Source organism: Pseudomonas sp. MOIL14HWK12:I1, from assembly GCF_000510705.1.
GTDB classification, from domain to species: Bacteria; Pseudomonadota; Gammaproteobacteria; order Pseudomonadales; family Pseudomonadaceae; genus Chryseomonas; species Chryseomonas oryzihabitans.
The window spans coordinates 55,566-110,648 of sequence record NZ_AZNY01000009.1; the positions used below are offsets into that span (position 1 = coordinate 55,566).

Here is a 55,083-nt window from a genome sequence, read left to right on the forward strand (position 1 = left end):
GCGCCAGGCGCGGCACGCCGGGAAAGTGTTCGGCCAGCTGACCGAGCTGCATGTATTCCGGGCGGAAGTCATGGCCCCACTGGGACACGCAGTGGGCTTCGTCGATGGCGAACAGGGCGATCGGCAGGCGCTTGAGGAAATCCAGCATGCGCGGCTGGACCAGGCGCTCGGGTGCGAGATAAAGCAGCTTGATCTCGCCGCGCTCCAGCTGCGCAGCGACGGCTCTTTGCTGTTCGCCGGTCATGGTGGAGTTGAGCGCGGTCGCCGACACGCCCAGTTCCAGCAGGGTGGCGACCTGGTCGTCCATCAGCGCGATCAGCGGCGAGACCACCACGGCCACGCCGGGCCGCAGCAGGGCCGGCACCTGGTAGCACAGGGACTTGCCGCCGCCCGTGGGCATCAGCACCAGCGCATCGCCACCGCTGGCCACGCGCTCGATGATCCGGGCCTGGTTGCCACGGAACGCGTCGTAGCCAAAGACGTCTTTAAGGATGCGCAGCGCAGGTTCTGACATGAAGCCTCCTCGAATGGAACGGCCATTATACGGATGCCGAGGTCGCTGCGGCGGTGCTTTTCCGTCGGCCGGCGCCGGGCCGTCAGGTTCGACGTGACCGGGGCGCTCGTCTACAATTCCGGCCGTTCTGCCCTTTCGAATCCTTTCCGAGGTAAGTAGCCGATGTCCTTCGCCGAACAATTGACCCGTCTGCGCGATTTTCTCGATGCAGACGATCTGCACGAAGAAGCGCTCGACTACGTAGCCGCCCATGGCTACCTGACCGCCCTGTCCATCTGCCCGGAAGAGGTTCCCGAACGCGAGTGGATCGACGCCCTCTTCGCCGAGCCGCCGCAGTATCGCGACGCCGCCCAGCAGGAGGAGATCGAGCGCTCCCTGGTGCAGCTCAAGGCGCATATCCTGCGCGTGCTGGGCAGTGACGAAGAGCTGGACCTGCCCTGCGACCTGGATCTCGGCCCCGAGCCGGACGACTCCGAACTGCGCGGCTGGTGCATCGGCTTCATGGAAGGCGTGTTCCTGCGCGAAGCCGTGTGGTTCGAAGACGCCGAAGACGAGGTCAGCGAGCTGCTGCTGCCGATCATGGTGGGTTCGGGTCTGTTCGACGAACAGCCGGAGTTCTCCGAGATCGCCCAGGACCGTCGCCTGGTCGCCGACATGATGGTGCAGATCCCGGAATTGCTGACCCAGCTGTTCCTGCTCTGCCATTCCCCCGAAGAAAAGCCGGCGCTGCTCAAGCCGCGTCACTGAGCGATGGACGAGGCCACCCCCAGACCCCGCCAGCGCAAGGGCTGGGTCCGCTACCTGCTGCTGGGCCTCGGCTGGCTCAGCGTGGCCCTGGGCATCATCGGCGCCTTTCTGCCCTTGCTGCCCACCACGCCCTTCCTGCTCCTGGCCGCGGCCTGCTTCATGCGCAGTTCGGAGCGCTTCTATCTGTGGCTGATCAACCACAAATGGCTGGGGCCCTGGGTCAAGCCCTATCTGGAAGGCGAAGGCATCCCGCTCAAGGGCAAGGTCTACGCCATCGTCGCCATGTGGATCAGCGTGGGCTTTTCCTGCTGGCTGGTGCCCTACGTCTGGGCACGGGTAGCGGCCTTCACCAGCTGCGCGGCGGTGACGGTCTACCTGCTCCGGCAGAAGACCCGGCGCTAGCCGCGCGACCGGCATGAAAAAAGGGCGATCAGTGATGATCGCCCTTTTTTCATGGGAAACGCAGCGGCGCTCAGGCGGCTCTGGCCATGGGGGTCGGCGGTGCCTGATCGGGGACGGTGGGCTCGCCCGGCTCGCTGGGCTGGATGGGCGCCGGATCGGGCTGATCGGGTTCACCGCCAGCACGGGGCATGGCAAGGCTGGCGAATTCGTCGTGCTGGCGGATCGGGAAGCGGGACATGGGGTGACTCCTCTGCTGACTCTCTCTAGGTAGAGTGGTCCGGCACCCGGGTAATTCCCTCAGTCGCGCGGCTCTGCGCCGCCATGATTGCGTGCAAAGGTTTCCGGCCCCATGGCGGCGATCTGGCCGTCGATCAGCGCCTCGAAGGGTGCCAGCAAGGCATCGAAGCGGCGCGGCGCCTCCAGCGCATTCAACGCCGCGACCACGGCCTCCATGGTCGACAGCGCATCCGGCGCCGGGGCCTTGCGCACCCGGTAGCGCGAGGGTGCGCCAGGCGGCAGGGTAAGCCTGGGCAGGGCCGCCAGCAGCGGATTGGCGTGCAGCAGCAAGCGCGCCTTGCGCCAGGTGCCGTCGGGAATCACCAGCAGCCGTGGCGCTTTGGTCACGGCAGCAGGCGGCAACAGATCGACCGTGACCGCCTCGGGTCCGGGAAACAGCAGCCAGGCGTCATGATCGGCGAGCCAGAGCGGCAGGTCGGGAAAGGTCTCGCCAATCTCCAGCTGCGCATTGTCGAGCCCCAGGGCGGCCAGGCGCGCCGTGTTGAGCGGATGGCGCCGCTCGCTGGGATGCTGCAGCAGCAGCACCCGGGTGCGATTGGCCAGGGCAGGAATCAGCGCGCACAGGCAGAGCGACAGGGGACGCTGGCAGCGGGCGCAGGCGGGACGGGACATCAGGGCTTCCGGAGCGAATCGGGGCGGCGATCATACCGGATCGCCGCCGCCCTGCTCCGCCCTAGCGATTGAAGCGCGCGGTGAGATCGTGCAGGTAGTCGGCCATGCCTTCCAGTTCGCGACTCAGTTCCGAGCCGCGACGGGCCTGGGCCGAGCTGTGATCGGAGAGATCGGCGATGCGGCTGATCTGGCGGTTGATGTCCTCGGACACGTGACTCTGCTCTTCCACCGCGGTCGCCATTTGCTGGCTCATGGCGGTGATGAGGCTGACCGAGGCACTGATGCCTTCCAGGGATTCGCGCACCGCTGCCGAGTGGCGTTCGCTCTGGCGCGAGGTCTCTTCGCCACGACTGGCGGTGGCCACGGCGCGGTCGGCATTGGCCTGCAGATTGGAGATGATCTGGTGGATCTGTTCGGTGGATTCGCGGGTGCGCGAAGCCAGCGAGCGGACCTCGTCGGCCACCACAGCGAAACCACGGCCAGCCTCGCCGGCGCGGGCGGCCTCGATGGCGGCGTTGAGCGCCAGCAGGTTGGTCTGTTCGGCGATAGCGGTGATAACGTCGGCGACGCTGCCGATGCTCTGGGTCGAGTTGGCCAGCTCGCCAACGGCCTGACCGATGTCGCTGACCGCCGCGCCGAGTTCGCGCATGGAGGTCAGGCTCTCTTCGGCCTTGTCCCGCCCGGAATGCACCAGACTCTCGGCATTGGCGGCGGCCTGGGCGGTCTCCTGGACGTTCTGCGAGACCTCGTGGATGGTGGAAGTCATCTGGGTGATGGCAGCGGCGGACTGGTCGGTCTCATGGCGCTGCTGATCCAGCAATTCGGCCTCGGACTGGGCCAGTTGGGAGGATTCGCGGGCCTTCAGGCGCACGCTGTCGCCGACATCGGCCAGGCGGGTCAGGGCCGTCTGCAGTCGCGCGGCTTCGCTGTGCAGCGCCAGGTCCAGGCGCGCCGGGGCGCCGCACTGGTCGCTGTAGGTCGGGGCGACCACAGCACTGGAAAACATCTTCGGATGATCGGCGAGGATGCGCTCGATGCTGGCGCGTTGGCGATACAGCTGATGGCCACTGATACCCAGCAGCGCCGCGACGATGAGGACCGCCTGAGCCGTGTCATCAAGCAGGAAGTGGCCGCCGAGGATGACGCCAGTGGCTGCCACCGTCGACCAGCAGGCGGCGATGGCGCTGCCCAGGCGGCGAGTCATGGGTACGGGCGCCTTGCCGGCATTGATGCGGGCATAGAGTTCGCCGGCGCGACGGACTTCGCTGGCGCTGGGCAGCGAACGCACGGATTCGTAACCGATCACCCGACCCTGCTCGAGGATCGGGGTGACATAGGCGCTCACCCAGTAGAAATCACCGTTCTTGCAGCGATTCTTGACGATGCCCATCCACGGCTTGCCTTCCTTGAGGGTCGCCCACATGTGGCCGAACACCGGCGGCGGCATGTCGGGATGACGCACCAGATTGTGCGGACTGCCGATCAGCTCCTCCCGGGTATAGCCACTGATGGCGATGAAGGCCTCGTTGCAGTAGGTGATGTTCCCCTGCAGGTCAGTGGTGGAGATGAGTCGTTCTTCTTCCTTGAAGGTACGGCCTTGCTGGGTGACCGGCAAATTCGTGCGCATGCGGGTGCCTTATCTAGCGGGTTATCTACTCCGTGCGACATCAACCAGTTCAATGGTGGCCAACTGCCGTCACAGGCGCCGACGGTAACCATTTGGTTATCGTCATACTAGCTATCGGCATGTTGCATCTGGGCTTTAAGGATGCGCTGAAAACTCTGGATAAGCGGCTCCTTTCCGCGCCCTCGACGGCTGATGAGGGAGAACGGCGCCTGATAGCCGAAGGTGGCCGGTTGCAGGGCCTTGAGCCGCCCCTGGTCGACCCAGGCGTGGACATAGTGCTCTGGGAGATAGCCGATATAGGCACCCGAGAGGATGAGGATCAACTGCGCTTCCATGCTTTCCACGGTGGCGGCGCTTTCCTTGAAGCCATGGCGAGCCAGCTCCGCCTGACTCCAGTAGCCGCGTCGTACCATCCGCTGGCGGGTGATCATCTCGGCCGGGATGCGCCGCTCCTGGAACAGTGGATGCCGATCGCTGCAATACAGCCAGTGCTGCTCGCGATACAGCGGCTGGTAGACCACCCCGTTCATCCGCGCGGAAAAGGCGCCCACGGCGAGATCCAGCCGTCCTTCCAGGACGCCGAGCTGCAATTCATAGGGGCTGGTCACGGCCAGGTGCAGATGCACGCCGGGATAGTCATGGGTATAGCGGCCGATCACCTGAGCCAGCGGCAATGCCGGTTCGCTGGACAGCGAATCCAGCACGCCGAGGTTGAGGGTGCCGCTCAGTTCGCCCCTGAGGGTGGTGGCATAGCGTTCGAAGCCATCGATCTCGCCCAGGATGCGCAGGGTTTCCTGATGGAAGAGTTCACCCTTGCTGGTCAGGGCGAAACCGCCCCGGCCTCGATGACAGAGGGTGACGCCGAGCTGACCCTCCAGCTGGCTCATGTAGGTGCTGATGGCCGAGGTGGACAGGTTCAATTCCTGCTGCGCCGCGGCGAATCCCTGGTGGCGAACCACGCAGGCGAACAGCTTGAGCAGGCGGATGTCGTGGAGGGCATTGGCCATGGCGGACTCCGGTGGACGCAGCCCGGCAGTCTAGCCATTAGTTCAGAAATCTCTGAAGTGATTTTTTGTCCGGGCCGATTCTTCAGCCGCCATCGGCTTTGCACAATCGGGACATCACTACGACGAGGATGACCCGTGGAAAAGATCCTGCACCAGCCGCTGGGCGGCAACGAGATGCCCCGTTTCGGCGGCATCGCCAGCATGCTGCGACTGCCCCACCTCGCCTCCCCTCAAGGCCTCGATGCCGCCTTCATCGGCATCCCGCTGGACATCGGCACCTCGCTGCGCTCCGGCACCCGCTTCGGTCCGCGCCAGCTGCGCAGCGAATCGGTGATGATCCGGCCCTACAACATGGCCACCGGCGCGGCGCCCTTCGATTCCCTGAGTGTCGCCGACCTGGGCGATGTGGCCATCAATACCTTCAATCTGCTCGATACGGTGCGCCTGATCGAGGCGCATTACGACCAGGTGCTAGAGCACGATGTCATCCCCCTCACCCTGGGCGGCGATCACACCCTGACCCTGCCGATCCTGCGCGCCATGAAGAAGAAGTACGGCAAGATCGGCCTGGTGCACGTGGATGCCCACGCCGACGTCAACGAGCACATGTTCGGCGAGAAGATCGCCCATGGCACCACCTTCCGCCGCGCGGTGGAGGAAGGCCTGCTCGACTGCGACCGGGTCGTGCAGATCGGCCTGCGCGCCCAGGGCTACGCCGCCGACGATTTCGACTGGTGCCGCGAGCAGGGCTTTCGGGTGGTGCAGGCCGAGGAATGCTGGCACAGATCGCTGACGCCGCTGATGGCCGAGGTGCGCGAGCGGGTCGGGGGCGGACCGGTGTATCTGTCCTATGACATCGACAGCATCGACCCGGCCTGGGCGCCAGGGACCGGCACGCCGGAGATCGGCGGCCTGACCACCATCCAGGCGCTGGAGATCATCCGCGGCTGCCGTGGCCTCGAGCTGGTGGGCTGCGACCTGGTCGAGGTCTCGCCGCCCTATGACACCACCGGCAATACCGCGCTGCTCGGTGCCAACCTGCTCTACGAGATGCTCTGCGTGCTGCCGGGGGTCGCCTACCGCTGACGCTCCAAGGTGCGGCGACCCGCCATGACGGTCGCCCACCCGCTGTCTTTTCGCTGCCGAACACCGGCGGATCGCCTGGTCCGCCGACAACAAGAACGCGGGTCCGGCCTGCGTATAACCGTGTCGAGGCGTCATCCATGGACCATCATGACGGCATCACCCGTATCGAAACCTTTGGCGTCGAGCAGATTCCCGACCACGAACGCCATGCCACCCCCTTCGACCTGTTCCGCCTGATCTTCGGCGGGGCCAACACCTTCGCCACCGCCGTGCTCGGCAGCTTTCCGATCCTGTTCGGCCTATCCTTCCAGGCCGGGGTGCTGGCCATTGCGAGCGGGGTCCTGTGTGGCGCCCTGATCCTCGCGCCCATGGGGCTGTTCGGCGCGCTCAACGGCACCAACAACGCCGTCTCCTCCGGTGCCCATTTCGGCGTCCACGGCCGTATCGTCGGCTCCTTTCTCTCGCTGCTGACCGCCATCGCCTTCTTTTCGCTGTCGGTCTGGAGTTCCGGCGATGCCCTGGTGGGCGGTGCCCAGCGCCTGGTCGGACTGCCGGAAAACGCGCTCAGCCTGGGGCTGGCCTACGGGCTGTTCGCCGTGCTGGTGCTGACGGTGTGCCTCTATGGCTTTCGCTTCATGCTGTGGGTCAACAAGATCGCCGTGGTCAGTGCCAGCCTGCTATTCCTGCTCGGCATCCCGGCCTTCGCCGGCAGCTTCGACGCCGGTTACGCCGGCACCCTGCAAGCGGGTCAGCCGGGCTTCTGGGCAGCGTTCATAGGCGCGGCCCTGGTGGCCATGAGTAATCCGGTGTCCTTTGGCGCCTTTCTCGGCGACTGGTCGCGCTACATTCCGCGGCAGACGCCCCGCCTGCGCATCCTGCTGGCGGTGATCGCGGCCCAGGCCGCCACCCTGATCCCCTTCCTGTTCGGCCTGGCCACCGCCTCGCTGGTGGCGACCAGGGCACCCGACTACATCGCGCAAAACAACTATGTGGGCGGCCTGCTGGCCATCGCGCCTACCTGGTACTTCCTGCCGGTATGCCTGCTGGCGATCATCGGCGGCCTGTCCACCGGCACCACCGCGCTCTATGGCACCGGCCTGGATCTCTCCAGCGTGCTACCCCGGCTGCTGACCCGGGTACGGGCGACCCTGCTGATCGGGCTGGCGGCCATCGCCTTCATCTTCATCGGGCGCTTCAGCTTCAACCTGGTGCAGAGCGTCTCCACCTTTGCCGTGCTGATCGTGACCTGCACCAGCCCCTGGATGGTGATCATGATCCTTGGGCTGGTGGTCCGCCGCGGCTTCTATTGCCCGGACGATCTGCAGGTGTTCACCCGGGGCGAGCAGGGTGGCCGCTACTGGTTCCACCATGGCTGGAACTGGCGCGGCATGGGCGCCTGGATTCCCAGCGCCCTGCTCGGCCTCGCCTTCGTCAATCTGCCCGGTCAGTTCGTCGGGCCCCTCGGTGAGCTGGCGGGCGGCATCGACCTGAGCCTGCCGCTGGCCCTGGGCAGCGCCGCCCTGCTCTATCTGCTGCTGCTCCTGCTGTTCCCGGAACCGGCGGCCGTCTATGGCCCGACCGGCCCGCGACGCCCCAGACGCAGTCGTGCCCGCACCTCGCTCCCGGGCATTCGCGCCGCCTGATACCTGAATCCTGTCACGGGGTCGGTGCGCCCGGCCCTATCTAGTCCTGCAAGAGACTCCGTCATGCTCCTGGATATTTCCGTCGTTCTGGCCTACGCCCTGGCCATGCTCCTGCTCGGCTGGTACGGCATGCGCCGCGCCCGTAATCAGGAAGAATTCCTCGTCGCCGGTCGCAACCTCGGCCCGGCCTGCTACCTGGGCACCATGGCCGCCACGGTGCTGGGTGGCGCCGCCACCGTGGGCACGGTGCGCCTGGGCTACGTCCACGGGCTGTCCGGCTTCTGGCTGTGCGCCATGCTGGGTGGTGGCATCCTGGTGCTCAATCTGTTTCTCGCCAAACCCCTGCTGAAGTTGCGCATCTACACCGTGACCCAAGTGCTGGAACGGCGCTATACGCCCCTGGCCCGGCAGGCCAGCGCCGCCATCATGTTCGTCTATGCGCTGATGCTGAGCGTGGTCTCGGTGCTGGCCATGGGCACGGTGATCCAGGTGCTGTTCGAGCTGCCCTTCTGGAGCGCCATCCTGCTCGGTGGCAGCGTGGTGGTGATCTATTCCAGCATCGGCGGCATGTGGTCCTTGACGCTGACCGACATCGTCCAGTTCGTCATCAAGACCGCGGGCCTGATGTTCGTGCTGCTGCCGATCTGCCTGACCCGGGTCGGTGGCTGGGATGCCCTGGTGGCCAAGCTGCCGGCCAGCGCCTTCGCCCTGACCACCCTCGGCTACGACACCATCTTCACCTACTTCCTGATCTACTTCTTCGGCATCCTCATCGGCCAGGACATCTGGCAGCGGGTCTTCACCGCGCGCAGCGAAGGCGTGGCGCGCGTGGCGGGCAGCCTGGCCGGCGTCTATTGCGTGATCTACGGCCTGGTGGGCGCGCTGATCGGCATGTGCGCCCGGGTGCTGCTGCCGGATCTCGCCGACGCCAACAACGCCTTCGCCGCCATCGTCCGCAGCGCCCTGCCGGACGGCATCCGCGGCCTGGTGATCGCCGCTGCCCTGGCCGCCATGATGTCCACCGCCAGTGCCGGTCTGCTGGCCGCGTCCACCACCCTGACCGAAGACCTGCTGCCGCGACTGCGCGGCGGCCGGGCCTCGACCCTGGGCATGGCGCGGTTTTTCACCCTGCTCACCGGACTCGTCGTGCTCGCCATCGCGCTGCTGGTCAATGACGTCATCGGCGCCCTGACCTTGGCGTACAACCTGCTGGTAGGTGGCATCCTGGTGCCGCTGCTGGGGGCCATCCTCTGGCCGCGCGCCACCACGGCGGGTGCCCTGGCCAGCATGCTGCTGGGTTCCGGCGCGGCCATCGTCTTCATGCTCAAGGACGGCCTGGAGGCGAATACGCCGATCTATTTCAGCCTCGGCCTGAGCCTGGTCAGCTTCGTGGTGGTGAGTCTGCTCACGGCGCGCTCCCAGGTGGCGGCGCGGGCCGCCTAGCTGACCGAACTGCGCGTCCGCTGCACCGCCTGAACCTCGCTCAGGATCAGGCCGCTGGCCGGGCGCATCGGCATCCGGGCCAGGTCGATGCGCAGGTCCTGGGTCGGTACCTGATAGGTCATGTCCTGCAGCAGCAGGCGCAGGGCGGAGGTCATGAGTTCCAGGGCGATGCCCTCGCCCGGACAGCGGTGCTGGTGGGCCACCTCACCGCCGCCCTGGGGTACGAAGGCGGCCTCCGGAGGCTGTTCTGCGAGAAAACGCGTGGGATCGAACACCTCGGGACGTGACCAGCTGCGCGGATCGCGGTTGGTGCCATAGAGATCGAGCAAGACCCGCGTGCCGCGGGGGAAGGCGACGCCGTGCCACTCGAAGCTCTCCCGTACCCGCGCTACGGTGAAGGGAAAGAAGGCGTAGAAGCGTCGTACCTCCTGGGCAAAGGGTACCCGGGCGGCGGGATCGGCCCGCAGCCGTTCGCGCCAGGCCGGCTGCTTGTACAGCGCCAGGGCGGCGAAGGTGGAAAAGCGTGCCACGGCCACCGTCGGCCGCAAGACATTGAGCAGTTCCACCGCGGCCACCCGCGGCGACAACGGCTGGCCATCCGCTTCCCGGTGCTGGGCGATAAGCGCCAGGGCGCTGCCGGCAGGCGCCGGCCGCTGGCGGGCCTGCTCGACCTGGCGACCGAGCCAGAGCTCCAGCCGCTGTCGAGCGCGACGGGCGCCCAGGTTGCCCAGACCCACGCGGCCACCGCCCTCGATCAGGGCGACCAGCTCGGCACAGCGCTGCCCTTCCTCCTCCCTGTCCAGGGCGACACCCGCCCAGTCGCAGACCGCGCGGGTATAGAGGCGATGCAATTCGTCCAGCAGGACGATCTCGCCGCGGCTCTGCCAGCTGGCCAGGCTGGCGCGCCACTCCTGTTCCACCCGGGTCATCAAGACCTCCACCCGCGTCGATCGGGTGATGTCGACGAAGAGTGCCTTGCGCTGGCGATGGGCCGCCCCGTCCAGGCCCTGGACGCCGCCTTCGCCGAAGAGCGTCTTGCGCAGCTGACGAGGCGCAGCATCCACCCGGCTGAAGCGCTCTTCGCGATAGAACAGTTCGACCGCCGCCGGGCCGCGCAGGCAGAGGGTGGGCTGCAGCAGCAGGCGCGTGGCGAAGACATCGCTTTCCAGACGTTCACAGCGATTGCTGATGAAGGCATAGCCCTCGCGTAGCAGTGCCAGGCTCGAATCGAAGGCCGGGAGCTTGGGCAGGATGGACATCGGAGAGGCTCCAGGGTAGCGGAAAGACCTGCTCGTGGGACCGCCGGCAAGCGGCGCCGGTGCCGCCGTTGCGCTTGCGGTTTTTGCCAGCGAAGCCGCGCCGACACGGGATCGCTGCGCTGGAACGGCAGCGCTCGAATGCCGGTCCATGCTGCTGGGATCGCCGTCGCGATGCTCCGCTTTCCGCACAAGGCGCTCGTGTTTGAACACCACCCGCTGCTCTCGTCTGCAACTCGCCCTGCTGCTGATGCTGGCGCTACTGACCCTGACGCTCGGCTGGGCACCCAGCGACCGTCTCACCTGGATGATCGAGCAGCTGCTGGTGATCGCTGCGCTGGCGGGCGTCGCCCTCGTGCAGCGGCGCTTCCAGCTGTCGGCCAGCGCCAGTCTGCAACTCTACGGCTTTCTGGTGCTGCACCAGATTGGCGCTCACTACACCTATTCCCAGGTGCCCTACGAAGAGGCCTGGCAGGCACTGACCGGCTTTCGCCTGGACGAGGCGCTGGGCCTGCAGCGCAATCACTACGACCGGCTGGTGCATTTCGCCTACGGCCTGCTGCTGGCGCGCCCCGTTCGCGAGGTGGTCCAGGGCCTGAGCGGCCTGCGCGGCTGGCGGAGCGCCTATGTGGCCCTGGAATTCGTGCTGGCCTCCTCGGCCGGCTACGAACTGATGGAGTGGCTGGGCGCCGACCTGCTCGCGGAAGACGCCGGGGAGGCCTTCGTCGGCGCCCAGGGCGATCCCTGGGATGCGCAAAAGGACATGGCCCTGGCCTTTCTCGGCGCCCTGCTCTCCCTGGGTTGCCGCCATGGCTGGCCCGGACGCCGCAGGACTAGTCAGGGCCCTGGCTCGGCCTAGCGGGCCATTACGGGTTCCAGCGCCTCCAGCCAGCAGACCACCGCGACGGCGCCGCCATCGGGAATGCCGCGGGCGCGCTCGCCCAGGTAGCTGGCACGGCCCTGGGCCGGCAGCATCTCGGCGGTGGCCTCGGCGCCCTCACGGGCAGCGGCGAGGGCAGCGGCAAAGGCCTGCGTCGGGCTGGCGCCCGCCTGGGCACCGGCCAGCAGGGCATCCGCGGCCGGGCGCAAGGCATCGAGCATGGTGCGCTGGCCCGGCTGGGCGCCACCCAGTTCGGCCAGGGCCTGGACGCCCCCTTCGAACGCCTCGGCCCACTGCGCAAGGGTCGGACGCTCCACCCCATCCAGCACCTGGGCGGCGCGAACCAGGGCGCACGCATAGAAGGGGCCGGAGCTGCCGCCGATCGCTCGGCGCAGCGCCTGACCGGTGGCGGCCAGGGCGCTGGCCGGGGTGTACCAGGCACTGGCCGGCAAGGCGCGCATGGCTTCGGCGCCCCGGGCCAGGCTGGTACCCAGGTCGCCATCGCCGGCGCGACTGTCCAGATCGGTGAGGCGGGCTTCGTTGGCCAGCAGGCTGGCGATGACGGCATCTGCCGCCGCCTGCAGCCGCGCGGCCAGGGGACCGGGGGTACGAGGGATCGTTTCGGCTGCCGCCGCGGGTGCGGGCAACAGGGTGGGCGCCGCCGGGACCCGGCCGTTACCCGGCCAGGCTCGCGCCTGGGTCGGCGCATCGAGCAGCGCCAGGCATGCCTCATCCACTGGCAGCAGCGACAGCGAACAGCCGGGCATGTCCAGGGCGCTGAGGAAGGTGCCGGTCCAGGCGCGTTCCACTACCAGTCCCCGCTGGCGCAGCTGACTCAATGCCGCCCGCGCCACCAGGGCGAGTTCCAGCGGCGGCGTCGCGCCCAGGCCATTGACCAGCAGCGCCAGGCGCGTGCCCTTTGGATAGCCGCCGTCTTCGACGAGGGTATCCAGCAGCCGCGCCACGGTGGCGTCGGCGCCCAGCCGGGGGCCGCGCTCGACGCCCTGCTCGCCATGGATGCCGAGGCCCCATTCCACCTCGTCGTCCGCCAGCTGGAAACCCGGATGCCCCACCGCCGGCACGGTACAGGCGCCCAGGGCCACGCCCATGCTGCGCAACTCGGCGCTCGCGGCGCGGGCCAGGGCGGCCACCTCGTCCAGGGGTCGTCCGGCGGCGGCCGCCGCGCCCGCCAGCTTGTGGATCAGCACGGTGCCCGCGATGCCACGGCGCCTTTCCGGCGCCACGGTGTGGCGCAGGGCCGCGTCGTCCGCCACCAATACCGTCTCGACCGGAATGCCTTCGCTGCGCGCCAGTTCGGCGGCCAGGCCGAAGTTGAGGCGGTCGCCGGTGTAGTTCTTGACCACCAGCAGGGCGCCGGCAGGACCGCCCGCGGCCCGGATCGCGGCCAGCACGGCATCCACGCTCGGTGAGGTGAAGACGTCTCCCGCCACCGCCGCGGTCAGCATGCCCTCGCCGACATAGCCGGCATGGGCCGGTTCGTGGCCGCTGCCGCCGCCGGAAATCACCGCCACCGGGCGCTCGCCCGCTGCGGCCAGGGGCTGGCGCAGGATGACCTGTTCCTCGGCCAGCAGGGCCAGGCCGGGATCCAGGCTGACGAGACCTTCGAGCAGTTCGCGAACCACCGTGGTGGGGCTATTGATCAGCTTCTTCATCGGGGACTCCTGAGGGCGAGAGGTCGCCGCAGTATGGCACGGGGTCCCGCGCCTGCCTGGCAGCGACCTGAACGGCCGACTGACAGGCGCGCAACGGCCTTCCGCCGGACCGGGACGGCAGGCTATCGTTGGCCCGGGAAGCTTTTCACGACCGGGATGTCTCACGCTGTTAGCCAGCCGCGCTCCTGCGCGCCCCCGTCGAGGTCCGTCATGCCGATCAAGATCGTTCCACGCTCTGCCTGTCGTGGGTCGGAGATCACCCCCGAAGCCGTCTACCTGTCCCGGCGCCAACTGCTCGGTGCCAGCGGTGCCCTGCTCGCCGGCGCCGCCCTGCCCGGCTGGGCGCTGGCCGCCGCCTCCAGCTACGGCGACGTCGAAGCCGCCAAGGGCCCGGACTGGTTCGAGCGCAAGCTGCCGGATACCCGCTGGCAGGCGGCCACGGTCAAGGGCGAGGACATCACCCCCTTCAAGGACGCCACCCACTACAACAACTTCTATGAATTCGGCCCGGACAAGAGCGATCCCGCCGCGCATGCCGCGCAGTTGCCGACCCAGCCCTGGAGCGTGGTGGTCGATGGCGAGGTGGGCAAGCCCGGCACCTACGGCCTGGAAGACCTCTTCGCCCCGGACACACTGGAAGAGCGCATCTACCGCATGAGGTGCGTCGAGGCCTGGTCCATGGTCATCCCCTGGCTGGGCTTTCCGCTGGCCAGCCTGCTCAAGCGCGTCGAGCCCACCGGCAAGGCGCGCTACGTGAGGTTCGAGACGCTCAAGGATCCGCAGCACATGCCCGGCATGAATTCCAGCTTCGCCCTGCTGGACTGGCCCTATGTGGAAGGCCTGCGCCTGGATGAGGCCATGCATCCGCTGACGCTGATGACGGTGGGCATGTACGGGCGGGTGCTGCCCAACCAGAATGGCGCGCCGCTGCGCCTGATCGTGCCCTGGAAGTATGGCTTCAAGGGCATCAAGTCCATCGTCCGCATCAGCCTGGTGGAAGAGCAGCCGCGCACCACCTGGCAGGGCATGGCGCCCAACGAGTACGGCTTCTATGCCAACGTCAATCCGGAAGTGGATCACCCGCGCTGGAGCCAGGCCCGCGAACGGCGCCTGCCCAGCGGCCTGTTCAGCCCCAACGTGCGACCGACGCTGATGTTCAACGGCTATGGCGAGGAAGTGGCTTCGCTCTACAGCGGCATGGATCTGCGGAGAAACTATTGATGGGTATACTGCTCTGGCGGTTGGCGGTGTTCGTCGCCGCGCTCTGCCCGCCGCTGTGGTGGCTGTACCAGGCCTGGATCTTCGCCCTCGGCCCGGACCCGGGCAAGGCACTGGTGGACAAGCTGGGCACCGGCGCCCTGGTGCTGCTGTTGCTGACCCTGAGTCTGACCCCGCTGTCGCGCCTCACCCGCTGGAAGCTCTGGCCGGTGATCCGCCGCCAGCTCGGGTTGTGGACCTTCACCTATGCCCTGCTGCACTTCCTCGGCTACCTGGCCTTCGTGCTGGGCTTCGACCTGTCGCAGCTGGGCGTGGAATTGCAGCGCCGGCCCTACATCATCGTCGGGGCCGCGGCCCTGCTGATCCTGCTGGCCCTGGCCGTCACCTCCAATCGCCCGGCCATGCGCCGCCTGGGCAAGCGCTGGAAGGAGCTGCATCGGCTGGCCTACCTGGTGCTGGGCCTGGGGCTGCTGCACTACCTCTGGATCGTGCGTTCGGACCTGGAAGAGTGGGCGATCTACGCCACCATCGGCGCCGCGCTGCTGGCCTTCCGGCTGGTGGATGGCTGGCGTCGCAAGAGACGCAGCCATCCGGCAACCCCTGTGCGTTGATTACGGCTGTCGGAGTACAGAGGTGAACCCTGTCCGCTTCGACAGTCTAGGGGTGGTATTGAACAGGCCTGGCGCCGGTGGCCAGACCGTTGCCCTAGGCGGTCGATCAGCGCTGCGCGGCCTGGCGCAGGCCCTTCAGGGTGTTGAGCGGGGCATCCACCACGAAGCTGTTGGCCAGCCAGGACGGCACGCTGCCACCCGGCTCGCTCTGGGCCTCGTAGGTCACTTCCGAGCCGCCGTTCTTCGGTACCACGCGCCACTGACCCTGGAAGCTGGCGACCCGCACATAGCCGTCGGCGGCAGGCCGATAGTCCGGCTGGCCTTCGAGGGTGCGGGTAAAGCCGCCATCGGGGATCTTCTGCTCGGTGATGTGCAGCACCACGTCACGGGCGGTCACCGGCCAGGGCATGTCGATGCGCATGTAGGTCCAGGCCTGGTTGTCCTGGCGCTTGAGCACCTGCAGCGACTGGCAGCGGAAGATCCACTTGCAGGAACCCACGGGGTCGTCCTGCAGCTTGGCGATGGTGGCCGGATCGGCCTTGATCTGGACCACGCCGCGGTAGGCCTTGTACTTGGAGCCGGCGACCGCGCGGGTGTAGACCTGGATGCCGTCTTCCTGCTTGGCGAGTTGCCAGTCCTCGGCCTGGGCCAGGCCGGTGGCTGCGAGCAGGGTCAGGGCGAGGATGGAGCGAAGCGGCTTGTGCATGGGACGTCCCTTGTTGTTGTGGTTGTCGGAGAGCGCAATTCAAAACCGGATCAGGCGGCGGTTTCACCTTCGAGGCGCAGCAGGATGGCCATGGCTTCGGCGCTACTGGTGCCGCAGAACGCCAGCTCGGCCTGGAAGCCGCCGCACACCGCCGGACGCAGCGGCGAGCCGAACAGGTCGCAGCGGTTGGTGCTGTCCAGGTGGGCGCAGCGCACGCCGGAGGGCTTGCCCTGGGGCATGCGTGGCAGCGGTGAGGAGATCGACGGCGCGATGCAGCAGGCGCCACAACCTGGACGGCACTCCATGGGTGAAACTCGCAGATAAGGAGGCTTCAAGCTTAAGAGCAAGGCTGGGGCCTCACAAGCGAATCGTGACCAGATGTCGCTATCGAGTCATGAATGTAACATTCATTCGCACCTCGCCACGCAACCCCGCGGCCTTTCCACCGTCTTATCTGCGACGATCGAGGCGGCTCCCCGAGGGCGTGACGATGAAGCATTGGCTGGTGCTGGACCTGGAAGCGACCACCGACGAAGGCGGCTGGCCCCTGGAGTTGATGGAGATCATCGAGATCGGTGCGGTGATGGTGGACGCCGAAGGCCAGGAGCTCGGTCGCTATCAGAGCTTCGTCCAGCCCCGGCGGCTGCCGCTGCTGACGCCCTTCTGCCGCGACCTCACCCATATCAGCCAGGCCGACGTCGATGGCGCCGAGCCGCTTGAAGGCACCTGGCCGGCGTTCGAGGCCTGGCTGGGCGCCTATGAGACCACCCTCGCCGGCTGGTGCAGCTGGGGCGACTTCGACCGCCGCCTGCTGGAGCGCGCCTGGCGCGAGCACGATTTGCACACCCACCTGGCCCGGGTGCCACATCGCAATCTCAAGCAGGCCTTCGCCAAGGCCCGCGGCCTGGCGCGTCCGCTGGGACTCACCGCCGCCCTGGAATCGGCGGGACTGGCCTTTACCGGGGTGCTGCACCGGGCCGAGACCGACGCCCGCAACACCGCCAAGCTGTTGCCCGCCAGCCTGCCGGCCTTCGCGCGCTAGCCTCGTCTGGAGCGGTGACAGTGGGCCTCGGCCTTGGGCATACTCGCCGACGGTCCCAACCGCTTTCGCACAAGGAAATCCGATGTTCAAGGTCAACGAATACTTCGACGGCACCGTCAAATCCATCGCCTTCAGCCTCAAGTCCAAGCCCGCCACCCTGGGCGTCATGGCCCCCGGTGAATACGAATTCGGCACCAGCCAGCTGGAAGTCATGCACGTGGTGGCCGGCGCCCTGACCGTCAAGCTGCCGGGCAGCGAGACCTGGGAAACCTTCGCCGCGGGCAGCCAGTTCACCGTGCCGGCCAATGCCAAGTTCCAGCTCAAGGTCGCGGAAGACACCGCCTACCTCTGCGAATACCACTGAGTCCGGGGGAGCCATGCGGCTCCCGCGCCTTGCGCTCCCGTCATTCGGCCGTCCCGGCCGGCTGGCGGGAGGCCGCTACCCCACCTGAACGCTTGCGCCGCGCCTCGGTCCTAAACGACACCGCCGCTTTCGGAGCCGTCGCCATGTCGCCAGCTGCAGCCCAGGGCCCTCGCCAGCCGAGCCACGCCCGCCCCTTCGAGCACCAGCCCCGGAATCTCCCGACGCATGGGATAGCCCTTGCGCAGGGCGTCGAACGCCTGGGCACGCGCCAGGGCCGGCAAGCCGAGGGTCGCGCGTAGCGCCGCATCGTCGTCGCGCGGATCATAGACCGCGCGGCAGACCCGCCTGAAGACAGTCGCCTCGGGCGTATCCCCGCTGAACACCAGGCGCTCCAGCTGCTGGGGCGGCAACAGATCGCCCAGATTCAGCCGCGGTGTCTCCCCGCTCCAGGCGCAGAAGGCCTCGTAGATCTGCGCCGTGCCGCGCCACTTGCCTTCCAGGCTGTGCCCGGCGATATGGGGCGTCACCAACTGGCACAGGCGGGCCAGTTCAGGATCGATGCCCGGCTCGCCTTCCCAGACATCCAGCGCCACCCTGAGCTCGGCGCCGCTGGCCAGATGCGTCCGCAGCGCGGCGTTATCGACCACCTCGCCCCGGCAGGCGTTGAGCAGCCAGGTCCCCGGGCGCAGGCTGGCCAGGCGAGCGGCATCGAACAGGTGTAGGGTGCGCTGCTCGCCGTCCCGGATCAGCGGGGTATGCAGACAGAGCACATCGCAGCGCTCGAGCAATTCGTCGAGGCTGTGGAAGTCACTCCCCTCCGCGGCCTGGCGGGGAGGATCGCAGACCAGCACCGTCCAGCCCAGTCCGCGCAGCACCTCGGCCAGGCGGCCACCGACCTGCCCGGCGCCGACGATGCCATAGGTGCGCTGGGCCAGCTCGGCGCCGGCACCATCGGCCAGTGCCAGCAGGGCGCCCAGCATCCAGTCCACCACACCGCGGGCATTGCAGCCGGGCGCATTGCTCCAACGGATGCCGGCCTGGTCGAGATAGCCCAGGTCCAGGTGATCGGTGCCTATGGTGCAGGTGCCGACGAAGCCGACCCTGGACCCGGCCAGCAGCGCGGCGTCGACACGGGTGATGGAGCGCACCAGCAGCGCATCGGCGCGACTCACGGCGGCGCGATCGAAGGCGCGACCGGGAAGGCGTTCGAGGGTGGCGTGGGGCCCGAAGAAGGCGTCCAGCAGCGGAATGTTTTCGTCGGCGAGAATGTGCATGCCTGGGCACTCGCAAGGGCGGGGACCGGCACTTTAGCAGGCCATCGGCGGCAGGCAACGGTCGCCGCGAGGGTTGCCACCCGGGCCATGAGGACTAGACTATCGGCCCCGAAGCTGACCGAACGATCAAGTGACCTCCTCCCTGCCCCGCATCAGACATGAATTCGGCGCCCTGCTCTCCCTGGCCGCGCCCATCGTCATCGCCCAGCTCTCCCATTCGGCCATGGGCTTCGTCGACGCCGTCATGGCCGGCCGGGTCGGCCCGCTCGACCTCGCCGCCGTCGCCCTGGGCAACTCCGTATGGATTCCAGTGTTCCTGCTGATGACCGGCATCCTGCTGGCGACCACCCCCAAGGTGGCCGAGCGCCACGGCGGTGGTCGCAGCCAGGAGATCGGTCCGCTGGTACGCCAGGCGCTGTGGCTGGCCCTGGGTTGCGGCCTCATCGCCAGCCTGCTGCTGCTCAACGCCCGCCCGCTGCTGGTGGCCATGCATGTCGACGCCCAGCTGATCGGGCCGACCCTGCTCTATCTCAAGGGCATCGCCATGGGCCTTCCCGCCACGGCCTTCTACTATGTGCTGCGCTGCTTCAGCGACGGCCTCGGGCGTACCCGCCCAGCCATGCTGGTAGGGCTCGCCGGCCTGGCGCTGAACGTGCCGCTGAACTGGATCTTCATTTACGGCCACCTCGGCATGCCGGCGCTGGGCGGCGCCGGCTGCGGCTTCGCCTCCGGTACGGTGATGTGGGCGATGCTGCTGGCCATGCTGGCGATCATCCGCACCGAGCGCTATCGCCCCTGCGCCCTTTTCGCCCGCTTCGAGCGGCCCCATGGGCCGACGCTGCGCGCCCTGCTGGCCATCGGCGTGCCCATCGGCATCGCGATTTTCGCCGAATCCAGCATCTTTTCCGTGGTGGCCCTGCTGATCGGCGAGCTGGGACCGACCGTGGTCGCCGGGCACCAGGTGGCGCTCAACTTCTCCGGGCTGGTGTTCATGGTGCCCCTGGCGCTGGGCATGGCGGTGACGGTGCGGGTCGGCCAGGCGCTGGGGCGCGGCGAACCACGCGAGGCGCGCTTTTCCGCCGGGGTCGGCATGGCCGCCGGGCTGCTCTGCGCCTGCGTTTCCTGCACCTTGATGCTGACCGCGCGCACGGCGATCGCCGGGCTCTATTCCCAGGACCTGGCGGTGATCCAGCTGGCGGCCTCGCTGCTGGTGTTCGCCGGCATCTTCCAGTTCTCCGATGCCATCCAGGTGACCGCCGCCGGCGCCTTGCGCGGTTACCAGGACACCCGCGCGACCATGATCATCACCCTGCTGGCCTATTGGGGCGTGGGCCTGCCGGTGGGCTGGGCGCTGGGCCTGAGCGACTGGTTCGGCGCCCCGCGGGGTCCGGCCGGCCTCTGGCAGGGGCTGGTGCTGGGCCTGACCTGCGCGGCCATCCTGCTGTCGGTGCGGCTGGCCCGCAGCGCCCGTCGACGCATCCACAGCGCCTAGCGCGCTGCCCTTGCTACACTGGCGCCCTCGCCCCGGCCGGCGGTCCTGCCGAACGGGACGGGCGTTTCCCTCTTTCGCGAGCGTGCGGCTTCGATGATCTTTCGCCTGCTACAACTCCTCTGTCTCTGCTTTCTGCTCATCGGCCCGGTTCAGGCCGCCCTACCCGGACTGCCGGGCGCCCAGAAGGACCAGGTCGATCCGCAATTCGGCCAGTCCCTGGACCAGGTCATCAAGACCCTGGAGAGCGATCAGCAGCGCAATCGCCTGCTGGCGGATCTCAAGAAGCTGCAGGCAGCGCAGAACAAGGCCGAGCCCAGCGCCTCCCAGGGCGTGATCGGGCTGATCACCGACACCCTGACGGTGGTCGAGCAGCAGCTGCAGCGCGACAACCTGCGCGAACGCTGGCAATACCAGCTGGACCAAGCCGGCGCCGAGCTGGCGGCCCTGGCGCCGGCGCCCGAGCAGCGTCTCAACCTGCTCTCCGGCTTTGTCGTCACCCTGGCCTTCTGGGCCGGTTGCGCCCTGGGCCTGAAGACCATCAGCCATCGCCTGCGAGTGAGATTCGGACTGTCCGAGGAGTTGCCGCTCAGGCCGCGCACCCTGGACCTGGTCCGCTTCGCTCTGCGCAAGCTGGCGCCCTGGCTGCTGGCCTTTATCCTGACCCTGGTGGTGTCGCTGTGGCTGCCGGATTCGCTGGGCAAGACGGTGGCCGTCGCCCTGGCCTATGCCGCCGTCACCGGCCCGCTGTTCGCCGCTACCGTGGTGGTGATCTGCTCGCTGCCCAGCGGCGCCCATCGCAGTCGCGCCCTGCTGATCCTGCGCCGCCGCGCCTTTCGTCCGCTATGGATCATCGGCAGCCTGGCGGCCCTGGGCGGCGCCGCCAGCGATCCGCACCTGGCCGAGACCCTGGGGCCACACCTGGCCGCGGTCATCGCCATCGGCGCCAACATCTGCGCGGCGTTGCTCACCGCCCAGCTCGCCCTGAGATTCCGCCGCCCCATCGCCCACTTGATCCGCAACCAGCCGCTGGCCAAGCGCCAGGCGCTGCACGGTCTGCAGGGCGTGCGCCACCTGATCGCCCGGCTCTGGCACCTGCCGCTGCTGATCCTGGTGGCGGTCTCGGTGGTCGCCACCTTCGTCTCCGCCGGCGATACCAGCGACGCCCTGCGCCGGGCGCTGCTGTTCGCCGTGACCATGGGCGCCGCCCTGGGACTCAACGCCCTGGTGCGGGCGCGACTGCTGCGCCGGCGGCCGCACGGCCGCATCCAGGAAGCCTATGCCGAACGGCTGCGCGCCTTCTTCGTGCTGGTGCTGGGCATCGCCATCTGGCTGGTGGGCATCGAGCTGGCCCTGCGCGCCTGGAATCTCTCGCTGCTGAGATTCAGCCAGGGTGACGGCCATGCGGTCGCCAGCAAGTTCTTCGGCCTGGGTGGCACCCTGCTGCTGGCGTGGCTGGTGTGGATCCTGGCCGACACCGCCATCCACCGCGGCCTCAACCTGCACCGCGTCAGCCCGAACAACGCCCGCGCCCAGACCATGTTGCCGCTGATCCGCAACGTGCTGTTCCTGACCATCTTCGTCATCGCCCTGATCGTCGCCCTGGCCAACATGGGCGTGAACGTCACCCCGCTGCTGGCCGGTGCCGGCGTCATCGGCCTGGCGGTGGGCTTCGGCGCCCAGAGCCTGGTAGCCGACCTCATCACCGGGCTGTTCATCATCATCGAGGACTCCCTGGCCATCGGCGACTACGTCGACGTCGGCAACCACCTGGGCACCGTCGAGGGCCTGACCATCCGGACCGTGCGGCTGAGGGACATCGACGGCATCGTCCACACCATCCCCTTCAGCGAGATCAAGAGCATCCAGAACTACTCGCGGCAATTCGGCTACGCCATCTTCCGTCTGCCGATTCCCCAGGCGCTGTCGGTGGACAAGGCCATCGAGATGGTCCAGGAGGTCGGCCGCTCGCTGCGCCAGGATCCGCTGATGGGCCGGGACATCTGGTCGCCGCTGGAGCTGCAGGGGGTGGAAAGCTTCGATTCCGGCATGGCGATCCTGAGATTCCGCTTCAAGACTGCGCCGATCAAGCAGTGGGAGGTGTCGCGGGCCTTCAACCTCAGGCTCAAGCGCTACCTGGACGACGCCGGCATCGAACTGGCGTCGCCGCGCATGAACGTGCGTTACGAGGTGGGCGGCTCGCCACTGGATCAGGCGACGCGGGGCGGCCAGGCGCCGAGCTAGGGCTGACCCCGCTGCGCTGGCACGACCGCCGGCCCTCGCGATCGGCGGGAATAGCTTCTAGGGTGGGGATGACCTGTCCCGACGAGGCTTTCCCATGCCCTTGCGTACCCTGCTCTGCTATGGCGACTCCAACACCCACGGCACCCGCCCCCTGACCCAGCCCGGCGTACTCGAACGCTTTGGCTGGGACGAACGCTGGCCCGGCGTCCTGGCCCGCGGGCTGGGCGCCGACTGGCGGGTGATCGAGGAAGGCCTGCCCGCTCGTACCACGGTGCACGACGATCCCATCGACGGCCATCACAAGAATGGCCTCAGCTATCTCAGGCCCTGCCTGGAAAGTCAGCTACCGGTGGATGTCCTGCTGCTGATGCTGGGCACCAACGACCTCAAGGCGCGGCTGTCGGTGACACCGGCGGACATCGCCAGCGCCCTGCAGGTGCTGCTGGAAGAGATCAGGCGCTGCAACGCCGGACCGGACGGTGCCACGCCCAGGCTCATCGTCATGGCGCCGGTGCCCATCGAGGAAGTGGGCTTTCTCGGCGAGATCTTCGCCGGCGGCGCGGCCAAGTCCCGCGAGTTGGCCGCACGGTATCGCCAGGTGGCCGAGGCCCAGGGCGCGGCCTTCGTCGACGCGGGCGAGATCATCCAGGTGAGTCCGGTGGACGGCGTGCATTTCGAGGCGGACCAGCATCGCCGGCTGGGCGAGCATCTGGTGGGGGTCGTCAGGGGCCTGGGTGTCGTCTGAACGTAGGCGCCCACAGTGGAAAACGCTGCGCGGTTTTCCACGCTACTCGCTTGGCACCGGCCTCTTGGGCTTCGACGAGGGAGCCGTCTCAACCCAACCTACGGCTCACTTCCTGTGTAGGAGCGGCCCATGGCCGCGATAGGAGGTTAGGCCTTGGCTCGAAGTGACGAGATGAGCCCGCTTTATCGCGGCCATGGCGGTCCGCCGATGCGGCCACTCCTACAGGTGCTCGACAGGCTGCGGAGCGGTGCCTGGCCTCACTCCACCTTCTTGCGAATCCAGTACAGATAACGCCCTTCCCCTTCGCTCTTTTCCACCAGTTCATGGCCGAGGAAGACGCAGAACTTGGGGATGTCGCGCTGGGTGGAGGGGTCGGTGGCGATGACCTTGAGCAGGGCGCCGGGGGCGATGTCGCGCACCTTGTTGTGCAGCATCATCACCGGCTCCGGGCAGTTCAGCCCGCTGGCGTCGAGGGTGGCATCGGCTTCGAGGGTCATGGGGTCTCCAGGAATAGAACGGTTACAGCGATCTGCATTCAGAGCCTGACGGCGGCCTAGGGTTTCCGATCCAGCCGGCGCAGATGACAGGTCACTTCCTCGCGGTCGTGATAGAGCTGCTTGCAGCCGATGGTGACGCGCTGGCCGCGAGCGGCGAAATGCGCGTGCAGCCGCTCGAGGATACCGGCCACTTCGCGATAGCGCTGTTTCATCGGCAGCTTGAGATTGACCACCGCCTCACGGCAATGACCCTCGCCGATCCAGCGTTCGATCAGGGCCGCGGTGCGCGCGGGCTTCTCGACGATGTCGCAGACCATCCAGTCGACCGGGTGCTTGGGCACGAAGGCGTAGCCGTCGACCTGCAGGTGCTCGACGAGGCCGCTGTCCATCAGCGCCTCGTTCATGGGGCCGTTGTCCACCGCCGTCACCAGCATCTCGCGGGCCACCAGCTGCCAGGTCCAGCCGCCCGGGGCGGCGCCCAGATCCACGGCGCGCATCTCGGACGACAGCCGCGTCTCCCAATCGGCACGGGGGATGAAGTGGTGCCAGGCCTCTTCCAGCTTGAGGGTCGAGCGACTGGGGGCCTCGCGCGGGAATCTCAGCCGCGGGATGCCCATGGGCCAGAGCGCGGCGTTGTCCGGCTCGACCAGGCCGACGAAGACCTCGCGGCCGCTGAGAAAGGTCAGCTGCAGGCGCGGCGCCCGGGCATCGTCCACCAGGCGGCCGGCCTTGCGCAGCGCCAGGGTCAGGGGGCGTTCGAACTTCTTGCAGAAGGTGGAGAGCGCCTTGCCGTCGTTGGTGTCGGGCATCTCCAGGGCCAGGCTGCCGCAGACGGGATAGTCCGCCAGCAGCTCGAGCAGCGGACCGATGCGATCCTGTTCGGGCAGGCTGAGAAAGGCGCCGCGCGACCACTGGCGGGGAAAGATCAGCTCGGCGAAGCTGAGCTGCTGCATCAACCGCGCCGCGTCCGCCGCGTCGCCGCAGACGAATTCGGCATAGGCCGCACCCGGCTTGCCCTTGGCGTAGCCGGCCACGCCGAGCAGCGCCGCCCGTTCGCCGAGCTCGGCGCAGACCTCGCCTTCGAATCCGGTACGGCACAGCAGCAACAGGGTATTCACGACAGGGCTTCCTCAAGGGGTCACGCAGGGCGCGCACTATACCCCAGCGCGCCCACTGGGGAACGCCGGCGGCGCCTATCGGTCCAGTACTACACCTAGAAAAATCAGTCCGCCCAGCGCTGGTTCGGCTCTCTTTTGCCTTTCGAGGCCCGAACGGCCAGCGGGCAACCGTCGAAACGTCGATTAGGAGACCCCTGATGCCAGCCCTGGACAGCCTCAACAGCCTCAAGACCCTGCAGGTCGGCGAGCGCACCTATCACTACTACAGCCTGCCCGATGCGGCCAAGACCCTGGGCAATCTCGACCAGTTGCCCAAGTCGCTCAAGGTGCTGCTGGAGAACCTGCTGCGCTGGGAAGACAACCAGACCGTCACCGGCGAAGACCTCCAGGCCCTGGCCGACTGGACCAAGACCCGCTCCGCCGACCGCGAGATCCAGTACCGCCCCGCCCGTGTACTGATGCAGGACTTCACCGGGGTACCGGCGGTGGTCGACCTGGCTGCCATGCGCGAAGCCGTGGCCAAGGCCGGCGGCGATCCGCAGCGGATCAATCCGCTCTCCCCCGTCGACCTGGTGATCGACCACTCGGTGATGGTGGACCGCTACGCCAGCGAGAACGCCTATCACGAGAACGTCGAGATCGAGATGGAGCGCAATGGCGAGCGCTACGCCTTCCTGCGCTGGGGCCAGAACGCCTTCGACAACTTCCGCGTGGTGCCACCGGGCACCGGCATCTGCCACCAGGTCAACCTGGAATACCTGGGCCGCAGCGTCTGGACCAAGGACGAAGACGGCCGCACCTATGCCTTCCCCGACACCCTGGTGGGTACCGACTCCCACACCACCATGATCAATGGCCTGGGCGTGCTGGGCTGGGGCGTGGGCGGCATCGAGGCCGAGGCGGCCATGCTCGGCCAGCCGGTGTCCATGCTGATCCCCGAGGTGGTGGGCTTCAAGCTGACCGGCAAGCTGCGCGAGGGCATCACCGCCACCGACCTGGTGCTGACGGTGACCCAGATGCTGCGCAAGAAGGGCGTAGTGGGCAAGTTCGTCGAATTCTTCGGCGACGGCCTGGCCACCCTGCCCCTGGCCGACCGCGCCACCATCGGCAACATGGCCCCGGAATACGGCGCCACCTGCGGCTTCTTCCCAGTCGACCAGATCACCCTGGACTACCTGCGCCTGTCCGGTCGCCCCGAGGAAACCGTGCAGCTGGTGGAGGCCTACACCCAGGCCCAGGGCCTGTGGCGCAATCCAGGCGACGAGCCGGTGTTCACCGATGTGCTGGAAATGGACATGGGCGAGGTCCAGTCCAGCCTGGCCGGTCCCAAGCGGCCCCAGGACCGCGTGCTGCTCGGCGAGGTGGCCAAGACCTTTGGCGACTTCACCGCGCTGGCGCCGAAAAAGGCCGAGGCCGCCAAGGTCGGCAGCAGCGTCGAGGTCCAGGTGAACGGCGAGACCTTCCAGCTGGAAGACGGCGCCGTGGTCATCGCCGCCATCACCTCCTGCACCAACACTTCCAACCCCAGTGTCATGATGGCTGCCGGTCTGCTGGCGAAGAAGGCCGCGGAGAAGGGCCTGATGCGCAAGCCCTGGGTCAAGTCGTCCCTTGCCCCCGGCTCCAAGGTGGTGACCGACTACTACAACGCCGCCGGCCTCACGCCCTATCTCAACGACCTGGGCTTCGACCTGGTCGGCTACGGCTGCACCACCTGCATCGGCAACTCCGGTCCGCTGCTCGATCCGATCGAGAAAGCCATCCAGGACGCCGACCTCACCGTAGCCTCGGTGCTGTCCGGCAACCGCAACTTCGAAGGCCGGGTGCATCCCCTGGTCCGGACCAACTGGCTGGCGTCGCCGCCGCTGGTGGTGGCCTATGCCCTGGCCGGCAGCGTGAAGGTCGACCTGACCCAGGAGCCGCTGGGCACCGGCAACGATGGTCAGCCGGTCTATCTGAAGGACGTCTGGCCCAGCCAGCAGGAAGTGGCCGACGCCGTGCAGAAGCTCGACACCGCCATGTTCCACAAGCAATACGGCGCCGTGTTCGACGGCGACGAGAAGTGGCAGGCCATCCAGGTGCCGGACGCCGAGACCTACGTCTGGGACGCCGACTCCACCTACATCCAGAATCCGCCGTTCTTCGAGGGCATCGCCGGCGATCCGCCGCGCATCGCCGACATCCACGACGCCCGCATCCTGGCGCTGCTGGGCGATTCGGTCACCACCGACCACATCTCCCCGGCCGGCAACATCAAGAAGGACAGCCCCGCCGGCCGCTACCTGGCCGAGCATGGCGTGGACTACGCCGACTTCAACTCCTATGGCTCCCGCCGCGGCAATCACGAAGTCATGATGAGAGGCACCTTCGCCAACATCCGCATCAAGAACGAGATGCTCGGTGGCGAGGAAGGCGGCAATACCTTCCATGTCCCCTCCGGTGAAAAGCTGTCGATCTACGACGCGGCCATGAAGTACGAGCTGGAAAACACTCCGCTGGTGATCATCGCCGGCAAGGAATACGGCACCGGCTCCTCCCGTGACTGGGCGGCCAAGGGCACCAACCTGCTGGGCGTGAAAGCCGTGGTCGCCGAGAGCTTCGAGCGTATCCACAGATCCAACCTGGTGGGCATGGGCGTGCTGCCGCTGCAGTTCAAGGACGGCGTGGACCGCAAATCCCTGGGGCTGACCGGCAAGGAGAAGATCGCCGTGCTGGGCATCGACGGCGTCGAGTTGCGTCCGCGCATGCCGCTGACCCTGGAAGTCACCCGCGAGGACGGCAGCCGCGAAAGCGTGGAAGTGCTCTGCCGCATCGACACGCTCAACGAGGTGAGCTACTTCAAGGCCGGCGGCATCCTGCACTACGTGCTGCGGGAGTTCCTGGCCAAGCCGGCGGCTTGAGCCGGCGACAACGAACGCCCGGCAGCCTGGCTGCCGGGCGTTCTGCTGTCAGGAGACAGCCAACAGCTGGCGTGCATCCCGCCCGAAGCCTTCGACCACTTCCTGCAACGCCCCGAGAAAGCGGGGATGGATCAGCCACAGCTGGATCTCCGGCTTGAAGTCCTTCAGCGGGATCGCGGCCAGGCGGTCGCGGTGGGCGCTGCGGGCCAGCAGCGGCGCTGGGACCAGGCCGAGGCCCTGGCCGTCGGCGACCAGACCGAGCTGGAGTTCGGTGCCGTAGGTCTCCAGGTTGATGCGCAGCGCCTGGCCCTGCTCGGCCAGGGTGCGTTGCAGACTGGCGCGAAAACCGCAGCCGTCGGGATTGAGCACCCAGCCCTGGCCCTGGATGTCGGCCAGCCGCTGCGCCCTGCCCGGTACCTGGTCACGGGCACCGACTACCTGCAAGGGCATGGCGCCCAGTGGCCGGGCCTCGACGCCATCGGGAAACACCTTGTTGGCCGGAAACAGCACCAGGGCGCCGTCCAGCTCACCCTGCTCGATACGGTTGACCAGCACGCTGCCCCAACCCGTCGCCACCTGGGTGCGCAGCTCCGGGTAGCGGGTGCGGATGTCTTTCACGGCCTCCAGCAACAGCGCATCGCCCAGGGTCTGGGGCACGCCCAGGCGCAGCAGCCCGGAGGGCGGCGCATCGCCCGCCACCCGCTCGCGCAGGGCGTCCATCTCGCGCAGGATGGCACGGCAATGCCCATAGACCTCCTGCCCCAGGCGGGTCGGCTTGAGCGGCTTGGTGTGGCGGTCGAGCAAGTCGACGCCGAGGTCCTGTTCGAGACTCTGCAGGCGGCGGGTGATGGCCGGCTGGGTGAGCCCCAGGGACAGGGCAGCGGCATTGAGGGAGCCGCTGCGGATCACCGCGACAAAGGCTTCGATATCGTCGGTCTTCATGAGGAGGCGTCTGACTTCCCGCTGCTGGACATGCGCCCCAAGCATAACGCAAGGCCTCCCCTGCTGCGCCCTGCTCAGCGTTGCGCCGTCTGCGTCGCTTCTGCCAGGCTCTTGGCGAAGCCGTCGTAGAATAGCCGGCTGGCGTCATAGCCCTTCACCAGACCCTCGCTGGCGAAGAAGTCGACGGTGCGCTGCGCCTGGGCGATGGCCGCAGGAGTCACCGGTCCGATAGCGGTGCGCGCCCGGGCGAACCAGGCCTGGGCGATGGCGGCGTCGGCACGGGTACGCTCGGCCCAGGCGCTGGCGTAGCGCGCCGTGTGTTCGGGATCGGCATTGGCCCAGGTCCGGGCCTGCTGCAGCCGCCGAAGAAAATCGGCGATGGCCTGGTGCCGGGCGACATCGTTCAGCGCACCCTGACTGGCCACCACGAAACTCTGCGCGGGGATCAGGCCCTCGGCGGTGGTGAGCACCCGGGCGCCGTGGCGCTGGGCCTGGGTGACATAGGGTTCCCAGGTGGCGATGGCGTCCACCGAGCCGCCTTCCAGGGCATGGGAGGCGTCCAGGGCGTTGAGATAGCGGAAGTTCACCTGCTCGCGCGGCACCCCGGCGCGGTCCAGCGCGGCCAGCGCCAGCTGCTGGCTCCAGGAGCCCTTCCAGATGGCCACCGTCTTGCCCTGCAGATCCGCCAGGCTATGGATGCTGGAGTCGCCGCGCACCAGCACTGCCACCCCCTCCAGGCTCTGGCGGCTGATGCCCACTACCCTGATCGGTGCGCCCAGGGCACCGAGGAACAGCGGCGGCGCATCGCCCAGCAGGCCCAGGTCGAGGCTGCCGACATTGAGCGCCTCGGCTACCGGCGAGCCGGCGGTGAATTGCTTCCATTCCAGTTGATACGGCAGGTCGCTCAGGACGCCGGCGGCTTCCATCACGGTACGGGTGTTGTAGCTCTGGTCGCCCACCACCAGGGTGGTGGCCAGGGCCTGGGTAGCGACCAGCAGGCCGAGGGTGAGGCCGACGAGGGTCTTGCGTAGCATGGAAATTCCTCAGGTGTAGGCGCGGATGTCGGGATACTGGCCGTTGACCGCATAGCGCCCGACCTCCAGCACCTTGTAGGCCAGGGGGTCGTGCAGGCTGTGGGTGCGCACGTCGCGCCAGAAGCGATCGAGGCCCAGGCGGTTGTGGGTGGCGCGGGCGCCCAGGGCATCGAATACCCGGGTGGTGACGTCGAGGGCGGTACGGGCGGCCAGCACCTTGGCGCTGGCCACGGCGATGGCCGTCTCGCCGCGCAGCTCGGCGGCGAAGGCATCATCGGCGGCCAGCAAGGCGTCCACCTGCCGCGCGGCCACATCGGCCAGGGCCACGGCGCCCTGCAGGGCGATCCAGAGTTCGCCCACCTGGCTCAACACCAGTTGATCCTCGCTGGCGCTGGCGGCGAGGGAATGCACCCAGGGTCGCGCCTCGGCGTGCAGATAGCGCCGCGCCTCGCGCAGGGCGCCCTGGGCGGCGCCCAGGTAGTACTGGGTGAAGGCCGACTGGTTGACCGGGGTGCGGATCACCGCGGCGAAGTCACCCGCGTCTTCCAGGTCGCAGACCTGGGCTTCCTCGGGGCTGGCCCAGACTTCCGTGAGGGTGAAGCTGCCGCTGTCGCTGCGGGCCACGCCGAAGTGGTCCCAGTCGTCGGCATAGGCCAGTCCCGGCCGGTCCGCCGGCAGGGTGACCATCAGGCGCGCCCCGCTCTCTCGATCGCGGGCGCTGATGGTGAGCCGATCGGCGAAGGCGGCGCCGCTGCAGAATCCCTTGCGCCCGGTCAGGCGATAGCCGCCGTCAGCACTCGGCGTGGCGAGGATGTCGTCATCCCGTGGATTGACCACTCCGGCCAGCCACAGTCGGCCTTCGGCGATTTCCGCCAGCAGCCGATCGCGCCTGGGCTGCGGCTCGCGGCGCAGGTTCACGGTATTGAGCAGGTGATAGCCAAAGAGCAGGCCCACCGAGCCGTCGCCGGCGGCGATCTCGCGCAGCACGCGCATGGCCAGCGACCAGGGCTGGCCGGCACCTCCGAGCCGCACAGGTATGACCAGGTTGGTCAGGCCGCTGTCCTTGAGTCGTTGCAGCTGGGCATCGGGACGAATGCGGTCGCGCTCGTCGGCCACCACCCGGGCGGCGAACTCCGCGCCGATCTCGCGGGCCAGCGTCAGCCAGCCCTCGGCATCCTTGGATGTGCTCATCTAGTCCTCCAGTGGGCCGAGGCCCAGGTGATCTCTCAGGGTCGAGCCCTGGTACTGGCGCCGGAACAGCCCGCGACGCTGCAGGTGCGGCACCACGCTTTCGCTGAATTCGACGAAGGAGCCCGGCAGGTAGCCGGGGGAAATCACGAAGCCGTCGCAGCCGCCGGCTTCGAACAACTCGGCCAGCTGGTCGGCGATCTGGGCACCGGTACCCACCAGTTGCGGTACGCGGACGCTGGCGGCGTAGCTGCGACCCAGTTCGGCCAGGGTGGTGCGCGGCCCAAGCGCCAGCAGCTTCTCGGCAGCGGCCGGCGGCAGGTCGGCGACCTCGACCACCTCGCCCAGGGCGGTATCCAGGGTGAAGCGCGACAGGTCGATGTTGAGCTGGGAGCAGAGGGTGATCAGCCCCACTTCCGGTTGCGCCAGGGCGTTGTGTCTTTCCTGCTTGGCGCGGGCCTCGACTTCGCTGCCGCCGATGAAGGGCATCACCGAGGTGAGGATCTTGCAGCCATCCGGCGAGCGCCCCTGCTCCAGCACCTGGCGGCGGACGTCGTCGCGAAAGGCTCGCATGGCGGCGAGATTGGGCTGGATGGTGAAGATGGCCTCGGCCCAGCGCGCGCCGAAGCGTCGGCCGCGGCCGCTGGAACCGGCCTGGATCAGCACCGGGCGCCCCTGGGGACTGCGCGGGATATTGAGCGGCCCTTCCACGCGGAACCAGTCGCCCTGGTGATCGAGGGCGCGCACCTGCGCGGGGTTGGCCAGCACGCCGGCGGCCCGATCCAGGCGCAGCGCGTCGGCTCCCCAACTGCGCCACAGCTTGACGGCCACCTCGACGAATTCGTCGGCGCGGTCGTAGCGCAGGTCGTGCTCCAGGTGGCGCTCCTTGCCGAACAGCCGGCCCTCGCTGTCGTTCATCGAGGTGACGATGTTCCAGGCGGCGCGCCCGCGGGACAGGTGGTCCAGAGTGGCGAAGGCCCGCGCCACATGAGCCGGCTCGTAGTAGGTGGTGGAACGGGTGCAGCCCAGGCCAAGACGGCGGGTATGGGCCACCAGGTAGGAGAGCAGCGGCAAGGGGTCGAGCCGGGTGGCGTCCTGGGCGCCCAGGCGCAGAGCGGTCTCCCGCGAGCCGCCGAGCTGGTCGCCGACCGCCAGGCGGTCGGCGAAAAAGAGGAAGTCGAACAGCCCCTCTTCCAGCGCCTTGGCCGCACGCACATAGTAGTCCGGGTCGAGGAAGTCGCCCTGGGTCTCGGGGTGGCGCCAGACGGCGTGACTATGGACGACGGGACCGGCCAGCAGGAAGCCGGCGAGGTGCAGTTGACGGCTCATCGGCTGGCCTCCCGGGGCGCTTGCAGATAACGGTTGAAGCTCTGGTCATAGAGCGGCTTGACGTCGTAGGGCTGTTGCAACACTCCGGCCTTGACCAGGAAATCGGCGGTCTGCTGGCCGTCGGCGAGGGTCTGGGCGCTGATTGGCTCGACCCAGGTGGCGTCGCGGCGGAACCAGCTCTCGGCGATGGCCGGATCGGAGTTGTTGCGCTTGGCCCAGGCCTGGGCATAGACGTCGACGTGGTCCCGCGCCCAGCTGCGCGCCCGCTGCAAACGGGCGACGAAATCGCCGATGGCGGCGCGGTTCTCGTCTAGGTGGCCGGTGTTAGCCACCACATAGACTGGAGCCGGCATCAGGTCCTTGGCGGTGACCAGCACCCGTCCGCCCTGGCGTTCCACCATGCTGACATAGGGCTCCCAGGTCGCGGTGGCATCCAGGGTGCCCTGGCTCACGGCGGCGACCGCCTCGGTGGGCATCAGGTAGCTGTAGTGCGGGGCGTCGCTGGGCAGGCCGGCCTGTTCCAGCGCCGAATAGACCAGTTGCTGGCTCCAGGAGCCCTTCCAGATGGCCACGCGCTTGCCGGCGAGATCGGCCACCGTTTTGATCGGCGAATCCTTGCCGACCACGATGGCGGTGCCGTCCGGGCGGTTGCGGGTCACCGCCACCACCTTGACCGGGCCACCGCGGGCCGCCAGGGCGATCACCGGGGTATCGCCGACGATACCCAGGTCGATGGAGCCGACATTGAGCGCCTCCACCACCGGGCCCCCGGCGTTGAATCTCTTCCACTCGATCTGGTACGGCAGGTCTTTCAATTCACCGGCCTGCTCCAGCAGGGTGCTGCTGTAGTAGAACTGGTCACCGATGGTGAGGGTGACCGCCTGGGCCAGGCTGGCGGAGGCGCCGGCCAGCAGGCCGGCGGCGAATAGCAATCCCTTGATCACGAAGGCGTCTCCTCGAGGGCATCGGGAGCGCTCCGTGGGTACGGTCGCGCGGTGGGTTGGTCAGAAAGTTTCAGCCGGTGCGACGAGCGCTGGCCAGGCGCGCGGCGACCTTCTCCCGGGTCAGGGGAATCAGCTCGCGACCGTATTCGACGGCGTCGTTGAGCGGATCGAAGCCGCGGATCAGGAAGCTGTCGACGCCCAGGTCGTAGTAGTCCAGCAGGGCATCGGCCACCTGCTCGGCAGTGCCCACCAGGGCGGTGGAGTTGTGCCCACCCCCGACCAGGGCGGCGATGCCAGTCCAGAGCCGGCGGTCTACCCGGTCGCCCAGGGCCACGGTATCGCGCAGGCGCTGGGCCCCGACCGCTTCCGGCTTGGCCGGATGCACAGCGCCTTCTGCGGCCAGGCGCGCCTTGGCCTGTTGGCGGATGGCCTCGGCCTTGGCCCAGGCGGCCTCCTCGGTGTCGCCGAGGATCACCCGGAAGGAAACGTTGAACCTGGGGGTACGGCCGTGGCGCGCCGCCTCGGCGCGGACCGCGGCGATGGTCTCGCGGGTCTGGGCCAGGGATTCGCCCCAGAGCGCGAAGACATCGGCGTGCTTGCCGGCGACCCGCAGGGCGGCGGGCGAGGAGCCGCCGAAAAAGACCGGCAGGCTCGGCTGCTGCAGCGGCTTGATGGCGGAGAAGCCGTTCGCCACCCGGTAGTGCTCGCCCTCGTGGTCGAAGGGCTGGGTGCTGGTCCACTCCTGGCGCACCACGTCGAGGAATTCCTCGGTGCGGGCATAGCGCTGGTCGTGGTCCAGCCAGTCACCGTCCTTGCGCTGCTCCCCGTCGCTGCCACCGCTGATGATGTGCACCGCCAGGCGGCCGTCGAGTAGGTGGTCGAGGGTAGCCAGCTTGCGCGCCGCCAGCGTCGGGGCGACGAAGCCGGGCCGGTGGGCCAGCAGGAACTTGAGCTTCTGCGTCGCCTGCCCCGCCAGGGCGGTGACGAGGAAGCCGTCGGGTTGATCGGACCAGTAGCCGACCAGGATACGGTCGAAACCAGCCTGCTCGTGGGCCTGGGCGAAGCGGGTGACGTAGCCCTTGTCGAAGATGGGACCGGAGGGGGCGATGATCTCGGAGGTGAGGCGATGGCCGATCATGCCGAGGAATTGAACGCTCATGGTGGTGAATCCCGTGCCGAGGTAAGGGGATGCCTTCTTGGAAGGCGTTGGCTGGGGTCCACCTTAGGCAGGCAAGGCATAAGAAGGAAATTCCTTATGCGCATATCCTAATTCAAGTTTTATTTACTACACGCATTTAAGGTGGATAGCGCAGAGCTTCCTTATGTGGCCGCGCCCGCACCGTAGCGTGGAAAACGGCGCAGCCTTTTCCACTGGGGATCGGGTGCGAAGGGTGCCCTCACCCCAGCCCTCTCCCAGGGGGAGAGGGGGTGGTCCGAGCGAGGGTTGAGCTCCGTAGCGCGGAAAACGGCGCAGCCTTTTCCACTGGAGGACTTCGCTGCGAAGGGCGCCCTCACCCCAGCCCTCTCCCAGGGGGAGAGGGGGTGGTCCGAGTGAGGGTCGAGCTTCGTAGCGTGGAAAACGGCGCAGCCTTTTCCACTGCAGGATCGGGTGCGGGGGTGCCCTCACCCCAGCCCTCTCCCAGGGGGAGAGGGGGTGGTCCGAGTGAGGGTTGAATGCTGCTGCTCCCGGGGCAAAGTCGGTGGCCTGTTGGGCTTCGACGGTGGAGCCGTCTCAACCAACCTAGGTGCTATTCCGTAGGTTGGGTTGAGCGCAGCGAAGCCCAACAAAAAGGCGCCAGACCCTACCGCTGCATGCCCCACTTCTTCACCGTCAGCCGTTCCAGAGTGGCGAAGACCAGGCCCTCCACCAGCAGGCCTATGATGATCACCGCGGCCAGGCCGGCGAAGACGCGGTCGGTGTAGAGCTCGTTGCGATTCTGGAAGATGTACCAGCCCAGGCCGCCCTTGCCGCTGGAGGCGCCGAACACCAGCTCGGCGGCGATCAGGGTGCGCCAGGCGAAGGCCCAGCCGATCTTCAGGCCCGAGACGATGGCCGGCAGCGCCGCCGGGATGAGGATCAGCCCGACGTACCTCAGGCCCTTGAGGCCATAGTTGCGTCCTGCCATGCGCAGGGTGTCGGAGACGCCGAGAAAACCCGAATAGGTGTTGAGCGCCATGGGCCAGAGCACCGAATGCACCAGCACGAACACCAGGCTGTTCTCGCCGAGGCCGAACCAGAGCAACGCCAGGGGCAGCAGGGCGATGGCCGGCAGCGGATTGAACATCGAGGTCAGGGTGCCGAGCAGGTCGCGACCGAACTGGGTGGAGACGGCCAGGGCGCTCAGCGCCAGGGCCAGGACCACGCCCAGCAGATAGCCCTTGAGCAGGGTGCCGAGGGAGATGGCGACCTTGGCCGGCAACTCGCCGGTCGCCAGGCCATCCCAGAAGGCGGCGGCGGTCTGCAGGAAGCTGGGCAGCAGCAGGTCGTTGCCCTGCCAGCGGGCGGCCACTTCCCAGGCCAGCATCAGGATCGCCAGGATCACCAGCTTGCGCAGCCAGGCCTGGCTCCACAGGCGCGTCGCCAGGGGTAGCTCGACCGCCAGCGGCAAATCGTCGAGGGGCGCGAGGTCCCGTTGGTATTCGGCCCGCACTGGGGGCTGTCGAGTCATGGGTCTACCTCGAAACTAGTAGGAAATGCGGCCCTGGACGATGGCCTGCTGCAGGCGCAGGCGCTCGTCGGCGACCTCCGGTGGCAGGGTCTGGACGTCGTCGGGGAACAGCAGGTTGTGGATGCGCAGTGCGGTGCTCTGGAATTCGGCGCCGCCGAAGTCCTCGAGGCCGAACTGGTGGCAGTTGAGTTCCGCGCGGACCCTGCCCGGATGGGGCGACAGGAGCAGGATGCGATTACCCACCACCAGCGCCTCTTCGATGGAATGGGTGACGAACAGCAGGGTGAAGCGCACCTCGTCCCAGAGCGCCAGCAATTCTTCCTGCATCTTGCGCCGGGTCAGGGCGTCCAGGGCGGCGAAGGGTTCGTCCATCAGCAGGATCTTGGGCTGCATGGCCAGGGCGCGCGCGATGGCCACCCGCTGCTTCATGCCGCCGGAAAGATGATGCGGATAGGCATCGACGAAGCGCGCCAGGCCGACCTTGTCCAGGTAGTGCAGCGCCCGCTCGCGCGCCTCGCCACGACTGGCCTGGCGACTGGCGAGCAGCGGGAACATGGTGTTCTCCAGCACCGTCTTCCACGGCGGCAGCTGATCGAATTCCTGGAACACCACGATGCGATCCGGTCCCGGGCCCTTGATCGGCTGGCCTTCCAGACGGATCTCGCCATGCAGCGGCGGCAGAAAGCCCGCCACCGACTTGAGCAGACTGGACTTGCCGCAGCCGGACGGGCCGAGCAGGACAAAACGGTCGGCGCCATGCACCTCGAAGGATACCTGGTGGGTGGCCCGCACCCGGCGCTCGCGGGTGCGGTATTCGAGGTCGAGATCCTGCACCTGCAGCAACGGCTGGGTCTGCGCCAGGGTCAGGTGCGGGCGGGAAGCGAGAGGAGCGTTCATGGTCGTCTCCTCCCTCAGAAAGGCGCATCGCCCTGGATGGTGGTGCGATACAGCTTGCGCCTCATATGGTTGGGGCAGCCGGCCGCCAGGTGCAGCAGCGAGCGATTGTCCCAGAACACCAGGTCGTGGGGCCGCCACTGGTGGCGATAGAGGTGCTCGGGCTTGACGCTGTGGGCGTACAGCTCGGCCAGCAGCTCGCGACTCTCGTCTTCCGGCAGGCCGACGATATGGGTGGTAAAGCCCTCGCTGACGAACAGCGCCTTGCGACCGTTCTCCGGATGGGTACGCACCACCGGATGCACCACCGCCTTGACCTCGGCCAGTTGCGCGGCAGTCAGGGTCGGCCGCCAATTACCCTCGAACTTGGGCTTGGCATAGGTGGCGGTGTAGGAATGCTCCGCCTGCAGACCGTCGACCTGGCGCTTGAGCGCCGCCGGCAGGGTGTCGTAGGCCAGGTGCATGTTGGCGAAAATGGTATCGCCGCCCTCCTCCGGCAACTCCTGGGCATGCAGCATGGAACCCAGGCTCGGCAGTTCCTTGTAGGAGAGATCCGAGTGCCAGAACTTGCCGGCATCGCCCAGGCCGATCGGCTGACCGTCTTCGACGATGTTGGAGACGATGAGGATCTCCGGGTGGCCGGCCAGGTGGAATTGCTTGAGCACATGGATCTGCAACTCGCCGAAGCGGCGACTGAAGGCGATCTGCTCCTCGGGGGTGATGCGCTGGTCGCGAAACACCACCACATGGTGGTCCAGGTGGGCGCGATGGACGCGGGCGAAGTCGTCGGCATTGAGCGGCCGGGCCAGATCGATTCCGAGGATCTCGGCACCCAGGTTGCCGAAGGGACGGATCTCGAAAGTCTGGCCGGCGGCCGGACGGGGGGATGCGAGAGTCATTGGAGTTTTCTCCTTGGTGGTCCAGCTCAGCTGCCGGGACGCTCGTGGGCTTCGGGGAAGAAGTAGTCCTGCCAGGAGGCAGCCTGGTGTTTCAGCACACCCAGCTCCTGCAGCTTCTGGGCGTAGACGAAGGTGCGCTGTGGTTCGACGGTGAAGTCGATCTCCGGGTCCTCGACGATGCGCTGCACCAGGGCCAGCGGCAGCTTGGAGTTCTCCACGCGGATATAGGCCTCGGCCGCGGCCGCCTTGTTGGCGCGGATGAAGGCGGCGGCTTCCACCAGGGCGTCATAGAAGGCGCGGTAGGTCTTGGGATTCTCGTCGTGGAATTTCTCGGTGGTGTAGAGCACGTTGAAGGTGCCCGGTCCGCCGAGGACGTCGTAGCTGCTGAGGATGCGGTGGACCCGGGGATTCTCCAGCGCCTGGTACTGGAATGGCGGGCTGGAGAAGTGGGTGGTGATCTCCGCGCCGCCCGCCATCAGGGCGGCACTGGCATCGGGGTGCGGCAGACTCACGCTGATGGCATCGAATTTCCTGAACTGGGCGTCGCCGAAGACCTTGGCCGTCTCGATCTGCAGGGTGCGCGACTGGAAGCCCACGCCCGCCGCCGGCACGGCGATGCGATCCTGGTCGGTCAGATCCTTGATCGACCTGACCTCGGCGCGATTGCTCAGCAGGTAGTTGGGCATGGCGCCCAGGGCGGCGATGGCCTTGACGTTCTGCCGTCCGCGGGTGCGATCCCAGACGGTCAGCATCGGCGGCACCCCGGCGGAGACCACGTCCAGCGAGCCGGCCAGCAGCGCCTCGTTCATGGCGGTGGCGCCGGAGATGCTGTTCCAGTCCACCTGGATGTCCAGGCCGGCGGCCTTGCCGTGCTTTTCGATCAACTGCCGATCGCGCACCACGTCGAGGATCAGATAGCCGATGCCGAATTGCTGGGCGATGCTGATCCTGCCTTCGGCGGCAGCACTGCCTGCGAAGCCCAGGGCACCCACCACGGCGGCGAGTACCGCCAACCCCTTCCCTACCCTGCTCATCATCCCGCTCCGGGCCGACTGGCCATCCGAAAGCGTTATAGGCTAATGAGCTGTTATAACTTTTGGTAAAGACGGAATTTGACTAACGATATGCAGTGACGGCGCAGCTCAGGTGCGCCGTCACTTGGGAGCTGCCTTGGAACGGGTCCAGGGCAGCTGGCGAAGCTCAAGCCGTGACGGTGCGCCGCGCCAGCAACTGACCCACCGCCAGCACGAAGACCGCGCCGACCGCCCCGGCCGCATAGGGTACCCAGTGCACATCGGCAAAGCCCAGCCAGCCCTGCAGCAGCTCGTCGCTGGCGATCAGCTTGCCGGCGATCCAGCCCAGCAGCGCCGCGCCGGCCACCACCAGCCAGCGAAACCTTTCCATGAGCTTCAGGATGAGCTGGCTGCCGAAGATGATGATGGGAATGCTGATGAGCACCCCGGCGATGGCCAGGCCCAGGTGCCCCTGGGCGGCGCCCGCCACGGCGATGACGTTGTCCAGGCTCATCACCACGTCGGCCACCATGATGATCCAGATGGCCTGGCCCAGGGTGGTACCGGCCTTGACGTTGGCCTCGTCCTCTTCGGGCATCAGCAACTTGATGCCGATCCACAGCAGCAGCACGCCTCCGACCACCTTGAGCAGCGGCCAGCCCAGCACATAGCTGGCGACGAACAGCAGCAGGATGCGCAGGATCACGGCGCCGGCGACACCGCCGAGAATGGCCTTGCGTCGTTGCGCATCCGGCAGGCGCCGGCAGGCCAGGGCGATCACCACGGCGTTGTCGCCGCCGAGCAGGATATCGATGATGACGATCTGCAGGAGACCGGTGAGAAAGGCGGGATCGGACAGGGTGGCGAGCAAGATCGACCTCGAAGCTAAGGGTGCTGGGACAGGCATTGGGCAGCAGGAGCCGTCGATGATTTCATCGGGCCCCTGCCGCGGCGCCAAGAATAGCGCCCCAAGCTGTCATCCAGCCGACGAAACGGCGCCGCGGATCGATTCCGCCTGGCGCCGGGCGGCCCTTCAGCCGCCCGTCGAGGGCGCGCCGATCCGCACGTCGCCCTGACCGCTGGCCGCCAGCGCGCGGGCTACCAGGCCGCTGCGCAGTTGCTCATCGAGAAAGTCCTGCACGAAGGCCGCTGCGGCGGCGCGCCCCTTGGGTACGGCCATGGCCTGGCGGATCTCGGTGAAGCTGTCGGCCAGCACCCGATAGCCCGGATGAGCCACGGCATAGGCTTCCAGGGGTTGGCGCACCCCGGCGGCGGCGTCCAGGCGCTGATCGACGAACCAGTCGATGGCCGCTGGCGAGGTGGGCGCTCGCACCAGCTCCGCCTGGGTCAGGGTGCGACTGAGATAGAGGTCATAGGCCGCGCCCTGCCCCACGGCGATGCGGCGCCCGGCCTTGTCCAGCTCGGCCACGCCCTGGGCCGGATCGTCCGCGCGCAGCAGGTAGGTGCCCTCGATGATGACATAGGGTTCGCTGAAGGCGATCTGCGCCGCGCGTACCGGTTCGATGGCGAGAAAAGCCAGGTCCCAGGCGTCTTCCTGCAGCGCGGCAAAGACCTTGCCGGCGGCGTCATGGGTCGTGAACTGCACCGGCACGCCCAGGCGCTCGGCCAGCGCCCGGGCCAGGGCCACCGAGACACCGGCCGGCTCGCCATCGGCGCCGCGTTGTGCCAGCACCGGATTGCCGTAGTTGATCGCGGTGCGAAGAGCGCCCTGGGGGGCCAGTTCGGCCAATACCGCTGCGGATGGGCTCATGGAAGCTCCTTGGAGGGGTCGACTGTCGGGGTGCGGCTGGGGCTCGCCGCGGCCATCCGATACTGCCGGCTCGCGGGCGATTGCGCACGCCTTCGTCGACCCTTCCGTGCTCGTTGCCTCACACCCTGAGCCGCTGCAATTCCTCATAGGCCTCGGCGGCCTGGGCCAGCAAGGCGGGGGCTCGCCTTTCACGCGGATGGGGCGCCGCCACGGCGAAGCGGCGCTGCACGCGGGAGGGCGCGCCGCCCAGGACCAGGACGCGGTCGCCCAGGTAGAAGGCCTCGTCCAGATCGTGGGTCACTAGCAGCACGCCGATGTGATACCGGGCCACCAGGCCCAGCACCAGGTCCTGCAATTGCCAGCGGGTGAAGGCGTCCACCGCGCTGAAGGGCTCGTCGAGCAACAGCAGCCGTGGGCGACCATAGAGTCCGCGGGCGATGGCGACCCGCTGGGCCATGCCGCCGGAGAGTTGCTTGGGCAGCAAGGCGCCCTGCCCCTCCAGCCCGACGTCACTGAGCAACTGCGCCGTCCAGGTACGATCGAAGCGCGTGCCGTCGGCGAAACCGACATTGGCGGCCACGTCCAGCCAGGGCATCAGCCGCGGCTCCTGGAACACCACGCCGCCGCCCTGGCTGGCCGCGGCCAGGGTCATGTGGCCGCTGAAGGCGTCGTCCAGCCCGGCGGCGATGCGCAGCAGGGTGCTCTTGCCGCAGCCACTGGCACCCAGCAGGCTGACCACCTCGCCGGCGGCCAGGGTCAGGTCGACGCCTTCCAGCACCCGGCGCCCGGCAAAGGTCTTGCCGATGCGTTCGAGAGACAGCAGGGGTTCGCTCATCACTGGCCACCCTGGTAGGTATCGCGCCAGGCCAGCGCCCGGCGTTCCAGGCGCAGCAGCAATTCGTCACTGAGCTTGCCGAGCACCGCCAGCACCAGGATGGCGGCGATGACCACGTCCGGTCGCGAGGTCTCCCGACCGTCGCTGAGCAGGTAGCCCAGGCCGGCGGTGGCGGCGATCAATTCGGCGGCCACCAGGAACATCCAGCTCATGCTCAGGGCTCCGCGCAGGCCGGTGAACAGACTGGGCAAGGCGGCCGGCAGCAGGATGCGGCGGATCAGCGCCGGGCGTGACAGGCGATAGAGGCGCCCCACTTCCACCAGGCGGCGATCGACGTCGCGGATGCCGCTGACCAGCGCCAGGTACAGTGGAAAGAAGGCACCCAGGGCGATCAGCACGATCTTGGGCGTTTCATCGATACCCAGCCAGAGCAGCAGCAGGGGCACCCAGGCCAGGCTGGGAATGGCGCGCAGCGCCTGGAACAGCGGATCGAGATAGGCCTCGGCGCGGCGCGACAGTCCGACCCAGGCGCCGATCAGCAGCGCCAGACCCGCGCCCAGGGCGAAGCCACTGGCGACCCGCGCCAGACTGGCCGCCAGGTGCCGCCACAACTCTCCTTCCCCCAGCAGCCACAGGGTCCGCAGCACCTCGCTGGGTGGTGGCATCTGGTAAGCCGGCAGCCAGCCCAGGCGCACCACCGCCTCCAGCGTCACCACCAGCCCCAGGGGCAGCACAGCGCCGCGCCAGCGGCCACCCGCACCGCGGACGGGTCCGGAGGCCTGGGCCAGCGGCGCGGCCTGGGTCAGTTCATCACTCACGGCGCGGTCGCCTTGGCCACGGCGGGTTCGGCCTTGATCACCGCCTGGGCCAGCGCGGGCTGGACCAAGGCATCGACCGCCGCGACGGCGTCCACGCCAGGGCGTACCAGACCTTCTTCGGCCAGCAGCGGCGCGGCGCCCTTGAGCGCGGCGACGAATTGCGGACCGGGCAGCGGCTGGCTGAAATCGGTACGGGCGAGCTGGCGCTGGGCGACTTCCAGCGGCAGGCCGGACGCCTTGGCCAGCAACTCGGCGGTCTCCTGGGGATGGGCCAGGGTCCAGTGGCGCGCGTCCTCATAGGCGCCCAGCACCGCCTTGACCAGCTCCGGCTGGGCCTTGGCGAAGGCCTCGGTGGTGCTCAGCACGCCATAGCTGTTGAAGTCGAGATTGCGATAGAGCAGGCGCGAGCCCGCCTGCAATTCGCTGGCGGCCATGTGCGGATCGAGCCCGGCCCAGGCATCCACCTGGCCGCGCTCCAGGGCGGCGCGACCGTCCGGGTGCTGGAGATGGACGATGTCCACGTCGCCCTTCTTCAGGCCCGCCTCGCGCAGGCTGCGCAGCAGGAACAGATAGGGATCGGTGCCCTTGGTCGCGGCGATTTTCTTGCCCTTGAGATCGGCCAGGGACTTGAGCGGCGAATCCTTGGGCACCACCAGCGCGGTCCATTCCGGGCGACTGGCGAGATAGAGGGTTTCGATCGGGGCGCCATTGGCGCGGCTGAGCAGCGCTGCGAGCCCCGCGGTGGAGGCGAAATCGGTGCTGCCGCTGTTGAGGTATTCCAGCGAGCGATTGCTGCCCTGGCTGAACACCCAGCGCACGGCGATGCCCTGCTCGCCAAGGCGCTTTTCCAGCAGACCCTGCTCCTTGAGCACCAGGCTGGTGGGGGCGTAGTAGGCGTAGTCCAGGCGGACTTCCTTGGGCGGTGCGGCCTGCGCCAGCAGCGCGCTGCCGAGCAGGGCCAGACCGGCGGCCCAGCGTAGCGTGGTCTTGTGCATCTCGAGTTCCTTGTCGACTAGCGGGAGGTCAGGGGGGCGCTGGGGGTCCAGAGGTCCACGGCGCTCGCGTCCACCGCAGTGGGCAGCAACCTGGCGGCGTGGAAGGCATCGGCGATGCGCTGCTGCTCGCCGAGGGCGGCGCGGCTAACCGACTGGACATCGTAGGTGCGGCGGCCGTTGGCCAGCTCGACGGTAGCCTCGTCCAGGCGACCCCACTGCGGACCGAGAATCCGTGCCGCCTCGGCGGGGTGTTGCTTCACCCACTGCCCCGTGCGCTGCAGCTCGGCGAACACCAGGCCCAGCACCTCGGGATGGGCCTGGGCATAGGGCGTGGCGGCCAGGTAATAGCGCTGGTAGCTGGCCAGGCCCTCGCCCGAGGCGAGGATGCGAACGTGCTGCTGGCGCTGGGCGCTGGCGACGAAGGGCTCCCAGGTCACCCAGGCATCCACCTTGCCGTTCTCCAGGGCGGCGCGACCGTCCGCCGGGGTGAGATAGGCCGGCTGGATGTCGGCGAAGGTCAGCCCTGCCTTTTGCAGGGCGGCGATCAGCAGGTAGTGGCTACCGGCGGCCTTGGTCACGGCGATGCGCTTGCCCTTGAGATCGGCGAGGGTCTGCAGCGGCGAGCCCTCCGGGACCAGGATGGCCTGGGCCTGGGGCGATGGCGTTTCCCGGGCGAAGTAGGTGAGCTTGGCGCCCGCCGCCTGGGCGAACACCGGTACGGTGTCGGCGACGTCGGCGGAGAGATCCACGTTGCCGACGTTGAGGGATTCCAGCAGCGGCAGGCCGCTGGAGAACTCGTGCCAGCTGACGGTGATGCCCTGGGCTGCCAGATCCCGCTCCAGGGTGCCCTGCTCCTTGAGCAGCACCAGCAGGGTGGAGGATTTCTGGTAGCCGATACGCAGGCTGGTATCGGCCTGGGCGGCGCAGGCGAGGCCCAGCAGACCCAGGGCGAGCAGCCCCCGGCGGAGACCTGCGCGAAACGAACAGCGGATAGCGACCATGGATGCCTCAGCGAGCGGCGAATGAATGGCCGCCACGATAAGGAATAAGCAAAGGTCAGATTAATACCGATTTGGAATTTGGTTAGAGGCGAGCGCCCTGCCGCGACGGCCCTAACGTTATTCCGAAAGGCTATTTAAAGCCTGGTCTATCTGGAAGCTAACGTATAACCACCGGACCACCGGATCTCTCCTTTCGCCTTGAACCCGAGGATCCCATGGCTGTGCTCCGGACTCTTCTCCCCATGGGGGCGCCCACCCCATGACCGCTCCCGCCAAGCAGGTGCTGCTCAACGCCTTCAACATGAACACCGTGGGCCATATCAACCATGGCCTCTGGACCCATCCGCGTGACACCTCCAGCCGCTATCACACCCTCGGCTACTGGACCGAGCTGGCCCAGCTGCTGGAACGCGGGCTGTTCGATGGGCTGTTCATCGCCGACATCCTGGGCGTCTACGACGTCTACGGCGGCAATGTCGACCTGACCCTGCGCGAATCCATCCAGCTGCCGGTCAACGACCCCTTCCTGCTGGTCTCGGCCATGGCTGCCAGCACCCGGCACCTGGGTTTTGGCCTCACCGCCAACCTCACCTACGAGCCGCCCTATCCCTTCGCCCGCCGCCTCTCCACCCTGGATCACCTGAGCAAAGGCCGAGTTGGCTGGAACATCGTCACCGGCTACCTGGACAGCGCCGCCCGCGCCATGGGCCTGGACCGGCAGATCGCCCACGACCGTCGCTACGACCAGGCCGACGAATACCTGGAAGTGCTCTACAAGCTGCTCGAAGGCAGCTGGGGCGACGACGCCGTGGTCCGCGATCGCGTCCAGCGGATCTATGCCCGCCCCGAGCGGGTGCGCAAGGTCGCGCACCATGGCGAATTCTTCGACGTCGAGGGCTATCACCTCTGCGAGCCCTCGCGGCAACGCACCCCGGTATTGTTCCAGGCCGGCTCCTCGGACCGCGGCCTGGCCTTTGCCGGGCGCCATGCCGAATGCGTGTTCATCTCCGGGCAGGACCAGGCCGCCACCCGCGCCCAGGTCGAGCGGGTGCGGGGCGCGGCAGTGGCCGCCGGCCGCCGCGCGGATGACGTCAAGCTGTTCATGGGGCTCACGGTGATCGTCGCCCCCACCGCTGCCGAAGCCCGCGACAAGCACGCCGAATACCTGAGCTATGCCAGTCCCGAGGCCGGCGTCGCCCACCATTCGGCCTCGGTGGGCATAGACCTCGCCGCCTATGGCCTCGACGAACCCATCCGCCCGCAACGGACCGAGGCCATCGAATCGGCGCTCAAGCGCCTGGTGGCCAAGGACGCCGGCTGGACCCGCCGCAAGCTGCTGGAGCAGCACGCCCTCGGTGGCCGCTACACCGCCCTGGTCGGCGATCCCGGGCAGGTGGCCGATGCCCTGCTCGGCTGGATCGACGAAACCGGGCTGGACGGCTTCAACCTGGCGCGCACCGTCACCCCCGAGTGCTACGGCGACTTCATCGATCTGGTGATCCCGGAGTTGCAGAGCCGGGGTCGCTACAAGACCGCCTATGCCGAGGGCAGCTTCAGACACAAGCTGTTCGGCCGCGGCGACCACCTCGACACCCGCCATTTCGGCAGCCATTTCCGCCAGGCCTGACCCTTCAAGGACGCCCCATGACCCGCCTCAAGCCCCTGCTCTTCGCCCTCGGCCTCTTCAGCACCGCAGCCCTGGCCGCGCCGCTCAAGATAGGCACCACCGCCGCCTTCGCCCCGCCGCTGGAGGTCGCGGTGCAGGAGGCCAAGGCCGCCGGGGTGGACGTGGAGATCGTCGAATTCAGCGACTGGATCGCTCCCAACACCAGCCTCGCCAACCACGACATCGACGCCAACTACTACCAGCACATCCCCTTCCTGGAAAACGCCAAGCGCACCGCCGGCTATGACCTGGTGGCGGTGGCGCCGGGGATCATCAACAACGTCGGGCTCTATTCGAAGAAGTACCGCACCCTGGCCGAGGTCCCCAAGGGCGCACGGGTGGCCATCGCCAACGATGCCATCAACGGCGGCCGTGGCCTGTTGCTGCTGGAGAAGGCCGGCTTCATCACCCTCAAGCCCGGCGTCGGCTACCACGCCACCCTGGCGGACATCACCGGCAATCCGCGCGACATCCAGATCGTCGAACTGGAGGCCGTGCAGCTGGCCCGCTCGCTGGACGACGTCGACGTGGCTCAGGGCTATCCGCACTACCTGCGCCTGGCCAAGACCATAGATCCCAACCAGGCCCTGCTCTTCGATGGCCTCGACCACCCCGAGTACGTCATCCAGTTCGTCGCCCGTCCGGACAACAGGGACGATCCGCGCCTGGCCAAGCTGATCGACCTCTATCAGCACTCACCCAAGGTCCGCGCCGCCCTGGACCAGGCCCACGGCACCCTCTACCAGCCGGGCTGGAAGGAGTGATCCGCGCCCTGCGCCTTTAGCGAGAACCCCACCTGGAGACCGTCAGAGCTTCTCCACGACGAAGGCGCAGCGTCCACGGTTGCGGCCGCCGTCGGGCAGGTCCATGAATTCGTCGATGAGGATGCGCACGCCCTGCCCCAGCAGCAGGGCGCGCAGTTCCTCAGGCGGATGGGAGTCATAGAAGAACGGCTGGTCGAACATCGTATCGACGAAGGCATCCGCCGCCGAGCCGCCCGCCGTCAGCATCAGCCGTCCCCCTTGCGGAAGCCCGGCGATCACCCGCGCCAGGAGCGTCGCGTGCCAGCGGCGCTCCAGATGGAACAGCGCATCCCACAGCAGCGCGCCCTGGTAGGGTTCGGCGCAGGCATAGGTTTCCAGCCGCGCCTCGATCCAGCGCTGCTTGGGAAATTCCCGCCGCGCATGGGCCAGCATGGCGGCCGCCTGATCGACCCCGAGCACGCGATGTCCCTGGGCGAGGATGGCGGCGGCGACCGGCGTGCCGGTGCCGCAGCCCAGATCGAGCAGGGTCGTCCCGGGTTCGAGCTTTTCCAGGAGCACCTCCAGGTAGCGACGCTCGTCGTCCCTGAGGCTGACGCGGGCCTGGCGAAAGCTGTTGGCGATGGCGTTGTAGGAGGTCTTGTTCATGGCGTGGGCTCCCTGGTCGTTCCGGGAGCTTAGCCCACCCCCAGGTAGGCCGCCTGCACCGTCTCGTGCGTCAGACCCATGCCGGGCACGCCGGACTGCACCACCCGCCCGCTTTCCAGCACGAAAGCCTGGTGGGCGTAGTCGAGGGCGATGGCGCTGTTCTGCTCGGCCATCAGCACGCTCAGGCCCTCCTCGCGGTTGAGCCGGGCGACGCTTGCGAAGATCTCCTCAACCAGCAGCGGCGCCAGGCCCATGGAGGGTTCGTCCAGCAGCAGCAGGCGGGGCCGCGCCATGAGTGCACGACCCAGGGCGATCATCTGCTGCTCGCCGCCCGAGGTCAGACCCGCCAGCTGCCGGCGCTTGCCGGCCAGGCGGGGAAACCAGGCATAGATGCGCTCCAGTTCCTCACGCTGCGCGGCGCGCCCGAGGCGGCGGACGAAACCGCCGCTAAGCAGATTTTCCTCCACGCTGAGTCGCCCGAAACAGTGGCGCCCTTCCAGCACCTGGACCAGTCCGGCACGGACCCGGGCATCGGCCGACTGGCCCGCGAGGTCCCGCCCCTCGTAGCGGATGGCGCCGCGGACCAGGGCGCCGCGAGCGGCGCCGAGCAGCCCCGAGAGGGCCTTGAGGGTGGTGCTCTTGCCGGCGCCATTGGCGCCCAGCAAGGCCACGATCTGGCCCTGGCCGACCTCCAGACTGACGCCATCGACGGCGAGGATGGCGCCGTCGTAACGGACTTCGATGGCTTCGACCGCCAACAAGGGGGTGGTCGTCATGGGTCAGCTCTCCTTGCTGCAATCACGGGGGGTTATGCCCTTTTCCTTGGCGTACTGCCGGGCCGAGGCCTCGATGATCGGTCGCAGGAAGGCGCGATCGGCCTGCACCCAGTCGCTCACCAGTTGCCACTGCTCGCCATCCCACTGCTGGATGCGGATGGCGCCGCCGCCTTCGTGGTCGGCGCAGGAAAGCATGAGCGGCTGCACCAGCCCCTTGGCGCCCAGGGCCTGCAGGCGGGCGTCGTCCAGCTTCAGGTGTTCGAAGCCCCAGCGCACCTGCTCGCCGCTGAGGGGCTTGTCGCCATACTTGGCCTGGGCCACCCGCAGCGCCTCGACGTTGAGGATGCCGTTGACCACGCCGAGGTTGTAGTAGACGGTGCCGAAACGCTTGGGATCGGCCAGGTCGCTCTGCCCCTTGGCCACCACGTCGCGTTCGATGCCCTGCAGCACCGGGAAGGCGGTGCCCGAAGGGTGGGTGGTGATGGCCAGGAAGCCCTTGGCCGCCGCGCCAGCCGGACGCACGTCTTCCTCGGAGTTGCTCCAGATGTTGCCGATGATGTGGTCAACCGGGAAGCCGACTTTCTGCGCGGTCTTGATAGCCACCGGGTTCATCACCCCCCAGCCACGCAGGATCACCCAGTCGGGCTTGAGGCGGCGGATGTTGAGCCACTGGGACTGCTGCTCGTTGCCCGGATGGGGCACTTCCAGCAGGGTCAGCTCGAAGCCATAGCGATCCGCCAGCTTCTGCAGCACTTCGTTGGTCTCCTTGCCATAGGGCGAGCCGTGGTAGAGGGTGACGATCTTCTTGCCCTTGAGACTGGACTCGCCACCGCCCTGCTGGGCGATCCAGTTGAGGATGGCCGAGACCTCCGAATAGGGATTGAGCTGCAGCGGGAAGACATAGGGAAAGACGCTGCCATCGGTGGAGTCGGTGCGGCCGTGGTTGATGGTGATCAGCGGCAGGCGGTCAGCGGTGGACCTGTCCAGGGTGGCGTAGGCGATGCCTACCGACAGCGGATTGGTGGCGGCCGCGGGCGCGCCGTCGCGGCCGTTCTTCAGTCGCTCGTAGCACTCCACGCCCTTCTCGACGATGTATTCGGTTTCGCATTCGCTCCATACCAGCTTGACGCCATTCACGCCGCCGTTGGCGTTGACGTATTTCATGTAGTCGATGAAGCCGCCGAAGAAGCCGGTGCCGCCCGCCGCATAGGGGCCAACCCGATAGCTCTGCAGCGGGAAGTATTGCTCGCCCGCGGCCTGGGCCGGGCCGAAGCTGCTGAGGCCCAGGGCCAGGACGAGGCTGCCGAGCAGATGACGTTTGAACATGGAGACTTTCCTTGTGGGGCTGGAGCGCCGGCGGGCCTTCCCGCCGGCAGGGAGTGAAGTCAGCGGCGCTGCAGGCGTTGCCAGCCACGCGTGGCGAGTCGGGCCAAGCCCTCGGGTTCCTTGATCAGTACCAGGATGATCAGGGCGCCGAAGACCATCTTTTGCAGGTTCTCCAGCTGGCCCGCGGCGATGAAGTCGCCCGGCAGCCAGCCGGCCAGGTTGGAGAGCAGCAGCGGAAACAGCACCATGAAGGCGGCGCCATAGAGGCTGCCGGCCAGGCTGCCGAGGCCACCGAGGATGACGATGAAGAGGATCTGGAAGGAGCGACTCAGGTCGAAGCCGTGGGGCTCCACGGTGCCCAGGTAGGTAAAGGCCCAGAGCGCCCCGGCGACGCCGAGGTAGAAGCCGCTCAGGGCGAAGGCCAGCAGCTTGGCCCGCACCACCGACAGGCCCATCACCGCGGCGGCGGTTTCCCGGTCGCGCACCGCCATCCAGGTACGGCCGAGTTCGCCGTGCACCAGTCGCGCGGCGAAGGCGAACAGCACCAGGACCACCAGCAGGGTGGCCAGGTAGCGACCCAGCGGCCCGCCGAAATCCTGGCCCAGCAGCACCAGCGGCGGCGCGCTGATCACCCCCGAGGCGCTGCCATGGGAAAACCAGTCGAAGCGGGTCAGGGCCCAGAGGACGAAGAACTGCGCCGCCAGGCTGGAGACGACCAGGTAGAAGCCACGGATCCTCAGGCTGGGCAGGCCGAACAGCAGGGACACCAGGGCCGCCAGCAGGCCGCCGGCGAACAGGCACAGCGGCAGGGGCCAGCCCAGGCGTACCTGCAGGTTGTAGGTGGCGAAGGCGCCGACCGCCATGAAGGCGGCCGAGCCCAGCGACAGCTGCCCGGCATAGCCGGTGAGCAGATTGAGGCCCAGCCCGGCCAGGGCCAGCACCAGGAAGGGAATCAGCAGGGCATTGAACAGATAGTCGCTGCCGACCCAGGGCAGCACGCCAAAGGCCAGGACCAGGAAGGCGGCCAACGCCAGGCGCGCGGGTCGCACAGCGGGTGCACGGGAGGCCAGCGGACGCGCCGTCAGGGCGTCGAGGGAAGTGCTCATGGAAGGTCCTCTAGACGCGCTCGACCACGGGTTCGCCGAACAGGCCGACCGGTCGAATCAGCAGGAATACCAGGGCGAAGGCATAGGGAAACCAGTTCTCCAGGCCGCCGCCGATGAGGGGGCCGAGATAGACCTCGGCGAGCTTTTCGCTGGCGCCGATCAGCAGGCCACCGACGATGGCCCCGGTGATCGAGGAGAAGCCGCCGATGATCAGCACCGGCAGCGCCTTGAGCACGATCAGCGACAGCGAGAACTGCACCCCCAGCCGCGCGCCCCAGAGCAGGCCCGCCACCAGGCCGACGCAACCGGCCACCGCCCAGACCAGCGTCCAGATGCGCGGCAGGCGGATACCCACCGCCTGGGCCGCCAGGGGATCATCGGCCACGGCGCGCAGCGAGATGCCCAGGCGGGTGCGCTCGAACAGCAGCGACAGTCCGATCACCAGCACCGCCGCCACCGCCGCGGCGAACAGGTCGAAGCTCGACAGCAGCAGCTCGCCCAGCTCCAGCGGACGGTCCTCGATACCCAGGTCCAGGCCGTGCACCTGGGCGCCCCACAGCGCCTGGGCGGCGCCCTCGATGAAATAGGCCAGGCCCAGGGTGGCCATGAACAGCACCAGCGGCGAGCGATTCACCAGCGGCCGCAGCACCGTGCGCTCCACCACCACCGCCAGCAGCACCATGACACCGGCGGTGGTCGCCAACGCCAGCCAGCCGGGCAGGCCGCGCTCCACCAGGCTGACGTAGGTCAGGGCGGCGAACAGCAGCATGGCGCCCTGGGCGAAATTGAAGACGCCCGAAGCGCGGTAGATGAGCACGAAACCCAGCGCCACTAGGGCATACATCACCCCGGCGAGCAGGCCGCCAAGCAAGACTTCCAAGAAAAACGCCATGGTTTTCTCCCTGAGGCGTTCAGTGTCCTTAGAAGCTGTTTACGATCTCGCGAGCTAGAGCCAAACAAGGCGGAAAGGCCTGAGGAAGCGGAGTTTACGAGTGGTAAATGAGCATTCCGAAGGTCTTTCCAACGCCGGTTGGCCGACGCGCAGCAGATCGTCAACAACTTCTAGTGACGGGTCCCGAGATAGGCGGCGATCACCGCCGGGTCGTTACGCACCGCGGCGGGTGCGCCGTCGGCGATGAGCCGACCGTAGTCCAGTACCACTACGTGATCCGCCAGCTGCATCACCACCTGGATGTCGTGCTCGATCAGCACCACGGTGACGCCGCGCTCGCGGTTGATGGCCCGGATGTAGCCGCTCAGCTCGCGCTTCTCAGCGGCGTTCATCCCGGCCATGGGTTCGTCCAGCAGCAGCAGCCGCGGCTCAGCCGCCAGTGCCCGGGCCAGCTCCACGCGCTTCTGCAGCCCATAGGGCAGGCTGCCCACCGGGACGTCGCGCCAGGGGCCCAGGTGCAGGAAGTCCAGCGCCCACTCGGCCACCGCCCGCTGCACCCGCTCTTCGGCCGGCGCGCGGCCCAGGCCCAGCGTCTGTTCCAGCCAGGAGGCGCGCCGATGGCGGCCGCGCCCGGCGAGCACGTTGTCCAGCACGCTCATACCCTTGAACAAGGCCAGGTTCTGAAAGGTACGCGCGACCCCGGCCCGCGCCGCCGCCTGCGGGCGGCGCAGCGCCGCGCTGCTGCCAGCCAATTGCACCCTGCCCCGCTGCGGTCGGTAGAGGCCGTTGATCACGTTGAGCAAGGAACTCTTGCCGGCGCCATTGGGCCCGATCAGGGCGCAGATCTCGCCTGCGCGAACCTGGAAGCCGACCTCGGCGAAGGCCGTGACCCCGCCAAAGGCCAGCGCCAGGTCGCTGACCTCCAGCAGCACCGGCGATGGCTTGGCCAGAGCCGCATCCATGGCCTAGGCCGCCGCCTGGGCCGCGGCCCGGGCTTCGAGTTCGCGCACCAGCGGCAGCACCCGCTTGCCGAAGTACTCCACCTCTTCCTGGAAGTGCAGGAAACCGGCCAGCACCAGGTCCACGCCCACCGCCTTGAGGGCGACGATGCGCTCGGCGATCTGCTCGGGGGTGCCGATCAGGTTGGTCTTGAAGCCGTCGTTGTACTGCACCAGATCCTCGAAGCTGGACTTGGCCCAGTTGCCCTCGCCCTCCGGACTGGCCGCGCCGGCATTGCGCGCCTCGTGGCCGAAGGCCTGGACCGCCTCGGGGTTGGCCTTGGCGATGATCTCGTCGAGCACCGCGCGGGCCTCGGCCTCGGTGTCCCGGGCGATGACGAAGGCGTTGACGCCGACCTTGATCGCGTGGCCGTTCGCCGCGGCCTTGGCGCGCAGGTCCTCGACCTGGGCGCGGATGCCCTCGGGGGTGTTGCCGTTGGTGAAGTACCAGTCGGAGACCCGTGCCGCCATGTCCCGCGCGGCCCGGGAGCTGCCGCCCTGGAAGATCTCCGGATGCGGCTGCTGCAGCGGCTTGGGTTTCAGGGTGTAGTTGCGGAAGCGATAGAAGTCGCCGGCGAAGCTGAAGTTGTCCTGGGTCCAGATGCCCTTGAGGGCACGGATGAACTCCTCGGAACGCCGATAGCGCTCGTCGTGGTCGAGCCAGGGCTCGCCGATGCCGTGGAATTCGCCCTTGAACCAGCCGGACACCAGGTTGATGGCGACCCGGCCGTTGGTAAGCTGGTCGATGGTCGCCAGCTGCTTGGCCGCCAGCGCCGGATTCCAGGGGCCGGGCAGGATGGCGGCGATCACCTTGAGACGCTCGGTGGCGGCCAGCAGCGCATGGCTGAAGGCCACCGACTCATGCTGGTATTCAGCGCCGTAACCGGCGGTGAAACGGATCTGCGTCAGGGCGTAATCGAAGCCGGCCTGCTCGGCGAGCTGGGCCAGCTTGCGGTTGTAGTCGATGCCCCAGTGGGTGCGCTGCTCGATGGTGCTGACCACCAGGCCGCCGCTGACGTTGGGGACCCAATAGGCGAATTTGACGGGGTTCTGCGACATGCAAAGGCTCTCCGGGTTGGGCTCGCCGCGAGGGCGAGCGAAACAGTGACCCTGAGCCTTCAATCAAGAACCGAACCAAGTCTAAAAAGCGTTTTCAATCAACGAGTTGCGAGAAAACGTAAGACGATTTCCGTTGTAGCGCCAAGAGCAGCTGTCCAGTCGCTGTTCCCTGGGCAACAGCGCAGCGAGGCGTCTGGCACGCCCTTCTCGCCTGGAAACCGTCGCCTCAGGCCGCCGTGGTGCGCAGGAATTCGCTCCAGCGCCGCACCAGATAGTTGTGCTCGTCCATCACCGAATTCCACACGCCGATATGGCCCATGCGCTGGGCGTAGGAGCCCCCTTCGCGCCGCTGACCCACCTCGATCAGCGGCAGGCCGTCGCTGCCGGCGAGTTCTTCCCGGGCCGGCAGGCCGCCGTACCAGAAGTCCCATTCGGCGGCGCTGAGGTGATCCCGCGCCCGCACCGGATTGGCGATATAGAAGCCCTGGCGCGCCATCACCGCGCCGGGCCAGCCGGCCAGCCACCAGTTGAGGTAGGCATAGGCGGCGTCGCGCACCCGGCCTTCCGCGCAGCGCGACAGCGACAGACCGCCGAACCAGGCGCGATAGCCCTCGCGCGGGACCGCCACCCGGTAATCCACCCCCGCCCGGTGCAGCGCCATGAGCATGGGCGACCAGAGACTCTGGATGTCCACCCCGGCGGCCAGGGTCAGCTCGCCGGCGCTGCGGTCGTCGGACCAGAACGCCGCGAAGTGCCGATGGCGCTGGCGCTCCACCAGCAACTCGGCCAGACGGTCGATCTCCTCCAGGCGCAGGTTGCCGATGTCGTCGAACCGGGCGAGGCCGGCGGCCTGGATCGCCAGGGCGGCGTCCAGCGCGCCGATGGCGGCGTCGCTCTGCAGGGCGCTATGGCCGCACCAGCCTTCGTCGATCAGCCAGGCCCAGCTCTCCTGCTGACCCGCCAGGGCGGCAGGCAGGCTTTCCGGGCGATAGGCGAAGCTGTCGGCGTTGTGGGTCAGCGGCAGCATGCTGATGCGCTCGCTGGGCTGGCCGCCGAGGCTGCCGTCATGCTGCACATAGAGGCGGTCGCACGGCCGACAGCCGGGCGCCAGGCGATCCGTGGCATGCAGCCGGCCGCGCTTGGGCAGGTCGTTGATCTCTTCCCAGAGCGCGATGCGGCGGATGTCGATGGGCTGGATCGCCCGCGCCGGCCAGACGAAGTCGACGTTGTGGAACCACTGGTCATAGAGGTCGTAGCTGCCCGGCTCCAGCACCGCGATGCGCTGGGCGGTCTGGACGTCGTGGATCTGGTAGACCAGGCGGATGCCCAGTTCCGCCTCCGCCCGCTGGCGGATGGGTTCGAGCAGGGTCACCGAGGTGCCCAGCACCCGCAGGGTCAGCGGCGTGCTCATGCGGCCCGTCCCAGGCCGCCCATGAAGGCGGCGAAGGAGCGTCTGAGCAGCGCGGTGTCCAGCTCGCGGACGATGAACACCAGCCGCGAGCGGCGTTCGCCCGCCGGCCAGGCCGGCAGGTGCACCGGCGGATGCAGGCTGTGCTGCACGCCGTGGATGACGATGGGTTGGCTGGCGTCGATCACGTCGAGGATGCCCTTGACTCGCAGGATGCGTTGCCCGTGGCATCTTAGCAGCATCGACAGCCACACCCCGAAGGCCATCCAGTCCAGCGGACGGTCGAACTCCAGGCAGCAGACCTCGGCGCTGCCGTGGCGACCTTCGGCGACGGCGGCGAACAGGCGCCAGCGGCCGACCTCGGCCGCCGGATCGGCGGCGCGCAGGCCCTCGCCCAGCAACAGGTCATCGCCGCTGGCCACCGCCGCCGCCAGGGCCCGGGTGGCGGTGGGATTGAGCTGGGCCAGATGCCGATCCAGCCGCTCCAGCACGGCAGGCGCGACCCGGTCGGCCTTGCTCAGCAACAGCCGGTCGGCTGCGGTGACCTGGTTGAGCCACTCCGGGTGCAGCCCTTCCTGCAAGGCGGCGTGCTCGGCGTCCACCACGGTCACCAGCAAGCCCAGGTGGAAGCGTCCGCGCAACTGGGGATCGAGATTGAGGGTGGCCAGGATCGGCCCCGGATCGGCCAGGCCGGTGGTCTCCAGCAATACCCGGCGAAA

53 protein-coding genes and 1 pseudogene (2 of these 54 running past the window's edge) are annotated in these 55,083 nt (G+C 68.0%); 16 read left to right on the forward strand and 38 right to left on the reverse strand.

All coding sequences use genetic code 11. The features are described 5' to 3' along the window. Positions 1-514: the 5' end (the start) of a DNA helicase RecQ gene (gene recQ, locus PSEK12I1_RS0107555; protein WP_027601154.1), read on the reverse strand. It extends 1,625 nt beyond the left edge of the window; 514 of the gene's 2,139 nt are visible here — the first part of the coding sequence; the start codon lies at positions 512-514; the stop codon falls past the left edge of the window. Positions 515-676: 162 nt separating this feature from the next. Between recQ and PSEK12I1_RS0107560 the strand changes: the two genes are divergently transcribed. Both PSEK12I1_RS0107560 and PSEK12I1_RS0107565 read left to right on the forward strand, forming a co-directional pair. Further along, entirely contained in the window at positions 677-1,261 is a 585-nt protein-coding gene (locus PSEK12I1_RS0107560) for a YecA family protein (protein ID WP_007162291.1), read from the forward strand. A gap of 3 nt (positions 1,262-1,264) precedes the next feature. Then, on the forward strand, positions 1,265-1,663 hold the full coding sequence (locus tag PSEK12I1_RS0107565; protein WP_007162290.1) for a YbaN family protein: 399 nt from the start codon (positions 1,265-1,267) through the stop codon (positions 1,661-1,663). A gap of 70 nt (positions 1,664-1,733) precedes the next feature. Here PSEK12I1_RS0107565 and PSEK12I1_RS24750 read toward each other — a convergent pair whose 3' ends face one another. From PSEK12I1_RS24750 to PSEK12I1_RS0107585, 5 genes and pseudogenes are all read right to left on the reverse strand, one after another. Next, positions 1,734-1,901: a hypothetical protein gene (locus tag PSEK12I1_RS24750; protein WP_007162289.1), complete on the reverse strand. Its 168-nt coding sequence runs from the start codon at positions 1,899-1,901 to the stop codon at positions 1,734-1,736. Between the two features lie 59 nt (positions 1,902-1,960). Then, complete coding sequence (locus tag PSEK12I1_RS0107575; RefSeq protein ID WP_027601155.1) at positions 1,961-2,572, reverse strand: tRNA-uridine aminocarboxypropyltransferase; 612 nt, start codon at positions 2,570-2,572, stop codon at positions 1,961-1,963. A gap of 61 nt (positions 2,573-2,633) precedes the next feature. After that, positions 2,634-3,776: a methyl-accepting chemotaxis protein gene (locus PSEK12I1_RS0107580; protein WP_371099716.1), complete on the reverse strand. Its 1,143-nt coding sequence runs from the start codon at positions 3,774-3,776 to the stop codon at positions 2,634-2,636. A gap of 93 nt (positions 3,777-3,869) precedes the next feature. Beyond that, positions 3,870-4,199 (reverse strand): annotated as a pseudogene (locus PSEK12I1_RS25270) (PAS domain-containing protein); the annotation flags it as partial. 107 nt (positions 4,200-4,306) lie between these two features. Beyond that, on the reverse strand, positions 4,307-5,206 hold the full coding sequence (locus PSEK12I1_RS0107585) for a LysR family transcriptional regulator (RefSeq protein WP_027601157.1): 900 nt from the start codon (positions 5,204-5,206) through the stop codon (positions 4,307-4,309). Positions 5,207-5,341: 135 nt separating this feature from the next. On the opposite strand from PSEK12I1_RS0107585, the gene speB reads away from it, so the two are divergent. From speB to PSEK12I1_RS0107600, 3 genes are all read left to right on the forward strand, one after another. Further along, positions 5,342-6,292, forward strand: a complete 951-nt coding sequence (speB, locus tag PSEK12I1_RS0107590) for an agmatinase (protein ID WP_027601158.1) — start codon at positions 5,342-5,344, stop codon at positions 6,290-6,292. Between the two features lie 137 nt (positions 6,293-6,429). Further along, positions 6,430-7,935, forward strand: coding sequence for a cytosine permease (locus PSEK12I1_RS23610; RefSeq protein ID WP_028700306.1), 1,506 nt, complete (start codon positions 6,430-6,432; stop codon positions 7,933-7,935). A 63-nt stretch (positions 7,936-7,998) separates the two neighbouring features. Next, entirely contained in the window at positions 7,999-9,378 is a 1,380-nt protein-coding gene (locus PSEK12I1_RS0107600) for a sodium:solute symporter (RefSeq protein WP_027601159.1), read from the forward strand. Here the strand turns inward: PSEK12I1_RS0107600 and PSEK12I1_RS0107605 are convergent. Beyond that, positions 9,375-10,637: a cytochrome P450 gene (locus PSEK12I1_RS0107605; RefSeq protein ID WP_027601160.1), complete on the reverse strand. Its 1,263-nt coding sequence runs from the start codon at positions 10,635-10,637 to the stop codon at positions 9,375-9,377. The two genes, PSEK12I1_RS0107600 and PSEK12I1_RS0107605, sit on opposite strands and share 4 nt — an antisense overlap. 202 nt (positions 10,638-10,839) lie before the next feature. Here PSEK12I1_RS0107605 and PSEK12I1_RS0107610 point away from each other — a divergent pair, with 202 nt between their 5' ends. Then, positions 10,840-11,493, forward strand: a complete 654-nt coding sequence (locus tag PSEK12I1_RS0107610; RefSeq protein WP_027601161.1) for a DUF2238 domain-containing protein — start codon at positions 10,840-10,842, stop codon at positions 11,491-11,493. On the opposite strand, the gene PSEK12I1_RS0107615 is transcribed toward PSEK12I1_RS0107610, so the two are convergent. Next, a complete protein-coding gene (locus PSEK12I1_RS0107615) occupies positions 11,490-13,187 on the reverse strand; it encodes a dihydroxyacetone kinase family protein (protein WP_027601162.1) in 1,698 nt (565 codons plus the stop codon). The genes PSEK12I1_RS0107610 and PSEK12I1_RS0107615 overlap by 4 nt on opposite strands. Before the next feature lie 210 nt (positions 13,188-13,397). On the opposite strand from PSEK12I1_RS0107615, the gene msrP reads away from it, so the two are divergent. Together msrP and msrQ are read left to right on the forward strand one after the other, a co-directional pair. Continuing rightward, on the forward strand, positions 13,398-14,408 hold the full coding sequence (msrP, locus tag PSEK12I1_RS0107620) for a protein-methionine-sulfoxide reductase catalytic subunit MsrP (protein ID WP_027601163.1): 1,011 nt from the start codon (positions 13,398-13,400) through the stop codon (positions 14,406-14,408). Then, the gene (gene msrQ, locus PSEK12I1_RS0107625; RefSeq protein ID WP_027601164.1) at positions 14,408-15,016 is read left to right on the forward strand and encodes a protein-methionine-sulfoxide reductase heme-binding subunit MsrQ; all 609 of its coding nucleotides are present in this window, start codon (positions 14,408-14,410) and stop codon (positions 15,014-15,016) included. The genes msrP and msrQ overlap by 1 nt, the downstream gene beginning before the upstream one ends. Positions 15,017-15,122: 106 nt before the next feature. On the opposite strand, the gene PSEK12I1_RS0107630 is transcribed toward msrQ, so the two are convergent. Together PSEK12I1_RS0107630 and PSEK12I1_RS0107635 are read right to left on the reverse strand one after the other, a co-directional pair. Continuing rightward, complete coding sequence (locus PSEK12I1_RS0107630) at positions 15,123-15,722, reverse strand: START domain-containing protein (protein WP_027601165.1); 600 nt, start codon at positions 15,720-15,722, stop codon at positions 15,123-15,125. 50 nt (positions 15,723-15,772) lie between these two features. Further along, complete coding sequence (locus PSEK12I1_RS0107635) at positions 15,773-16,027, reverse strand: YkgJ family cysteine cluster protein (protein ID WP_027597778.1); 255 nt, start codon at positions 16,025-16,027, stop codon at positions 15,773-15,775. Positions 16,028-16,212: 185 nt separating this feature from the next. On the opposite strand from PSEK12I1_RS0107635, the gene PSEK12I1_RS0107640 reads away from it, so the two are divergent. Continuing rightward, the gene (locus PSEK12I1_RS0107640) at positions 16,213-16,764 is read left to right on the forward strand and encodes an exonuclease domain-containing protein (protein WP_027601166.1); all 552 of its coding nucleotides are present in this window, start codon (positions 16,213-16,215) and stop codon (positions 16,762-16,764) included. An 82-nt stretch (positions 16,765-16,846) separates the two neighbouring features. After that, positions 16,847-17,128 (forward strand): pyrimidine/purine nucleoside phosphorylase, encoded by a 282-nt coding sequence (locus PSEK12I1_RS0107645; protein WP_027597776.1) that lies wholly within the window; start codon positions 16,847-16,849, stop codon positions 17,126-17,128. A gap of 110 nt (positions 17,129-17,238) precedes the next feature. Here the strand turns inward: PSEK12I1_RS0107645 and pdxB are convergent, their stop codons facing one another. Beyond that, the gene (pdxB, locus tag PSEK12I1_RS0107650) at positions 17,239-18,402 is read right to left on the reverse strand and encodes a 4-phosphoerythronate dehydrogenase PdxB (RefSeq protein ID WP_027601167.1); all 1,164 of its coding nucleotides are present in this window, start codon (positions 18,400-18,402) and stop codon (positions 17,239-17,241) included. Between the two features lie 130 nt (positions 18,403-18,532). Between pdxB and PSEK12I1_RS0107655 the strand changes: the two genes are divergently transcribed. The 3 genes from PSEK12I1_RS0107655 to PSEK12I1_RS0107665 all read left to right on the forward strand — a co-directional run bounded on the left by PSEK12I1_RS0107655 (position 18,533) and on the right by PSEK12I1_RS0107665 (position 22,880). Then, entirely contained in the window at positions 18,533-19,894 is a 1,362-nt protein-coding gene (locus tag PSEK12I1_RS0107655) for an MATE family efflux transporter (RefSeq protein WP_027601168.1), read from the forward strand. Positions 19,895-19,987: 93 nt separating this feature from the next. Next, the gene (locus tag PSEK12I1_RS0107660) at positions 19,988-22,135 is read left to right on the forward strand and encodes a mechanosensitive ion channel family protein (RefSeq protein ID WP_027601169.1); all 2,148 of its coding nucleotides are present in this window, start codon (positions 19,988-19,990) and stop codon (positions 22,133-22,135) included. Between the two features lie 94 nt (positions 22,136-22,229). Next, a complete protein-coding gene (locus PSEK12I1_RS0107665; RefSeq protein ID WP_027601170.1) occupies positions 22,230-22,880 on the forward strand; it encodes an SGNH/GDSL hydrolase family protein in 651 nt (216 codons plus the stop codon). Between the two features lie 257 nt (positions 22,881-23,137). On the opposite strand, the gene tusA is transcribed toward PSEK12I1_RS0107665, so the two are convergent. After that, on the reverse strand, positions 23,138-23,377 hold the full coding sequence (gene tusA, locus PSEK12I1_RS0107670) for a sulfurtransferase TusA (protein ID WP_027597771.1): 240 nt from the start codon (positions 23,375-23,377) through the stop codon (positions 23,138-23,140). A 56-nt stretch (positions 23,378-23,433) separates the two neighbouring features. After that, complete coding sequence (rlmM, locus tag PSEK12I1_RS0107675; protein ID WP_027597770.1) at positions 23,434-24,495, reverse strand: 23S rRNA (cytidine(2498)-2'-O)-methyltransferase RlmM; 1,062 nt, start codon at positions 24,493-24,495, stop codon at positions 23,434-23,436. Positions 24,496-24,692: 197 nt separating this feature from the next. On the opposite strand from rlmM, the gene acnA reads away from it, so the two are divergent. Then, on the forward strand, positions 24,693-27,392 hold the full coding sequence (acnA, locus tag PSEK12I1_RS0107680; RefSeq protein ID WP_027601171.1) for an aconitate hydratase AcnA: 2,700 nt from the start codon (positions 24,693-24,695) through the stop codon (positions 27,390-27,392). A gap of 48 nt (positions 27,393-27,440) precedes the next feature. Here the strand turns inward: acnA and PSEK12I1_RS0107685 are convergent, their stop codons facing one another. From PSEK12I1_RS0107685 to PSEK12I1_RS0107760, 16 genes are all read right to left on the reverse strand, one after another. Further along, complete coding sequence (locus tag PSEK12I1_RS0107685) at positions 27,441-28,334, reverse strand: LysR family transcriptional regulator (RefSeq protein WP_027601172.1); 894 nt, start codon at positions 28,332-28,334, stop codon at positions 27,441-27,443. Positions 28,335-28,408: 74 nt separating this feature from the next. Further along, positions 28,409-29,374, reverse strand: a complete 966-nt coding sequence (locus tag PSEK12I1_RS0107690; protein ID WP_371099717.1) for an ABC transporter substrate-binding protein — start codon at positions 29,372-29,374, stop codon at positions 28,409-28,411. Between the two features lie 3 nt (positions 29,375-29,377). Further along, the gene (locus tag PSEK12I1_RS0107695; RefSeq protein WP_027601174.1) at positions 29,378-30,559 is read right to left on the reverse strand and encodes an acyl-CoA dehydrogenase family protein; all 1,182 of its coding nucleotides are present in this window, start codon (positions 30,557-30,559) and stop codon (positions 29,378-29,380) included. Then, positions 30,560-31,885, reverse strand: coding sequence for an LLM class flavin-dependent oxidoreductase (locus tag PSEK12I1_RS0107700; protein WP_027601175.1), 1,326 nt, complete (start codon positions 31,883-31,885; stop codon positions 30,560-30,562). Next, a complete protein-coding gene (locus tag PSEK12I1_RS0107705; protein ID WP_027601176.1) occupies positions 31,882-32,829 on the reverse strand; it encodes an ABC transporter substrate-binding protein in 948 nt (315 codons plus the stop codon). Before PSEK12I1_RS0107705 ends, PSEK12I1_RS0107700 begins: the two co-directional genes overlap by 4 nt. 70 nt (positions 32,830-32,899) lie before the next feature. Continuing rightward, positions 32,900-33,988, reverse strand: coding sequence for an LLM class flavin-dependent oxidoreductase (locus PSEK12I1_RS0107710; RefSeq protein ID WP_027601177.1), 1,089 nt, complete (start codon positions 33,986-33,988; stop codon positions 32,900-32,902). Positions 33,989-34,631: 643 nt separating this feature from the next. Then, positions 34,632-35,498: an ABC transporter permease gene (locus tag PSEK12I1_RS0107715; protein ID WP_027597761.1), complete on the reverse strand. Its 867-nt coding sequence runs from the start codon at positions 35,496-35,498 to the stop codon at positions 34,632-34,634. Positions 35,499-35,513: 15 nt separating this feature from the next. Then, on the reverse strand, positions 35,514-36,395 hold the full coding sequence (locus tag PSEK12I1_RS0107720; RefSeq protein WP_027601178.1) for an ABC transporter ATP-binding protein: 882 nt from the start codon (positions 36,393-36,395) through the stop codon (positions 35,514-35,516). 14 nt (positions 36,396-36,409) lie between these two features. Continuing rightward, a complete protein-coding gene (locus PSEK12I1_RS0107725; RefSeq protein WP_027601179.1) occupies positions 36,410-37,291 on the reverse strand; it encodes a TauD/TfdA family dioxygenase in 882 nt (293 codons plus the stop codon). Between the two features lie 26 nt (positions 37,292-37,317). After that, positions 37,318-38,328 (reverse strand): ABC transporter substrate-binding protein, encoded by a 1,011-nt coding sequence (locus PSEK12I1_RS0107730; protein WP_155951400.1) that lies wholly within the window; start codon positions 38,326-38,328, stop codon positions 37,318-37,320. Positions 38,329-38,491: 163 nt separating this feature from the next. After that, on the reverse strand, positions 38,492-39,175 hold the full coding sequence (locus PSEK12I1_RS0107735; RefSeq protein ID WP_027597757.1) for a TerC family protein: 684 nt from the start codon (positions 39,173-39,175) through the stop codon (positions 38,492-38,494). Positions 39,176-39,337: 162 nt separating this feature from the next. Next, a complete protein-coding gene (locus PSEK12I1_RS0107740; RefSeq protein ID WP_027601181.1) occupies positions 39,338-40,075 on the reverse strand; it encodes an ABC transporter substrate-binding protein in 738 nt (245 codons plus the stop codon). 118 nt (positions 40,076-40,193) lie between these two features. Beyond that, positions 40,194-40,910 (reverse strand): ABC transporter ATP-binding protein, encoded by a 717-nt coding sequence (locus PSEK12I1_RS0107745; protein ID WP_027601182.1) that lies wholly within the window; start codon positions 40,908-40,910, stop codon positions 40,194-40,196. Continuing rightward, complete coding sequence (locus tag PSEK12I1_RS0107750) at positions 40,910-41,716, reverse strand: ABC transporter permease (protein ID WP_371099718.1); 807 nt, start codon at positions 41,714-41,716, stop codon at positions 40,910-40,912. The genes PSEK12I1_RS0107745 and PSEK12I1_RS0107750 overlap by 1 nt, the downstream gene beginning before the upstream one ends. An 8-nt stretch (positions 41,717-41,724) precedes the next feature. After that, positions 41,725-42,723, reverse strand: a complete 999-nt coding sequence (locus PSEK12I1_RS0107755) for an aliphatic sulfonate ABC transporter substrate-binding protein (RefSeq protein ID WP_027601184.1) — start codon at positions 42,721-42,723, stop codon at positions 41,725-41,727. Positions 42,724-42,740: 17 nt separating this feature from the next. Further along, on the reverse strand, positions 42,741-43,724 hold the full coding sequence (locus tag PSEK12I1_RS0107760) for an aliphatic sulfonate ABC transporter substrate-binding protein (protein ID WP_027601185.1): 984 nt from the start codon (positions 43,722-43,724) through the stop codon (positions 42,741-42,743). 259 nt (positions 43,725-43,983) lie between these two features. Between PSEK12I1_RS0107760 and PSEK12I1_RS0107765 the strand changes: the two genes are divergently transcribed. Next, the gene (locus tag PSEK12I1_RS0107765; RefSeq protein ID WP_027601186.1) at positions 43,984-45,351 is read left to right on the forward strand and encodes an LLM class flavin-dependent oxidoreductase; all 1,368 of its coding nucleotides are present in this window, start codon (positions 43,984-43,986) and stop codon (positions 45,349-45,351) included. Between the two features lie 17 nt (positions 45,352-45,368). Next, complete coding sequence (locus PSEK12I1_RS0107770; protein ID WP_027601187.1) at positions 45,369-46,154, forward strand: MetQ/NlpA family ABC transporter substrate-binding protein; 786 nt, start codon at positions 45,369-45,371, stop codon at positions 46,152-46,154. Between the two features lie 42 nt (positions 46,155-46,196). On the opposite strand, the gene PSEK12I1_RS0107775 is transcribed toward PSEK12I1_RS0107770, so the two are convergent. From PSEK12I1_RS0107775 to PSEK12I1_RS0107815, 9 genes are all read right to left on the reverse strand, one after another. Beyond that, on the reverse strand, positions 46,197-46,799 hold the full coding sequence (locus PSEK12I1_RS0107775) for a trans-aconitate 2-methyltransferase (RefSeq protein WP_027601188.1): 603 nt from the start codon (positions 46,797-46,799) through the stop codon (positions 46,197-46,199). A 29-nt stretch (positions 46,800-46,828) separates the two neighbouring features. Continuing rightward, positions 46,829-47,575 carry an ABC transporter ATP-binding protein gene (locus PSEK12I1_RS0107780; RefSeq protein ID WP_027601189.1) on the reverse strand — a complete coding sequence of 249 codons (747 nt, stop codon included), beginning with the start codon at positions 47,573-47,575 and terminating at the stop codon, positions 46,829-46,831. Positions 47,576-47,578: 3 nt separating this feature from the next. Continuing rightward, positions 47,579-48,901 carry an ABC transporter substrate-binding protein gene (locus tag PSEK12I1_RS0107785; RefSeq protein ID WP_027601190.1) on the reverse strand — a complete coding sequence of 441 codons (1,323 nt, stop codon included), beginning with the start codon at positions 48,899-48,901 and terminating at the stop codon, positions 47,579-47,581. Positions 48,902-48,960: 59 nt separating this feature from the next. Continuing rightward, entirely contained in the window at positions 48,961-50,007 is a 1,047-nt protein-coding gene (locus tag PSEK12I1_RS0107790) for a branched-chain amino acid ABC transporter permease (protein WP_051399192.1), read from the reverse strand. 10 nt (positions 50,008-50,017) lie between these two features. After that, a complete protein-coding gene (locus tag PSEK12I1_RS0107795) occupies positions 50,018-50,899 on the reverse strand; it encodes a branched-chain amino acid ABC transporter permease (RefSeq protein WP_027601192.1) in 882 nt (293 codons plus the stop codon). 170 nt (positions 50,900-51,069) lie between these two features. After that, positions 51,070-51,861 (reverse strand): ABC transporter ATP-binding protein, encoded by a 792-nt coding sequence (locus PSEK12I1_RS0107800; RefSeq protein ID WP_027601193.1) that lies wholly within the window; start codon positions 51,859-51,861, stop codon positions 51,070-51,072. A gap of 3 nt (positions 51,862-51,864) precedes the next feature. Beyond that, positions 51,865-52,956, reverse strand: a complete 1,092-nt coding sequence (sfnG, locus tag PSEK12I1_RS0107805) for a dimethylsulfone monooxygenase SfnG (RefSeq protein WP_027601194.1) — start codon at positions 52,954-52,956, stop codon at positions 51,865-51,867. A gap of 226 nt (positions 52,957-53,182) precedes the next feature. Continuing rightward, entirely contained in the window at positions 53,183-54,367 is a 1,185-nt protein-coding gene (locus PSEK12I1_RS0107810) for a PotD/PotF family extracellular solute-binding protein (protein WP_027601195.1), read from the reverse strand. Further along, positions 54,364-55,083, reverse strand: partial view of a GTP-binding protein gene (locus PSEK12I1_RS0107815; protein ID WP_027601196.1) — the 3' portion only. The gene runs 270 nt beyond the window's last position; the window shows 720 of its 990 coding nt (coding positions 271-990); the start codon falls outside the window, past its right edge; the stop codon is at positions 54,364-54,366. The genes PSEK12I1_RS0107810 and PSEK12I1_RS0107815 overlap by 4 nt, the downstream gene beginning before the upstream one ends.

Bases quoted from the DNA above. Each gene is read 5' to 3' on its own strand.
- PSEK12I1_RS0107560 (WP_007162291.1), top strand. From the start codon at position 677: ATGTCCTTCGCCGAACAATTGACCCGTCTGCGCGATTTTCTCGATGCA.
- PSEK12I1_RS0107565 (WP_007162290.1), top strand. From the start codon at position 1,265: ATGGACGAGGCCACCCCCAGACCCCGCCAGCGCAAGGGCTGGGTCCGC.
- PSEK12I1_RS24750 (WP_007162289.1), bottom strand. From the start codon at position 1,901: ATGTCCCGCTTCCCGATCCGCCAGCACGACGAATTCGCCAGCCTTGCC.
- PSEK12I1_RS0107575 (WP_027601155.1), bottom strand. From the start codon at position 2,572: ATGTCCCGTCCCGCCTGCGCCCGCTGCCAGCGTCCCCTGTCGCTCTGC.
- PSEK12I1_RS0107580 (WP_371099716.1), bottom strand. From the start codon at position 3,776: ATGACTCGCCGCCTGGGCAGCGCCATCGCCGCCTGCTGGTCGACGGTG.
- PSEK12I1_RS0107585 (WP_027601157.1), bottom strand. From the start codon at position 5,206: ATGGCCAATGCCCTCCACGACATCCGCCTGCTCAAGCTGTTCGCCTGC.
- PSEK12I1_RS23610 (WP_028700306.1), top strand. From the start codon at position 6,430: ATGGACCATCATGACGGCATCACCCGTATCGAAACCTTTGGCGTCGAG.
- PSEK12I1_RS0107600 (WP_027601159.1), top strand. From the start codon at position 7,999: ATGCTCCTGGATATTTCCGTCGTTCTGGCCTACGCCCTGGCCATGCTC.
- PSEK12I1_RS0107605 (WP_027601160.1), bottom strand. From the start codon at position 10,637: ATGTCCATCCTGCCCAAGCTCCCGGCCTTCGATTCGAGCCTGGCACTG.
- PSEK12I1_RS0107615 (WP_027601162.1), bottom strand. From the start codon at position 13,187: ATGAAGAAGCTGATCAATAGCCCCACCACGGTGGTTCGCGAACTGCTC.
- msrP (WP_027601163.1), top strand. From the start codon at position 13,398: ATGCCGATCAAGATCGTTCCACGCTCTGCCTGTCGTGGGTCGGAGATC.
- msrQ (WP_027601164.1), top strand. From the start codon at position 14,408: ATGGGTATACTGCTCTGGCGGTTGGCGGTGTTCGTCGCCGCGCTCTGC.
- PSEK12I1_RS0107630 (WP_027601165.1), bottom strand. From the start codon at position 15,722: ATGCACAAGCCGCTTCGCTCCATCCTCGCCCTGACCCTGCTCGCAGCC.
- PSEK12I1_RS0107635 (WP_027597778.1), bottom strand. From the start codon at position 16,027: ATGGAGTGCCGTCCAGGTTGTGGCGCCTGCTGCATCGCGCCGTCGATC.
- PSEK12I1_RS0107640 (WP_027601166.1), top strand. From the start codon at position 16,213: ATGAAGCATTGGCTGGTGCTGGACCTGGAAGCGACCACCGACGAAGGC.
- PSEK12I1_RS0107645 (WP_027597776.1), top strand. From the start codon at position 16,847: ATGTTCAAGGTCAACGAATACTTCGACGGCACCGTCAAATCCATCGCC.
- pdxB (WP_027601167.1), bottom strand. From the start codon at position 18,402: ATGCACATTCTCGCCGACGAAAACATTCCGCTGCTGGACGCCTTCTTC.
- PSEK12I1_RS0107660 (WP_027601169.1), top strand. From the start codon at position 19,988: ATGATCTTTCGCCTGCTACAACTCCTCTGTCTCTGCTTTCTGCTCATC.
- PSEK12I1_RS0107665 (WP_027601170.1), top strand. From the start codon at position 22,230: ATGCCCTTGCGTACCCTGCTCTGCTATGGCGACTCCAACACCCACGGC.
- tusA (WP_027597771.1), bottom strand. From the start codon at position 23,377: ATGACCCTCGAAGCCGATGCCACCCTCGACGCCAGCGGGCTGAACTGC.
- acnA (WP_027601171.1), top strand. From the start codon at position 24,693: ATGCCAGCCCTGGACAGCCTCAACAGCCTCAAGACCCTGCAGGTCGGC.
- PSEK12I1_RS0107685 (WP_027601172.1), bottom strand. From the start codon at position 28,334: ATGAAGACCGACGATATCGAAGCCTTTGTCGCGGTGATCCGCAGCGGC.
- PSEK12I1_RS0107695 (WP_027601174.1), bottom strand. From the start codon at position 30,559: ATGAGCACATCCAAGGATGCCGAGGGCTGGCTGACGCTGGCCCGCGAG.
- PSEK12I1_RS0107700 (WP_027601175.1), bottom strand. From the start codon at position 31,885: ATGAGCCGTCAACTGCACCTCGCCGGCTTCCTGCTGGCCGGTCCCGTC.
- PSEK12I1_RS0107710 (WP_027601177.1), bottom strand. From the start codon at position 33,988: ATGAGCGTTCAATTCCTCGGCATGATCGGCCATCGCCTCACCTCCGAG.
- PSEK12I1_RS0107715 (WP_027597761.1), bottom strand. From the start codon at position 35,498: ATGACTCGACAGCCCCCAGTGCGGGCCGAATACCAACGGGACCTCGCG.
- PSEK12I1_RS0107720 (WP_027601178.1), bottom strand. From the start codon at position 36,395: ATGAACGCTCCTCTCGCTTCCCGCCCGCACCTGACCCTGGCGCAGACC.
- PSEK12I1_RS0107725 (WP_027601179.1), bottom strand. From the start codon at position 37,291: ATGACTCTCGCATCCCCCCGTCCGGCCGCCGGCCAGACTTTCGAGATC.
- PSEK12I1_RS0107730 (WP_155951400.1), bottom strand. From the start codon at position 38,328: ATGATGAGCAGGGTAGGGAAGGGGTTGGCGGTACTCGCCGCCGTGGTG.
- PSEK12I1_RS0107740 (WP_027601181.1), bottom strand. From the start codon at position 40,075: ATGAGCCCATCCGCAGCGGTATTGGCCGAACTGGCCCCCCAGGGCGCT.
- PSEK12I1_RS0107745 (WP_027601182.1), bottom strand. From the start codon at position 40,910: ATGAGCGAACCCCTGCTGTCTCTCGAACGCATCGGCAAGACCTTTGCC.
- PSEK12I1_RS0107755 (WP_027601184.1), bottom strand. From the start codon at position 42,723: ATGCACAAGACCACGCTACGCTGGGCCGCCGGTCTGGCCCTGCTCGGC.
- PSEK12I1_RS0107760 (WP_027601185.1), bottom strand. From the start codon at position 43,724: ATGGTCGCTATCCGCTGTTCGTTTCGCGCAGGTCTCCGCCGGGGGCTG.
- PSEK12I1_RS0107765 (WP_027601186.1), top strand. From the start codon at position 43,984: ATGACCGCTCCCGCCAAGCAGGTGCTGCTCAACGCCTTCAACATGAAC.
- PSEK12I1_RS0107770 (WP_027601187.1), top strand. From the start codon at position 45,369: ATGACCCGCCTCAAGCCCCTGCTCTTCGCCCTCGGCCTCTTCAGCACC.
- PSEK12I1_RS0107775 (WP_027601188.1), bottom strand. From the start codon at position 46,799: ATGAACAAGACCTCCTACAACGCCATCGCCAACAGCTTTCGCCAGGCC.
- PSEK12I1_RS0107780 (WP_027601189.1), bottom strand. From the start codon at position 47,575: ATGACGACCACCCCCTTGTTGGCGGTCGAAGCCATCGAAGTCCGTTAC.
- PSEK12I1_RS0107785 (WP_027601190.1), bottom strand. From the start codon at position 48,901: ATGTTCAAACGTCATCTGCTCGGCAGCCTCGTCCTGGCCCTGGGCCTC.
- PSEK12I1_RS0107790 (WP_051399192.1), bottom strand. From the start codon at position 50,007: ATGAGCACTTCCCTCGACGCCCTGACGGCGCGTCCGCTGGCCTCCCGT.
- PSEK12I1_RS0107795 (WP_027601192.1), bottom strand. From the start codon at position 50,899: ATGGCGTTTTTCTTGGAAGTCTTGCTTGGCGGCCTGCTCGCCGGGGTG.
- PSEK12I1_RS0107800 (WP_027601193.1), bottom strand. From the start codon at position 51,861: ATGGATGCGGCTCTGGCCAAGCCATCGCCGGTGCTGCTGGAGGTCAGC.
- sfnG (WP_027601194.1), bottom strand. From the start codon at position 52,956: ATGTCGCAGAACCCCGTCAAATTCGCCTATTGGGTCCCCAACGTCAGC.
- PSEK12I1_RS0107810 (WP_027601195.1), bottom strand. From the start codon at position 54,367: ATGAGCACGCCGCTGACCCTGCGGGTGCTGGGCACCTCGGTGACCCTG.